At 64.5% G+C, this 42,944-nt stretch carries 41 protein-coding genes (1 of these 41 only partly in view); 18 read left to right on the top strand and 23 right to left on the bottom strand.

What is annotated here, in order from left to right; genetic code table 11:
- Positions 1-56: 56 nt before the first annotated feature.
- From AC07FD_RS35835 to AC07FD_RS35800, 8 genes are all read right to left on the bottom strand, one after another.
- On the bottom strand, positions 57-2,123 hold the full coding sequence (locus AC07FD_RS35835) for a 3-hydroxyacyl-CoA dehydrogenase NAD-binding domain-containing protein (protein WP_478353663.1): 2,067 nt from the start codon (positions 2,121-2,123) through the stop codon (positions 57-59).
- Positions 2,124-2,380: 257 nt separating this feature from the next.
- A complete protein-coding gene (locus tag AC07FD_RS35830) occupies positions 2,381-3,328 on the bottom strand; it encodes an ABC transporter permease (protein ID WP_478353662.1) in 948 nt (315 codons plus the stop codon).
- A gap of 2 nt (positions 3,329-3,330) precedes the next feature.
- Entirely contained in the window at positions 3,331-4,311 is a 981-nt protein-coding gene (locus AC07FD_RS35825; RefSeq protein WP_478353661.1) for an ABC transporter permease, read from the bottom strand.
- A 1-nt stretch (position 4,312) separates the two neighbouring features.
- Positions 4,313-5,782 carry a sugar ABC transporter ATP-binding protein gene (locus AC07FD_RS35820; protein ID WP_478353660.1) on the bottom strand — a complete coding sequence of 490 codons (1,470 nt, stop codon included), beginning with the start codon at positions 5,780-5,782 and terminating at the stop codon, positions 4,313-4,315.
- A gap of 49 nt (positions 5,783-5,831) precedes the next feature.
- On the bottom strand, positions 5,832-6,845 hold the full coding sequence (locus tag AC07FD_RS35815; RefSeq protein ID WP_478353659.1) for a substrate-binding domain-containing protein: 1,014 nt from the start codon (positions 6,843-6,845) through the stop codon (positions 5,832-5,834).
- A 94-nt stretch (positions 6,846-6,939) separates the two neighbouring features.
- Entirely contained in the window at positions 6,940-7,830 is an 891-nt protein-coding gene (locus AC07FD_RS35810) for an SMP-30/gluconolactonase/LRE family protein (protein ID WP_478353658.1), read from the bottom strand.
- 215 nt (positions 7,831-8,045) lie between these two features.
- Positions 8,046-8,780 (bottom strand): response regulator, encoded by a 735-nt coding sequence (locus tag AC07FD_RS35805; protein ID WP_478353657.1) that lies wholly within the window; start codon positions 8,778-8,780, stop codon positions 8,046-8,048.
- A complete protein-coding gene (locus AC07FD_RS35800) occupies positions 8,780-10,066 on the bottom strand; it encodes a sensor histidine kinase (RefSeq protein WP_478353656.1) in 1,287 nt (428 codons plus the stop codon). The genes AC07FD_RS35805 and AC07FD_RS35800 overlap by 1 nt, the downstream gene beginning before the upstream one ends.
- 152 nt (positions 10,067-10,218) lie before the next feature.
- Here AC07FD_RS35800 and AC07FD_RS35795 point away from each other — a divergent pair, with 152 nt between their 5' ends.
- From AC07FD_RS35795 to AC07FD_RS35765, 7 genes are all read left to right on the top strand, one after another.
- On the top strand, positions 10,219-12,651 hold the full coding sequence (locus AC07FD_RS35795; protein WP_478353655.1) for a glucan 1,4-alpha-glucosidase: 2,433 nt from the start codon (positions 10,219-10,221) through the stop codon (positions 12,649-12,651).
- Between the two features lie 34 nt (positions 12,652-12,685).
- The gene (gene gnd, locus AC07FD_RS35790; RefSeq protein WP_478353654.1) at positions 12,686-13,699 is read left to right on the top strand and encodes a phosphogluconate dehydrogenase (NAD(+)-dependent, decarboxylating); all 1,014 of its coding nucleotides are present in this window, start codon (positions 12,686-12,688) and stop codon (positions 13,697-13,699) included.
- A 22-nt stretch (positions 13,700-13,721) separates the two neighbouring features.
- Positions 13,722-15,098 (top strand): glucose-6-phosphate dehydrogenase, encoded by a 1,377-nt coding sequence (gene zwf / locus AC07FD_RS35785; protein ID WP_478353653.1) that lies wholly within the window; start codon positions 13,722-13,724, stop codon positions 15,096-15,098.
- Positions 15,099-15,112: 14 nt separating this feature from the next.
- The gene (locus AC07FD_RS35780) at positions 15,113-15,817 is read left to right on the top strand and encodes an ROK family protein (protein ID WP_478353652.1); all 705 of its coding nucleotides are present in this window, start codon (positions 15,113-15,115) and stop codon (positions 15,815-15,817) included.
- Between the two features lie 214 nt (positions 15,818-16,031).
- Positions 16,032-16,493 (top strand): Ros/MucR family transcriptional regulator, encoded by a 462-nt coding sequence (locus tag AC07FD_RS35775; protein WP_478353651.1) that lies wholly within the window; start codon positions 16,032-16,034, stop codon positions 16,491-16,493.
- Between the two features lie 120 nt (positions 16,494-16,613).
- Positions 16,614-17,714, top strand: coding sequence for an aminotransferase class I/II-fold pyridoxal phosphate-dependent enzyme (locus tag AC07FD_RS35770; RefSeq protein WP_478353650.1), 1,101 nt, complete (start codon positions 16,614-16,616; stop codon positions 17,712-17,714).
- Between the two features lie 161 nt (positions 17,715-17,875).
- Positions 17,876-19,114: an MFS transporter gene (locus AC07FD_RS35765; RefSeq protein WP_478353649.1), complete on the top strand. Its 1,239-nt coding sequence runs from the start codon at positions 17,876-17,878 to the stop codon at positions 19,112-19,114.
- Between the two features lie 3 nt (positions 19,115-19,117).
- Here AC07FD_RS35765 and AC07FD_RS35760 read toward each other — a convergent pair whose 3' ends face one another.
- The 6 genes from AC07FD_RS35760 to hemC all read right to left on the bottom strand — a co-directional run bounded on the left by AC07FD_RS35760 (position 19,118) and on the right by hemC (position 25,220).
- A complete protein-coding gene (locus AC07FD_RS35760; RefSeq protein WP_478353648.1) occupies positions 19,118-19,834 on the bottom strand; it encodes a glutamine amidotransferase in 717 nt (238 codons plus the stop codon).
- 17 nt (positions 19,835-19,851) lie between these two features.
- The gene (locus tag AC07FD_RS35755; RefSeq protein ID WP_478353647.1) at positions 19,852-20,331 is read right to left on the bottom strand and encodes a tellurite resistance TerB family protein; all 480 of its coding nucleotides are present in this window, start codon (positions 20,329-20,331) and stop codon (positions 19,852-19,854) included.
- 36 nt (positions 20,332-20,367) lie between these two features.
- Positions 20,368-21,969 carry a heme biosynthesis HemY N-terminal domain-containing protein gene (locus AC07FD_RS35750; RefSeq protein WP_478353646.1) on the bottom strand — a complete coding sequence of 534 codons (1,602 nt, stop codon included), beginning with the start codon at positions 21,967-21,969 and terminating at the stop codon, positions 20,368-20,370.
- A gap of 10 nt (positions 21,970-21,979) precedes the next feature.
- Complete coding sequence (locus AC07FD_RS35745) at positions 21,980-23,464, bottom strand: COG4223 family protein (RefSeq protein WP_478353645.1); 1,485 nt, start codon at positions 23,462-23,464, stop codon at positions 21,980-21,982.
- A 111-nt stretch (positions 23,465-23,575) separates the two neighbouring features.
- The gene (locus tag AC07FD_RS35740) at positions 23,576-24,292 is read right to left on the bottom strand and encodes a uroporphyrinogen-III synthase (RefSeq protein ID WP_478353644.1); all 717 of its coding nucleotides are present in this window, start codon (positions 24,290-24,292) and stop codon (positions 23,576-23,578) included.
- 1 nt (position 24,293) lies between these two features.
- Complete coding sequence (gene hemC / locus AC07FD_RS35735) at positions 24,294-25,220, bottom strand: hydroxymethylbilane synthase (RefSeq protein ID WP_478353643.1); 927 nt, start codon at positions 25,218-25,220, stop codon at positions 24,294-24,296.
- Positions 25,221-25,321: 101 nt separating this feature from the next.
- Between hemC and tsaD the strand changes: the two genes are divergently transcribed.
- Genes tsaD through AC07FD_RS35705 form a run of 6 tightly spaced genes read left to right on the top strand, consistent with a single transcriptional unit; the run spans position 25,322 to position 29,359 of the window.
- Complete coding sequence (tsaD, locus tag AC07FD_RS35730) at positions 25,322-26,410, top strand: tRNA (adenosine(37)-N6)-threonylcarbamoyltransferase complex transferase subunit TsaD (RefSeq protein ID WP_478353642.1); 1,089 nt, start codon at positions 25,322-25,324, stop codon at positions 26,408-26,410.
- Complete coding sequence (locus AC07FD_RS35725) at positions 26,407-27,438, top strand: NAD(P)H-dependent glycerol-3-phosphate dehydrogenase (protein ID WP_478353641.1); 1,032 nt, start codon at positions 26,407-26,409, stop codon at positions 27,436-27,438. The genes tsaD and AC07FD_RS35725 overlap by 4 nt, the downstream gene beginning before the upstream one ends.
- A 37-nt stretch (positions 27,439-27,475) precedes the next feature.
- Positions 27,476-27,772, top strand: coding sequence for a YciI-like protein (locus tag AC07FD_RS35720; protein WP_478353640.1), 297 nt, complete (start codon positions 27,476-27,478; stop codon positions 27,770-27,772).
- Between the two features lie 42 nt (positions 27,773-27,814).
- Positions 27,815-28,240 carry an EVE domain-containing protein gene (locus tag AC07FD_RS35715; RefSeq protein WP_095084061.1) on the top strand — a complete coding sequence of 142 codons (426 nt, stop codon included), beginning with the start codon at positions 27,815-27,817 and terminating at the stop codon, positions 28,238-28,240.
- Between the two features lie 53 nt (positions 28,241-28,293).
- Positions 28,294-28,893, top strand: a complete 600-nt coding sequence (locus AC07FD_RS35710; protein WP_478353670.1) for a class I SAM-dependent methyltransferase — start codon at positions 28,294-28,296, stop codon at positions 28,891-28,893.
- A 49-nt stretch (positions 28,894-28,942) separates the two neighbouring features.
- Positions 28,943-29,359, top strand: coding sequence for a DUF1761 domain-containing protein (locus AC07FD_RS35705; protein WP_478353639.1), 417 nt, complete (start codon positions 28,943-28,945; stop codon positions 29,357-29,359).
- 16 nt (positions 29,360-29,375) lie between these two features.
- Here AC07FD_RS35705 and gcvA read toward each other — a convergent pair whose 3' ends face one another.
- Positions 29,376-30,296 carry a transcriptional regulator GcvA gene (gene gcvA, locus AC07FD_RS35700; RefSeq protein ID WP_478353638.1) on the bottom strand — a complete coding sequence of 307 codons (921 nt, stop codon included), beginning with the start codon at positions 30,294-30,296 and terminating at the stop codon, positions 29,376-29,378.
- A gap of 130 nt (positions 30,297-30,426) precedes the next feature.
- Here gcvA and AC07FD_RS35695 point away from each other — a divergent pair, with 130 nt between their 5' ends.
- Complete coding sequence (locus AC07FD_RS35695; protein WP_478353637.1) at positions 30,427-30,690, top strand: hypothetical protein; 264 nt, start codon at positions 30,427-30,429, stop codon at positions 30,688-30,690.
- A 107-nt stretch (positions 30,691-30,797) separates the two neighbouring features.
- Here AC07FD_RS35695 and AC07FD_RS35690 read toward each other — a convergent pair whose 3' ends face one another.
- Positions 30,798-31,334 (bottom strand): L,D-transpeptidase family protein, encoded by a 537-nt coding sequence (locus tag AC07FD_RS35690; RefSeq protein WP_478353669.1) that lies wholly within the window; start codon positions 31,332-31,334, stop codon positions 30,798-30,800.
- A gap of 144 nt (positions 31,335-31,478) precedes the next feature.
- Between AC07FD_RS35690 and AC07FD_RS35685 the strand changes: the two genes are divergently transcribed.
- Both AC07FD_RS35685 and AC07FD_RS35680 read left to right on the top strand, forming a co-directional pair.
- Positions 31,479-32,162 (top strand): response regulator transcription factor, encoded by a 684-nt coding sequence (locus AC07FD_RS35685; RefSeq protein WP_023760937.1) that lies wholly within the window; start codon positions 31,479-31,481, stop codon positions 32,160-32,162.
- Positions 32,163-32,280: 118 nt separating this feature from the next.
- Complete coding sequence (locus AC07FD_RS35680) at positions 32,281-32,736, top strand: Crp/Fnr family transcriptional regulator (protein WP_478353636.1); 456 nt, start codon at positions 32,281-32,283, stop codon at positions 32,734-32,736.
- A gap of 66 nt (positions 32,737-32,802) precedes the next feature.
- On the opposite strand, the gene AC07FD_RS35675 is transcribed toward AC07FD_RS35680, so the two are convergent.
- The 3 genes from AC07FD_RS35675 to AC07FD_RS35665 form a co-directional block, all read right to left on the bottom strand.
- Positions 32,803-33,609, bottom strand: coding sequence for an exodeoxyribonuclease III (locus AC07FD_RS35675; RefSeq protein ID WP_477284504.1), 807 nt, complete (start codon positions 33,607-33,609; stop codon positions 32,803-32,805).
- 299 nt (positions 33,610-33,908) lie between these two features.
- Entirely contained in the window at positions 33,909-34,589 is a 681-nt protein-coding gene (locus AC07FD_RS35670) for an outer membrane lipoprotein carrier protein LolA (RefSeq protein ID WP_478353668.1), read from the bottom strand.
- 126 nt (positions 34,590-34,715) lie between these two features.
- The gene (locus AC07FD_RS35665; protein ID WP_478353635.1) at positions 34,716-37,388 is read right to left on the bottom strand and encodes a DNA translocase FtsK; all 2,673 of its coding nucleotides are present in this window, start codon (positions 37,386-37,388) and stop codon (positions 34,716-34,718) included.
- A 214-nt stretch (positions 37,389-37,602) separates the two neighbouring features.
- Between AC07FD_RS35665 and AC07FD_RS35660 the strand changes: the two genes are divergently transcribed.
- On the top strand, positions 37,603-37,974 hold the full coding sequence (locus AC07FD_RS35660) for a hypothetical protein (RefSeq protein ID WP_478353634.1): 372 nt from the start codon (positions 37,603-37,605) through the stop codon (positions 37,972-37,974).
- A gap of 331 nt (positions 37,975-38,305) precedes the next feature.
- Here AC07FD_RS35660 and AC07FD_RS35655 read toward each other — a convergent pair whose 3' ends face one another.
- The 3 genes from AC07FD_RS35655 to tesB all read right to left on the bottom strand — a co-directional run bounded on the left by AC07FD_RS35655 (position 38,306) and on the right by tesB (position 41,124).
- Positions 38,306-39,661 (bottom strand): ammonium transporter, encoded by a 1,356-nt coding sequence (locus AC07FD_RS35655; protein ID WP_095084052.1) that lies wholly within the window; start codon positions 39,659-39,661, stop codon positions 38,306-38,308.
- Between the two features lie 31 nt (positions 39,662-39,692).
- Positions 39,693-40,031, bottom strand: coding sequence for a P-II family nitrogen regulator (locus AC07FD_RS35650; RefSeq protein ID WP_095084051.1), 339 nt, complete (start codon positions 40,029-40,031; stop codon positions 39,693-39,695).
- A 217-nt stretch (positions 40,032-40,248) separates the two neighbouring features.
- On the bottom strand, positions 40,249-41,124 hold the full coding sequence (gene tesB / locus AC07FD_RS35645) for an acyl-CoA thioesterase II (protein ID WP_478353633.1): 876 nt from the start codon (positions 41,122-41,124) through the stop codon (positions 40,249-40,251).
- 96 nt (positions 41,125-41,220) lie between these two features.
- On the opposite strand from tesB, the gene AC07FD_RS35640 reads away from it, so the two are divergent.
- On the top strand, positions 41,221-42,480 hold the full coding sequence (locus AC07FD_RS35640; RefSeq protein WP_478353632.1) for a ubiquinone biosynthesis hydroxylase: 1,260 nt from the start codon (positions 41,221-41,223) through the stop codon (positions 42,478-42,480).
- A 155-nt stretch (positions 42,481-42,635) separates the two neighbouring features.
- On the opposite strand, the gene AC07FD_RS35635 is transcribed toward AC07FD_RS35640, so the two are convergent.
- On the bottom strand, positions 42,636-42,944 hold the 3' portion of the coding sequence (locus tag AC07FD_RS35635; RefSeq protein ID WP_478353631.1) for a hypothetical protein. Its footprint extends 219 nt past the window's final position; only the last 309 of its 528 coding nucleotides appear in the window; its start codon lies off the right edge, out of view; it ends in the stop codon at positions 42,636-42,638.

The following is a 42,944-nucleotide window of genomic DNA, read 5'->3' as shown; positions in this document are numbered from 1 at the left end:
GGTAACTCCAGTCTCCCCGGTCCGGTCCGAATGGACAACCTCCTGAAAGCTCACAACTAGGCCCCGGTTTGCCAGGAGCCGGTCTCGGCCATCCGCCTGAGCAATGGCGCCACCTTGAACACATCCTTGCCGGTCCGCTGATGCCAATGGTCGAGCCGCTCGATGAGCTTGGCCGGCCCTTCGAGGCCAGCCCAGAACATCGGGCCGCCCTTGCCGACGGGAAAGCCGTAGCCGTTGACCCACACGACGTCGATGTCGGATGCGCGGGCCGCGATCCCTTCCTCCAGAATCCTGGCGCCCTCGTTGACCAGCGGATAGAGCGTGCGTTCGATGATTTCTTCCGCGCCGATCGCCCGTGCTGTGATGCCCTTCTCGGCAGCCTTGTCGCGGATCAGCGCCTCGACTTGCGGGTCCGGAACCGGCATGCGTGCGCCAGCCTCGTAGAGATAGAAACCTCGGCCGGTCTTCTGGCCGAAACGACCCTGTTCGCATAGCGTATCGGCGATCACGGCCGTCTGGCCGCGCGCCTTGCGGTTGCGCCAGCCAATGTCGAGGCCGGCGAGATCGCCCATCTGGAACGGTCCCATCGGCCAGCCGAAATCCGTGAACGCCTGGTCGATCTGCCGCGGCGTAGCACCTTCGAGCAGAAGCGCCTCGGATTCCGAGCCACGCGCGGCCAGCATGCGGTTGCCGACAAAACCATGGCAGACGCCGACGACGACAGCCACCTTGCCGATCCGCCGCGCCAGATCGACGACGGTCGCCAACGCTTCGGGTGCGGTCTTCTCGGCCCGCACGATCTCCAGCAGCTTCATGACATTGGCCGGCGAGAAGAAATGCAGGCCGAGCACATCCTGCGGGCGCGAGGTCGAGGCGGCGATTTCGTCGATGTCGAGATAGGAGGTGTTGGTGGCGAGGATGGCGCCGGGCTTGGCGATAGCATTGAGTTTGCTGAAGATTTCCTTCTTGACCGCCATGTCCTCGAACGCTGCCTCGACGATCAGGTCGCAATCGGCGAGATCGGCATGGTCGGTGGAGCCCGTGAACTGGGCGAGCCGCTGCCGCCTGGCATCCTCGGTCAATGATCCCCGCGTGACGGAGACGGCATAGTTCTTGTCGATGGTGCCCAGTCCGCGTTGCAGCGCCTCCTGGCTGGTCTCAAGCAAGGTGACGGAATAGCCGCCGTTGGCGAAAGCCATGGCGATGCCGCCGCCCATGGTGCCGGCGCCGATGACGCCGATACGCGCGATCCTGCGCTTGATGAGATCTTTGCCGGGAATCTTTGCCGCCTCACGTTCGGCGAAGAACAGGTGGCGCTGCGCGCGCGACTGGTCGCTGGCGACGAGCTCGACGAACAGCGCGCGCTCCGCAGCCAGCGCCTCGTCGAAGCGCAGCGTGATGGCATTGCGCACCGCCTGCGCGCAGGCAATCGGCGCTTCGAGCCCGCGCGCCTTTTTGGTAAGGTCGGCAGCCTCGCTGTCGAAGGCAGCCAGATCGACTTCCTTAAGCAGTTCATCGCGATCGCGCACCGGGGTGAACGGGCCGCCCTTGCGGGCTATTTCCCTGGCAAAATTCACGGCATGCACGATCAGCTCACCGTCGAACACAGCGTCGACCAGACCGGCGGCATGCGCCTCGTCAGCACCGATCGGCGTGCCTGAAACGATCATCCTGAGCGCCTTCAGCGTTCCTACAAGCCGCGGCAGCCGCACCGTACCGCCGCCGCCCGGCAAGAGGCCGAGCTTCACTTCGGGCAGGCCGAGCCTGGCCCCGGCATCGGCGACGCGGAAATGGCAGCCGAGCGCCAGTTCCAGGCCGCCGCCGAGCGCGGTGCCATGGATGGCGGCGACCGTCGGCTTGGCGATGGTTTCAAGCAGGGCCACGATGGCGCGCAGTTCCGGCTGCTGCACCGGCTTGCCGAATTCGGCAATGTCAGCACCAGCAACGAAAGTCCGCCCGGCGCAATCGATGACGATCGCCGCGACCGACGCATCATCCCGCAGCTCAACCAGCGCCTGCATCAGCGGCTCGCGGACATGGAAGCTCAGCGCGTTGACCGGCGGATTGTCGATGGTGACGATGGCGACATCGCCGTCCCGGCTGACCTTCAGGAACTCGGACACGCGAAACCTCCCAGCGATGGTGAGCGGCTTGCAGCCGCGCGGACGGGATTTACAGCGCCATGACGCCGATGGGAACCCGATGCCGGCCTGGCACAATGATTAGAGCAATTCCAGGAAAAGTGTTAAACGGTTTTCCGTTCGGAATTGTGTCAAAACAAAGAGATAGAGCGGTTCTGCGTTTCCGCGAAACGATGAACCGCTCTAGCAGCCTTGAAGTGCCTCGCGCTGGCCGGCAGGCGTGCTGACGAAGGCGTGGGTTACCGCAGCGCCTTCTGCCCGCCCGCGGCCGTGATGACCCCAACAATGATCAGCCCCGTCAGCAGCAGCCGCACGCCGGCGCTGACGCCGAAGGTGTTGAGCATGGTCAAAAGCAGCACCAGGAACAGCGCTGCGCCCCAGACGCCGGGCACATTGGCCTTACCGCCCGCCACCGATGTGCCGCCGATGACGACGACGGCGATCGAGGCCAGCAGGTACTCATTGCCGATGTCGACATTGGCGCCCCGGAAATAGCCGGCGAGCAGCGCACCGTCGATGCCGCCGAGCGCGCCCGACAGCGTGTAGGTGAGGAAGCGTATGCGGCCGACATTGACGCCGGCCAGCCATGCGGCGCGGATGTTCTGGCCGATCGCCAGCACCGAGCGGCCATAGATCATCCGCTGCAGCGCGATGGCGGCACCTATGGTGAACAGCACGGTGAGGATCGCCAGCACCGGAATGCCCAGCACCTGCCAGTTGGCGAAATCGGCGAAGCCGGGCGGCGGCTTGATCTGCAGCCCGCGTCCGTAGCTGATGTCGATCGACTGGATGATGAAGCTGGCCGACAGCGTGGCGATGATCGGCGGGATGCGCAGCGCCCAGATCAGCAAATAGTTGGCGGCGCCGATCGCGGCACCCGTGGCGAGCGCCGCCAAAAGCCCGACCACGATCATGGCATCGTTGCCGTCCATCACCTTCATGGCGACGGCGCTGGCAAGGCCGATATTGGCCGGCAGCGACAGATCGACATTGCCGGGCCCAAGCGTGATGACGAACATCTGGCCGACACCGACAATGACGGTGAACACCGCCAGCGACAGTGCTGCGGTGACCATGCCGCCGGCGCCATGGCCGCCGGTGAAGACGATTGTCGCCAGCCACACCAGCAAGGCGCCGAGAAACGACCAGATCCAGGGTTTGGCAAGCAGTGGTTTCAACGCGGCCATGGCTACCTCTCCCTACGGCTGATCAAGACGCGGGCCGCCAGCACGATGATCAGGATGGCGCCGTTGGCGGCCACCTGCCAGTCCGGTGGAATGTGCATGAAGGTGAGCAGCGGCGAGGCGGCCAGCGCCAGCGTCAGCGCGCCGATCACCGCGCCGATCGGCGACACCCGGCCACCGACGAATTCGCCGCCGCCGAGGATGACGCCGGCGATCGCCAGCAGCGTGTAGCCATTGCCGATATTGGCATCGGCCGAAGTGGTGATGCCGATCAGCGCCATGCCGGACAGCACGCCGAACAGACCGGCCAGCGCGAACAGCGCGATCTTGGTCTTGAGCAGCGACCAGCCGGCGCGCCCGAGCGCTGCCGGATTGCCGCCGGAACCGCGCAGGATCACGCCGTAAGAGGTGCGCATCAGCCCGAAATGGACGATGAGGCCGATCAGCAGCGCGGCGATGATCGGGAACGGCACGAAAGGCGGCTTGAATGCCATGAACGCCAGCAGCCAGTCCGGCGCCTTGCCGCCGGGTTTGGGCAGGACGAGGATGGCCAGCCCTTGCCAGACGAAGCTCATGCCGAGCGTCACCACGATCGAAGGCAGGTTGCGCAGATGGATCAGCGCGCCGAGCAAAGCATAGACGCCGATCGACCCGAGCAGGATGGCGACACCGATCAGCGGCGCGTCCTTCAGCCAGGTCGCGGTAACGCAGCCAACGAAACCGACGAAGGTGCCGATCGACAGGTCGAGTTCATTGCCGGCGATGACAAACATCTGCGCGATGGTCGCCAGGGCGATCGGGATCGCCAGGTTCAGCATCAGGCTGAAGCCGAAATAGCTGATGGCGCGCGGATTGAGCCAGGCGATGGCGAGCAGCACCAGCGCCAGTGACAGCGCCGGCAGCAGCCCGCGCAGCAGGCGGGCACGGGCCAGCGCGCCACGCTCGGCGGAACTCCTGGCAGCGGTGTCGAGGCTGGCGGCCGTCATCTCAGAGCGCATCGCCGAACGAGGACTGGATGATCTTCTCTTCGGTCAATTCGTCGCGGCGCAAATTGGCGACGATGCGGCCGTTTTTGAAGACATAGATGTGGTCGCAATTGTCGAGCTCTTCGGTCTCCGTGGTGTACCAGAGGAAGGTGCGGCCGCGGCGGGCCTCTTCGCGCACGAGGTCGTAGACCTCGAGCTTGGTGCCGATGTCGACGCCGCGCATCGGATCGTCCATCAGCACGATCCCAGCGTCCGAGCCAAGCGCCCGGGCAAACAGCGCCTTCTGCTGGTTGCCGCCCGACAGAGAAAAGATGTTGTTGTTCATGTCCGGTGTGCGGATGCCGATCTTCTTTTGCCAGAATGCAGCAAGCTCGGCCTCGCGCCGCGGCGAGATCAACAGCCCATGGCGCAAGCGCACCAGCGAGCGGATGCCGATATTCTGCGCAATCGACCATTGCGGGAAGATGCCGTCGGACTGGCGGTCGCCGGCCACCAGCGCCACCGGCGCGGTGACCTCGATGCCGGCCTTGGTGCGCGATGCCGCAGCGAAGATCGCCAGCAACAGGTCGGTCTGGCCGTGGCCAGCCAGACCGGCAAGGCCGATGATCTCGCCGGCGCGCGCGACAAGGTCGGTGCCGTCCTTCTGCACGGCGGGTCGCGCCCGCACCCGCAGCGCGCTGGCCGCCGGTTTGGCTTCGGCGACTTGCGCCGCGATCTTCTGGCGCGCTTCCGCCCCACCCATCGCGGTCACCAGCCGGTCGCGGTCGAAGGCACCAGCAGCGTCGGCGACAACCACCTTGCCGTCGCGCATCACCACGATGCGGTCGGCATTTCGCAACACCTCGCCCAGCACATGCGAGATCAGGATGCAGCTTTTGCCGCCGGCGACGAAGCGGCGCACGAAGGCCAACAACTGTCCGGCCGTGTGCGCGTCGAGCGACGATGTCGGCTCGTCCAGGATGACGAGGTCGAGCCTATCCTGGGTGACCGTGAAGGCGCGCGCCACCTCCACCATCTGGCGCCGCCCGATCGACAGGTCGCCGACGATGTCAGACGCCGAGACGCTGTGACCCGGAAAGATCTCGTCGAGCTTGGCGGCGATCAGTTCGGCCGCCTTGCGCCGCCAGCCGAAGCCGCGGAGCGAGGCATGGTTGATGCGCGTGTTTTCGGCGACGCTGAGATTGGGACACAACGACAGTTCCTGGAAGACGCAGCGTATGCCTAGTTGCTGTGCCCGCGACACCGAGTAATTGTCCTCGATACCGCCATGCACGCCGATCTGGCCGCTGTCGGGCACCAGCGTGCCCGCAACCATGTGCATCAGCGTCGACTTACCGGCGCCATTGTGGCCGACAAGCCCGACGCATTCGCCGGGACCAACGTGGAAATCCACGCCGCCCAGCGCGCGAACGGCGCCGAAATGTTTTTCGGCGCCGTTCAGTCTGATGATGTCAGCGTTCCCTGCAACCATGCTCAACGATATCCGCTCGACGATACGGACGGCAACGCTTCTCCGACACTCACTTGATGTTGGCTTTGATGGCCGCGATCGCGTCCTCTTGCGTGTATTCGTGGCTGGCGACGCCACCCTTGACGATCTTCGGCAACTCGGCTTCGAAATCGTCCTGGGTGAAGGCCAGATACGGCACCAGCAGATCGTGCGGGATGTCGGTGCGGCCGTCGAGCACCTGTTGCGCCACCCAGAATGCGAGCGACGACACGCCCGGCGCGATCGACGCCGACCAGGTCTTGTAGCCGTCCTTGTCCTTCTGTTCCTTCCACCACTGCAATTCGTCCTGGCGGTTGCCCATGATGATGGTCGGGCGTGGCTTGCCGGCGGCGGCAAAGGCCTGCGCCGCGCCATAGCCGTCACCGCCCTGGTCCACGATGCCGACGACATCGGGCAGCGACGGCAGGATGGTCGCGACCGCCTTCTGCGCGGTGGTCTGGTCCCAATCGCCGGTCACCGAGCCGACAATCTTGAACTCGGGATGGGCAGCGACACATTCAAGGATGCCGGCATGGATGGCATCGTCGATCGAGGTGCCGGCAAGGCCACGGATTTCCAGCAGATTGCCGCCCTTGGGCTGGAACTTGGCCATCTGCTCGACTTCCTGCTTGCCCATGTCCTTGAAGTCGACGACGACGCGATAGGCGCAAGGTTCGGTGACGGTGCCGTCGAAGGAGACGACGGTGATGCCGGCATCGCAAGCCTGCTTGATGGCGCCGTTGAGTGCGTCCGGCGAAGCGGCGTTGATGACGATCGCGTCATAGCCCTGCAGGATCAGGTTCTGCACCTGCGCCGCCTGCGTGGGCACTTCCTTGTCGGCGGTGGTGAAGATATCGGCCGCGCCGACGACCTTGTCCGCGACCGCTTTCTTGGTGACGATGCCATAGCTGTCGAGCATCGCCTGCCGCCACGAATTGCCGGCATAGTTGTTGGAGAAGGCGATCTTCTTGCCACTGGTGTCGGCAAGTGCCGTGCCCGAGGCGAGCATCGCTGCCAAAGCGCCCAAGACGAACAGTTTCTTCATGTCGTAATCCTCCCAGATGTTTACTGCTGCAGTTCCTGCCGGTTTTGACCCCGGCCTCGCTCCCAATCTGATTTGAGCACGAACGGTCCCGAACTCAAAACAGTCTCAATCCCGGCACGCGCACCCGGAGCCGGTACAGCGACGTCGATGCAGCGATGTAGAGGCTGCTCAGATCGTCGTCGCCGAAGGTGAAATTCGCGCAGTCTTCCGGCGTCCGGATGACACCCAGAATGGCACCCGACGCGTCGAAGACATGGATGCCGCCGGGGCCGGTGCAGTAGACATTGCCGCGGCTGTCGATCTTCATGCCGTCCGGCGCTCCCGGCCCGTCCCCTTCGGTCACCGCCCACACCGCACCGCCGTTGAGATCACCATCCGGCTCGACGCCGAACACCCTGATGTGCCCGCGTTCGGTGTCGTTGATGAACAGCCGCGACTCGTCCAGCGAAAAACAAAGCCCGTTCGGCTGGACGAAATCGTCGGCCAGCAATGTTAGCCGGGTGCCGTCGCCGTCGATGCGGTAGACGCCCTGGAAAGACAATTCCTGTTGCCGCGGCACGCCGTAGAATTCCACCCTGCCATAGCCCGGATCGGTGAAGTAGATCGAGCCGCCGGTGGCAACGACGATATCGTTCGGGCTGTTGAGCTGCTTGTCCTGGTGGTGTGTGGCAAGCACGGTCACGCGGCCATTGGGCTCGGCGCGGGTCACCCGGCTCGTCGCGTGCTCGCAGGTGACCAACCGTCCCTGGCGATCCAGCGTATTGCCATTGGCCTTGTGGCTCGGCTCGCGGAACAGCTCGATCTCGCCCGTCGCGCTGCGGCGATACATGCGGCTTTCCGGAATGTCGGAGAAAACCAGCCACTTTTCATAGGGATGCCACACCGGCCCTTCGAGGAAACCGAAGCCGCTCGCCAGCGTTTCGATCGTCGCATCGCCGACGACGTCGTCGAAGCCGGAATGGCGAGCTCGCGCCGACACCGACATCACTGGTGCCTGGCGGCGCGAACAGCCGTACGAATTCGCATGGCGACGAATGGCATGAGCGCTTCCCTGGACATGTTTTCTTATTGGGGATCGAAGGTAGTTGCGGCACCGGCGTGGCGATACGGGTCAAAGCGCACGTCCGACTGTGCATTTGCACAGTCGCGCCCAAGCAAAGCAAAAGTGTCAAACGGTTTTCCGAACCGCTCTGGCTGCAATCAGTGATCGGGCGAAGCCTGCGCCAGCCAGGCGTCGAGCCGGTCCTGCTCGCGGCGCAGCGCGTCGATGTTGATCAGGCCGCGCGCCATGGCGAGATAGATCGCCCGCGTCCGCGAGTTGAACACGGATGCATCGCCGGCGCCGTCCTCCGGCGGCACGATACCGAGCTTGTCGTAGACATGCTTGATGCGGCTCTGCGCGCCGCGGATCGACAGGCGGCGGCGTGCCGCGATCGCCCGGTCGGTCAGGCCAAGCGCGATGTCGATCAGGCTTTCATATTCGCCGTCGGTGATTCCCTCGAACTTGTCCTGGACACGGTGCTGGATGCCGCGGATCTCGCGGTCGATGATGCAGTGGCCCTCGCGGAAAACGCCGCGCAAGGCCGAGCGCATGCCTTCCTCCGTTGCCGATTTGAGCACATAGCCGTAGACCGAGCCCGGCGGCACGATGCGCGCCACGCCCCGCACATAGGCCTCGTCAGCGAAATTCGACCAGAACAGGATGTGCGTGCCGGCGCGGCGGTTCCAGATCGCCCTGGCAACCTCGATCCCGGTCGCCTTCGGCATCTGCAGGTCGAGCACGACATGCGGCGGCTCGCGCTCGGCCGCCAGGTTGATGGCGTCCTCGCCGTCGCTCGCTTCGATCACCTCGACGTCGCCGGGCCACAATTGCTCGACGGTGCGCCGCGCGAAGGTGCGGTGCAGTCCGTCATTTTCGGCGATCATCACAAGCATCACATGGCCTCCGACACGGCGAGCTGGCCGGGCGCCGTTGCAGCCGCCGCAACCGGCAGCTCCCGCGACGGCCGGCGGTCGATCTCCACGACGACACGGGTGCCGCCGCTCTTGCGGCCGGCCTGCCCGATGCGCAGCCGCGCACCGATCAGCGCGGCGCGCGTATGCATGTGGCCAATGCCGCCATGGGCGGCCGGATCGACAGTGCCGCACCCCTGGCCGTCATCGGTAACGATAACCCGCAGCACGCTTGCGGTCGACGCCAGCAGCACATCGATGCGGCGCGGCGCGGCGTGGCGAACCGCATTGTTGATCGCTTCCTGCACGATCCGGTAGAGCGCGGTGCGGACGGGCTCCGGCAGGCTGTCGGCGCCGCCGTCGCTGGTGTCGGCGATGCGCACGGCGATAGGCGGCTTGGCTCTGGCGACACTGCGGTTGAGATGCGCTTCGACAGCGTCGCGCAGGCCGAACAGTTCGAGCACGCTCGGCCGCATGTCATCGACGATGTGGCGCAGTTCCGTCAGGCAGCCGGCGACCTCCTGCTCGAGGTCGGCAAGCTGCGCCGCCCGGGCCACGCCCTGGCCGCGCAGGGCCGAAAGCTGGCGTGCGATGCGGGCGAGGTCGGCAAGCGTCTGGTCATGCAGGTCCATCGCCATGCGCCGGCGTTCGCGCTCCATGCCTTCGGTCAGTTGCGAGGCGCCGACGCGCAGCAATTCGACGCGGTTGCGCGCCTCGCTCTCGGCAAGCATGGCGCGGCGCGCCTCCTCGGTCTGGATCAGCGCAAAGATATAAGGCGCGATCAGATCGGCGCATTGCTGGGCGACCGCGACATCGGCAAGCGTGTAGCAGCCGACCTCATGCCGGCTGATGTTCAGCGCCCCGATGATGCCGCCGCGCGCCCTGAGCGGCACGACGATGCGGCTGCGCAGCCTGGCGGCGAAGATCGGTCCGTCGATGGCCGTGGCGAAATGGAAGCGCTCATCGCGCAGCGCGTCGTCGGAGAGCAGATATGCCACTTCGCCCCACAGCACCGAGCGAATCGGGCTGACTTCGGTCGGCAGCGGATGCTGGGCAAGCTCGCTCCAGCTGGTGTGGAAGCCGGCTTCGTAACAGGCATGTCTGCGCCCATCATGCGACAACACCGCCAAATCCATATGGTCGTGTGGAATGAGCGTGCCGATCTCGATGGCTGTGGCACGAAACGCCGTGCCGGGATCAATATGGCCGGCAAGCGCCGCCGAAATCGCCAGCAACCGGTCGATCAGGACCAGGGACACCTCCGGCATGGCTTCGCGATCCTCCCGTGCCGGGAATAGTGGACGCTACGCGGCGCCGCTGTCAACGAGGGCGCCATTGGCCGTGGCGATCAACTTGCGGTGCAATGATTGAAAAGAGTTCGCGTCCTGGTCTAGGGAAAGGGCCAGGAGATCGCAATCGAATGCCAGTGACGCCAACCGTTGCTCCGGGCGCCCCGGGAATCCCGGCCCGCTGGACGTCAAGCGCCAAGAGTGGCGTTGGAACGTCCCTTTCGCCAAGCGGCCATATCTGGTTCACGATCAGCCATGGCATTCTCAACGAGATCTACTATCCGCACCTCGACAGCGCCTGCACGCGCGACCTCGGCCTGATCGTCACCGGCCCCGACGGCTATTTCTCCGAAGAAAAACGCGATGCTGTGCACGCCATCGAGCCATTCGAGGACGGCGTGCCGGCCTACAGACTGGTCAACACCGCGACTGACGGCGCCTACCGGATCGAAAAGCGCATCCTCGCCGACCCGGCGCGGCCCGCTTTGCTGCAGGAAATTACCTTCACAGCGCTCAAGGGTGCCGCCAGCGACCATCGGGCCTACGCCTTGCTGGCGCCGCATCTCGTCAATGCCGGCATGGGCAACACCGCCTGGGTCGGTGACCACAAGGGAAAACCAGTGCTGTTCGCCTCGGGGCGCGGCACCTGCCTGGCGCTGGCCTCGTCACTGCCCTGGCGCACCGGCTCGGCCGGCTATGTCGGCGTCTCCGACGGCTGGCAGCAACTCCACAATACCGGCGAGCTCGATCCGGCCTGCCAGCGGGCCGAGGACGGCAATGTCGCGCTGACCGGCGAGATCGGCTTTACCGCTTCCAAGACAACGGCCTTGCTGGCGCTGGGCTTTGGCGCGACATCGGACGAGGCGGCCGAAAATGCCTTCGCCAGCCTGAAGCAAGGCTTTGAGCCCGCCGCCAACGCCTACGTCGAGAGATGGCGAAAGTGGCAAAAGAGCCTGCTGCCGCTGGACCGGCATGGCGAATCCGGGATCAACTTCTATCGCGTCTCGACCGCGGTTCTGTCGACCCACCGGTCGATCGCCATACCGGGTGCGGCGGTCGCCAGCCTTTCGATTCCGTGGGGCTTCAACAAGGGTGACGACGACCTCGGCGGCTACCATCTGGTCTGGCCGCGCGATCTGGTGGAGACCGCCGGTGGTTTTCTCGCCGCCGGCGATGCCGCGTCGGCCCTGCAAATCCTCGACTATCTCAGCTCCATCCAGCAGCCGGACGGCCACTGGCCGCAGAACGCCTGGCTCGACGGGTCGGCCTATTGGCCAGGCATCCAGATGGACGAATGCGCCTTCCCGTTGCTGCTGGCAGATGCGCTGCACCGCGCCGAACACCTGCCGCAAGCCAGGCTGCTCGCCTTTCAGCCGATGATCGAGCGCGCCGCCGGCTATGTCGTGCGCAACGGACCCGTCACCGGTGAGGACCGCTGGGAAGAGGATGCCGGCTACAGCCCGTTCACGCTTGCCGTCGAGATCGCGGCACTGCTTGCCGCGGCCGACCTGCTCGACGCCTGCGGCAAGCAGGTCGCAGCGACCTATCTGCGCGAGACCGCCGATGTCTGGAACGACCAGGTCGAGCGCTGGACCTATGTCACCGGCACGGCACTCGGCAGGCAGGCCGGCGTCGACGGCTATTACGTGCGCATCGCTTCACCCGACAGCGCCGAGGCCGGTTCGCCGAAGGACGGCTATGTCCCGATCAAGAACCGGCCGCCGGGCGATACCGACCAGCCGGCGGAGGCGATCGTCAGCCCGGACGCACTGGCACTTGTCCGCTTCGGCCTGAGGGCAGCCGACGATCCGCGTATCGTCGACACGGTCACGATCATCGATGCGCAATTGCGCTGCGACCTGCCGCAAGGGCCGCTCTGGTGCCGCTACAATGGCGATGGTTATGGCGAGCATGAGGATGGCGCACCCTTCGACGGCACCGGCCAGGGCCGGCCGTGGCCGTTGCTCGCCGGCGAACGCGCCCATTACGAGCTTGCAGCCGGACGCAAGGACAGAGCTGTAGACCTGCTGGCCGCGCTGGAAGGCTCGGCCGGGCTGGGCGGCCTGCTGCCCGAACAGGTCTGGGACGGCGCCGACATGGCCGAGCGCGAACTGCTGCACGGTCGCCCCTCGGGCAGCGCCATGCCGCTGGTCTGGGCGCATTCGGAGCATATCAAGCTGTTGCGCTCGGTGCGCGATGGCACGGTCTTCGACATGCCGCCGCAAGGCGTCAAGCGCTACATCGAGGACAAGACCGTGTCGCCGTTCAGGACATGGCGCTTCAACAACAAGATCCGCACCCTGCCGGCTGGCAAGACGCTGCGCGTCGAGCTCTTGGCCCCGGCGACGGTTCGTTGGAGCAGCGATAATTGGGCGACCGCCGCCGACAGCCAGACGATCGAGAACGGTTTCGGCATCCATCTTGTCGACCTGCCCACGGCCAGCCTCCCCTGCGGAAGCTCGCTGATCTTCACTTTTTTCTGGCCCGGAGCCGGCGATTGGGAGAATGTCGACTTCTCCGTCATATCAGGCGATCAGGACAGCCAGTCGATCCTTCCTCGATAAACCCAGTAAATCTCCAGGAAACAGGGACGAAACCATGCAGATCGGAATGATGGGATTGGGCCGGATGGGCGCCAACATGGTCCGACGCCTGATGCGCGACGGCCACGAATGCGTCGTCTACGACATCAACCCGGCCAGCGTCGCGGCTCTGGTGACCAACGGCGCTTCAGGGACGGCATCCATGGAAGAATTCGTCGGCAAGCTGGCCAAGCCGCGCTGCGTGTGGCTGATGCTGCCGGCGGCGATCACCGGCAAGATCATCGATCAGGTGGCCGCCCTGATGGAACCCGGCGACATCATCATCGACGGCGGCAATTCCTACTATCACGACGCCGTCGACCAGGCCGCGAAACTGGCCGCCAAGGGTATCCATCTTGTCGATGTCGGAACCAGCGGCGGTGTCTGGGGCCTTGAGCGTGGCTATTGCCTGATGATCGGCGGTCCCGACGTGGCGGTGCAGCACCTTGATTCGATCTTTGCCACGCTGGCGCCCGGTGCCGATGCCGGCTCCAATCCGCCCAAGGATGCCGGGACCGCACCCTTTGGCTATCTGCATTGCGGGCCGAGCGGTGCGGGCCACTTCGTCAAGATGGTGCACAACGGCATCGAATATGGCGTGATGGCCGCCTATGCAGAAGGCATGAACATCCTGAAGTCGGCCAATGCCGGCAAGCGGCAACGAACGGCGGACGCCGAGACCAGCCCCCTGGAAAACCCGCAATACTACCAATTCGACGTCGACCTCCCTCAGGTGGCCGAGGTTTGGCGGCATGGCAGCGTCATCGGCTCCTGGTTGCTCGATCTCACCGCGGGCGCGCTGAAGAATGATCCGGGTCTGGCGAATTTCGGCGGCCGCGTCTCGGATTCCGGCGAAGGCCGCTGGACGCTGAAGGCGGCGATCGACACCGGCGTGCCGGCGCCGGTCCTGTCCTCGGCGCTGTTCGACCGCTTCTCCTCGCAAGGCGAATCCGAATTCTCCGACAAGCTGCTCTCGGCAATGCGTTATGCCTTTGGCGGCCATGTCGAGAAGCCGAAGTCCGGCTCGTGACGGCGGCAGGCGAGACACGCCGATGACCCCGGAACGGTCCGACACGCTGGTGCTCTTCGGAGCCACCGGCGACCTCGCCCACAAGAAGATATTTCCAGCCCTTTACCAGATGGTGGCCAAGGGTACGCTCACCGAACCGGTGATCGGCGTGGCGTTCGACGCCTGGGACCTTCAGCAATTGCAGGCGCGCGCCCGCGACGGCATCGTCAATGCGCTCGGCAAGATCGACGAAAAACTGTTCGCCAAGTTCGCCTCCCTGCTGCGCTATGTCAGCGGCGACTACCGCGATCCGGCGACGTTCGAGAAACTGAAAAGCGCGCTCGGCACCGCCCAGCGGCCGCTGCACTACATGGCGGTGCCGCCGACCATGTTCGAGACCGTCGTCCAGGGACTGGAGCAATCGGGCACGGCTCGTGGCGCGCGGCTGATGGTGGAAAAGCCCTTCGGCCACGATCTGCAATCGGCGCGCTGGCTGAACCGGGTCCTGCATCTGGTTTTCGACGAACAGTCGATCTTCCGCATCGACCATTATCTCGGCAAGGAAGCGATCCAGAACCTGCTCTATTTCCGCTTTGCCAATTCCTTTCTGGAGCCGATCTGGAACCGCAACTTCGTCGAGAGCGTGCAGATTACCATGGCCGAGGATTTCGGCGTCGAGGGGCGTGGCCGCTTCTATGACAACGTCGGCTGCATCCGGGACGTCATCGAGAACCATCTGCTCAACATCCTGTTGCTGCTTGCCATGGAGCCACCCGTCGGCCGTTCCGCCGACGATTTGATCGACGAGAAGGTGCAGGTGCTGCGGGCGATCCGGACCTTGACGAAAGACGATGTCGTGCGCGGTCAGTTCACCGGCTATCTGGCCGAACCCGGCGTGGCACCGAACTCACCGGTCGAGACCTTTGCGGCGGTGCGTTTCTTCGTCGACACCTGGCGCTGGCAGGATGTGCCGTTCTTCATCCGCGCCGGCAAGAACATGCCGGTGCATGTCACCGAAGTGGTGGTGCGGCTGAAGCGGCCGCCGCTCGACGTCTTCGACCCGATCAAGCCGGCCGACCAGAACTACGTTCGCTTCCGCATCGATCCGCAAGTGGTGATCGCCGTCGGCGCCCAGCGCAAGGCGGCGGGCGACGACATGATCGGCGAACAGGTCGAACTGACGGCGCTCGACGACAGCAAGAGCGACATGCCGCCCTATGAACGGCTGATCGGCGATGCCATGAACGGCAACGGCCAGTTGTTCACGCGCCAGGACGCCAGCGAACTCGCCTGGCGCATCGTCGGCCCGGTGCTCGGCGACACCACGCCGCCGCACCTCTATGAACCGCTCACATGGGGTCCGGCGGACGCGATGGCCGGGTTCGGGCCGCCCAATGGCTGGATCGATCCGGTAAAGTGAGTGGAGGTGGCGCAATGGCCAAAGCGGTGAAACAACCGGCATCGGACGCTGAGAAGATCGTGCTTGCGATCGATATTGGCGGCTCGCATGTCAAGATCCTCAGCAGCGCCGGCGGCGTGGAGCGGCGCGCCGACTCCGGGCCCGGCCTGACGCCGCAGCAGATGACCGATACGGTAAAGAAGCTAGCCGAGGGCTTGTCCTACGACGTCATCTCGATGGGCTACCCCGGCCCGGTCACCCACAACAGGCCACTCACCGACCCTGCCAATCTAGGCAAGGGTTGGGCCGGCTACGATTTCGCCGCGCAATTCGGCAAGCCGGTGAAGGTGGTCAACGACGCGCTGATGCAGGCCATCGGCAGTTATGAAGGCGGCCGCATGCTGTTCATCGGGTTGGGAACCGGTCTCGGTGCCGCGATGATCGTCGACAATGTCGCCCAGCCGATGGAACTCGCCCATCTTCCCTACAAGAAGGGCAAGAGCTTCGAGGACTATGTCGGCGAACGCGGCCTGGAAAAGCGCGGCAAGAAGAGATGGCGCAAATATGTCTTCGACGTCGTCGACCGGCTCCGCGCCGCCATGCAGCCTGACTACGTCGTCATTGGCGGCGGCAATGTCGACAAACTCGATGAATTGCCCGCCGACAGCCGGCGCGGCGACAACACACGCGCCTTTGAAGGCGGATTTCGTTTGTGGCGCGACAAGGCGCTGATAGTCTGATATTGTTATTGTTTAATATAGTTGTTCAAAATAACGTGTGCCGCGGCATCAAGTCATTGCGCTGCGCAGATTTGCCGACTAGGAATCCCGCGCCACAACAACGCTGCCGTCCCGTGGATGCACAAAGGACGCCGCAGCATTTTGATTTTGCGCATGATCCTTTCCGGGAATCGAATCCGATTTTCAGGTCATTCGCTTTAGACGGAGAAATAGATTGACCGACGATAACGACAGCGCCCGTAAAGACATCGACCTGCTCGAGCTGACCGCTCACATCGTGTCCGCTTACGTCGAGAAGAACCGCCTGCCCGCTTCTGGTCTCGCCGATCTCATCGCCAGCGTCAGCACGTCGATAAGCGGGCTCGGCCAGCCGGCGGTCCCGGTGGCGGCACCGCTGGTCCCGGCGGTCAACCCCAGGAAATCGGTGACGCCGGATTTCATCATCTGCCTCGAAGACGGCAAGAAGTTCAAATCCCTGAAACGTCACCTCGGCGTGCATTTCGGCCTGACGCCGGACGCCTATCGCGCCAAATGGGGCTTGCCGGCTGACTATCCCATGGTTGCCCCCAACTATGCCGCCTCGCGTTCGCTGCTGGCGAAGTCGATCGGCCTCGGCCGCAAGGCCGCCGAAGTCGTGCCCGCCAAGGGCAGAGGCAGGAAAAAGGCCTCGGCCTGAGCAATTCGGTCCTGAGCCAACACTTAGGACGACTGGAACAGAAGCCTGCCGGCGAATCCGCCTTGGCAGGCTTCATGTTTTTGTGGCTTGGATGAACCGGACGGTTCTTTGGGGGAAGCCATGAACTACACCAGGATGGTGATCGAGAAAGAGGCGCCGGAAGAGTACGGCTACGACCGGATCCGCTACAATCTTTCCGAAAGTTCGATCGCCGACCAGAAACTCTCCGATATCGGCCTGTCCTTGCCCGATCTCACGCTCTTCTACGGCGAGCATCGCGGCGACAAGGAATTGCGCGCGCTGATCGCCGCGCAGGACGCCGGCGTCTCGCCCGATGATGTGCTGGTCACCGCCGGTGCCGCCGGGGCGCTGTTCATCATCTCGACCTCGCTGTTGTCGCAGAGCGATCATCTGGTCGTCATCAGGCCCAACTACGCCACCAACATCGAGACCCCTAGGGCGATCGGCTGCGCCATCAGCTTTGTCGATCTGGCCTTCGAGGACGGCTTCGCCATCGATGTCGGCCAGGTCGCGGCGGCGATACGGCCGAACACCAGGCTGATCAGCGTCACCTGCCCGCACAACCCGACCGGCACGATGATGAGCCGCGCCGACCTCGATGCGCTGGTCGCCCTCGCCGAAAGCAGGGGCTGCCATTTGCTGGTCGACGAGACTTATCGCGACCTCTCCTACGGCAAGCGCCTGCCGTCGGCTGCATCGCTGAGCCCGAAGGCGATCAGCGTCTCGTCGCTATCCAAGGCCTTCGGCATTCCCGGCATCCGCATCGGCTGGCTGATCACCAGGGATGCGGAACTTCAGGAGAAATTCCTCGCCGCCAAGGAGCAGATCGGCATCTGCGGCAGCGTCATCGACGAAGGCATCGCGCGCGGCATGCTGCAGCGCCGGGACGCGTTCCTGGCGACGCTGCTGCCAGAAATGGCCAGGCGCCGCGACATCGTCCAGGGCTGGATCGACCGCGAGCCGCTGATCGACTGGGTGCGCCCTGAAGGCGGTGTCGTCGGCTTCCCGCGCCTGAACGTCGATCCCGGCTTCGACCTCGACCGGTTCTATGTGAACCTGCTGGAAAACCATGGCGCCTATGTCGGACCCGGCCATTGGTTCGAAATGCCGAAGCGCTTCTTCCGCGTCGGTTTTGGCTGGCCGACGGAAGCCGAGTTGAGGAGCGGCCTCGACGCCATCTCCGCGGCGCTCAGGCAATAACGTCCTCGTGCAATCAACGGAACAGGGTGAAAATTCGTTGATCCAGCGCTGATTTTGGCGCACATCGCGCTGCGAACTTTGTTAGAAGTTCCATTGGCCGGAACAGCGCCCATGCGGGAAGTGCCCCGCCGGCCGATGCCATCGCAACGGGGCCTCGATCCATGACTGCCGCACAAACCTCGCCGGACCAGCGCTATGCCGCGTTCCGCCACCGCTCCTTCCTGAGCTATTGGGCGGCGCGTTTCCTCACCACCTTCGCCACCATGATCGTGTCGGTCGCGGTCGGCTGGCAGATGTATGACCTGACCCGCGATCCGCTTGATCTCGGCCTGGTCGGCATCGTCCAGTTCCTGCCGTCGCTGTTGCTGGTGCTGGTCACCGGCGTCGTCGCCGACCGCTTCGGCCGCCGCCTGATCATGGCGCTGGCGGTGGTGGTGGAGGCGATCTGCGCGCTGACGCTGCTGTTTCTGACGCTGCACGGCATCAGCGGACCGCTGCCGATCTTCGCCGTGCTCGCCATGTTTGGCGTCGCCCGCGCCTTCTTCGGCCCGGCCTCGGCCTCGCTGTTCGCCAATCTGGTGCCATCTGAGGATTTCGCCAACGCCATCGCCTGGAATTCGTCGGCCTGGCAGACAGCGACCATCGTCGGTCCGGTCGCCGGCGGCCTGCTCTATGGCGTGTCGGCGGAAGTCGCCTACGGCACCGCCGCGGTGCTGATGCTTGCGTCCGGACTGCTGATCTTCACCATCCCGAAGCCTTCGCAACGCACGGAGACCGAAAAGCCGACGCTGCAGAACCTGTTCGGTGGGTTCAGCTATATCTGGAGCGAGAAGATCGTGCTGGGCGCCATCTCGCTCGATCTGTTCGCCGTGCTTTTGTCGGGCGCCTCGGCGCTGCTGCCGATCTATGCGCGCGACATCCTCCAGCTCGGCCCCTGGGGCCTAGGCCTGTTGCGCTCGGCGCCGGGAGTCGGCGCCATCTGCGTCGCCATCTGGCTGGCCGGCCACCCGATCCGCAACCATGCGGGGCTGATCATGCTCGGCTTCGTTGCGGCGTTCGGCGCCTTCACCGTGCTGTTCGGCCTGTCGACCATCACCTGGCTGTCGATCGCAGCACTCGCCTTCCTTGGCGCTACCGATATGTTCAGCGTCTATATCAGGGAGACCTTGATCCAGTTGTGGACGCCCGACCATGTGCGCGGCCGCGTCAACGCCGTCAACCAGGTCTTCGTCGGCGCCTCCAACGAGGTCGGCGAATTCCGCGCCGGCACGATGGCGGCGTTGATCGGCACGGTGCCGGCCGTCGTGGTCGGCGGTGTCGGCGCGATCGCGGTCGCCGGGCTGTGGATCGTGCTGTTCCCGCAACTGCGCAAGGTGCGCCACCTCAAAGGGCGAAACTGACGTCTATCGCAGCGCCGGCTTGCCGAAGATCCTGCGCAGGAATTCATCCAGCCAGCGCCTGAGGTGCATGTCCCAGATCAGCCGGCCGCCGAGATGATCGCGGCCGGGCTGCGCCCCGGGCAACTCGAAGCGATGCGCGCCGCGCACCACCCAGCGCTGCATCATCGCCCTGGTCAACTCGCCATGGAACTGGATGCCCCAGGCGTTGTCGCCATAGCGGAAGGCCTGGTTGGGATAGGTCTCGGCCGTCGCCAGCAGCGTCGCGTCCCTGGGCAGTGAAAAACCCTCGCGGTGGAACTGATAGACCATCTGCGGCCAATGCATCAGGGTCTTGCCGGCTTCGGTCGCCTTCAGCGGATACCAGCCGATCTCGACCAGCCCTTCACCGTGACCTTCAACCTTGCCGCCGAGATGGTTGACCAGCATCTGCGCACCAAGGCAGATGCCAAGGAGCGGCCGGTTCTCCTTGAGCGGTACTTCCAGCCAGGCGGTCTCGCGGCGGACGAACTCGTCCTCGTCATTGGCGCTCATCGGTCCACCGAACACCACCGTGCCGGCGTGGCCGTCCAGCGTGTCCGGCAAGGTATCCCCGAGCGGCGGGCGACGGATGTCGAGCTCGAAGCCCTCTTCCAGGAGCATGTGGCCGACACGCCCGGGGCTCGAATTCTCCTGATGCAGCACGATCAGTATTTTTGGCTTCGAACTCGTTTGGCGCGGCATGGGCAGGCGAAATCCGTCTATTCGTCGCTCGACGTTCCGGTGGCGCCGGGTGCCTGCTCCGCCGCCTTGCGGCGCGCCTCGATACGGTCGCGGCGTTCGACGCCGATCAGCTCGGCGACGCGCCAGACCGTGTTGTCCTCCAACTCGTGCAGCTCGCCATCGGCGTAGACGATCTCCCACATCAGGCCGATGAAGGCCTTGCGCGCCTCGGCGTCGAGATGGCGCTTCAAAACACTGGTGAAGGCATAGAGATCGATCGCCTCATTGTCGGCCCGCTCGCCGGCGGCGGCGAGCGCTTCGAGTTCGGCGCCGCTGATCGAGTAGTTCTGGGCCAGCACCGACTTGAACCGCTCCCACTCGACGTCCTGGCGCACGCCATCGGCATTCATGACGTGATAGAGGAGCGCCGAAGCCGCGACGCGCGGATCGTCGCTGCTGGCATGCGTGCCGGCGCCGGCCGGCAAATCCCTCAGAAATGACAGAACGCGTTCAAACATGATCCATTCCTCAACGGCCTTCACGGCCGACCCAATTCAAAACAACCGAAACCGGCGCGGCGATTTTTCCGCTTCCTCGTCCGGATCGACGCCGGGATCGTCCGGCAGCCGCGCATGCTCCTCTGCCGGCTCGACGGATTCCGCGTTGGTCGGCACCTCGGCGAAGGCAGCGGCCGTGATCGGCCGGACATGATCTTCCTCGCGGGCCTCAGCCTCCTTGCCCGCCGAAATCTCGCCGCCGGCGTCATCGATCACCGCGACTGGCCTCTCGCTCACCGGCTTTGCCAGCGCTTCGATGACCGGCACGGGGGCGGCCGGTGCATCATCATGGCTGTCGATCAACTGGCCGAGCCGCTCCATCGGTGCACGCCACTCGAAGGCGTCGAGCCGGCCGGTGACCGGCGATACCGGCGCCCAGCGCTCCAAAACGACGCCGTCGGCGACCCAGGCCGGATCGCGGGGCGCCCGCACCGCCCTGGAAAGCAGCTGCCGCACCTTGCCCTGGTCGCCGGTATCGGCCTCCTCGATGTCGGCCAAAAGCAGATAGGCGCCCTCGCGGCGATCCATCCTGATCGCTGCCTCGGCCTCGCGTCGGGCGGTCGAAAAATCCAGCGCGTCAAGTGCTGCGCGCGCCACCGTCATCGACGACTCGGCGTGGTTCTTCTTCATCTCCTGCAGCTTTTTCGCCCGGTTGAGGCGGTCGAGCACCGCATCGCCCGGCCGTGCATGGGTATAGAGCTCGGCGATCTCAGGATGCGGCTCGGCCCTCCACGCCGTCTCGAGGATTTTCGAGCCCTTTCGCACGTCGTTCTGCTTGAACAGCGCGGCAGCGGCGGCAACAGCGGCAGGGGCGAAGTCCGGCCTCAGCCGGTTGGCCTCGATCGCCGCGGTTCTGGCGGCAGTCGGATCGCTACCGGCAAGCGCCTGCGCTTTGGCCGTCAACAGCACGGCGCGACGGCGGTTGGCGGCATCGCGTTCGATCTGCCGTGTCGACTTCTGAGCGTCGACCAGTTTCAAGGCACCTTCCCAGTCGCCGCGCGCGGTCAATTCTTCCAGCGTCGATTCGGCCGCCCAGGCCAGTTGCGGCGCCATCACGGCGGCGCGGCCGGCATAGTGCCTGGCGGCGTTGCGGTCGCCGAGCCGTTCGGCCTCGAGATAGAGCCCGCGCAGGCCGAGCAGTCGCATTTCGGGGTCGTCGAGCATGCTCTCGAACTTCTGCCGCGCGCCCTCATGATCGCCTTCGAGCAGCGACGCCTGCGCCTCGAGCAGATGGATCAGCGGCTCCTGGTCGGAGCGGATCAGCTTGGCCGCTTCCTTGGTTTTCTTGCGAGCCAGCGCGCCGTCACCGGCGCCGGCGGCGATCATGCCTGTCGACAGCGCCTGATAGCCACGGTCGCGACGGCGCACGCGGAAATAGCGCGAGATGGTGTAGGGGCTGTTCCACAGCGACTTGATAAGCCACCAGAAGATCATCACCGCGGCGACGACGGCAACAACGGCCACCGCCGCCACCATCAGGCTGACCTGGTACTGGTAGCCGCTGAAGGTGACGACCATGTCGCCCGGCCGGTCGGCCAGCCAGGCAAAGCCCAGTCCGAGCGCGAAGACGACGATGAGGAAGGCCAAGAGGCGGATCATGGTGTTGCCCTCATGCCTTCATCGCGCCGGAGATCAGCGCGTCGACCTGTGTTTCGACCTCGATGCGCGCTTTCAGTTTGCCGGCAAAGTCGGCACCGGCAGCCTTCACGGCTTCGGGCAGCGTGTCATATTCGCTGAGCGCCTTGGCATAGTCACCCTGGTTGACCGCCACTTCTATGCGCGCGACGGTTTCCGGCGCACCGGCACCTTCGACGGCGCCGATCGGCCGGACCTTGACCAGCGATTCGGCGCTCGACAAAAGGTTCTGCAGGAAACCGGCATTCTCATCGAAAGGCGTCGCGGCGGCGACCATGGCATTGGCCGCGGCATCCGCTTGCGATGCGATCTCGGCCCGGGTGGGGATGCCTTTTTCAGCATAGGTGCGCAGTGTCGCCAGTTGCGGCGCATCCGGCGAAATCGCGGCAAAGGTTTCGAGTTCCGCCGAGAATGGCGCGCCACGGTCGAGCGCGGACTTGAGCGCCGACGCGGCGATGGCGAGCGCGATCTTGGGCTGTCCCGCCGCCGCCTCGACCTTGCCGGAAAGCTGCGACACCGACTGCTCCAACGCGGTGAGCCGGCCATCCAGCGCCGTCGTCGCTTCGCCGGCTGACTTCGCCTGCGCGTCGAGACCAGCCAGTTTTTCGTTGAGCGGGCCGAGATCGACCGGCGCCGTGCCGCCGGCCTTACCTAGGGCGGCGACCGCGGTTTCGATCTGCTTGATCTTGTCGCCAAGCGCTGCAAGCCCGGCAGTGTCGCCCGCTCCACCAGATTCGACCGCCGACTTCAGCGCCGCGACATCCGTCTTGACCTGATCCAGCGCCGACGACAGGCCATCGACCTTGGCCGACGCGTCGGTGTTGCCGCCCGTTTCTTTCAGGCCGGCGATTTCGCCTTTCAGCGCGGCGATCTCGCTGTTGACGCCGTCGAGCGATACGCCGGAACCGGACCCCGGCGCGCCGAGCAGTCCGGCGAATTGCAGGCCACCCGCGCCGACCAGCGCGATGACACCGCCAATGATGCCGGCGGCAATGCCATTGAGGCCGCTACGCTTTGCCGGTGGTGTTGGAGCCATTCTGTCGTCCCGTGTCTCGGTTCTCGCCTTGCTGTCGTCGGCCTGGGTGCGCTTCGCCGACGCATCCTCGAAATTGTAGTCGAAGGCTTTGGTTTTGCTGGCCGGCGCCTCGGACGCTCCGGGATAGGCAGGTTCAGCTTCGCTGGCGCCCTTGGCTGCCGCTTCCGCGGCCGTCGCCGCTGGCTGTTCCGATTCGGCCTGGGCGTCCGCATGCTCCCAGGGCTCGAGATCGGTCTGGTCGGCATGCACCGGTTCTTCGGGAATCTCGGCCTGCGAGACGGCCTCCTCCGGCGCCTCTTCGGCGCCGGCCTGGGGCTTGGCGGCGTCCTCGTCGGCGATGCGCGAGACCGCGCCGGGCTCGAGATCGATGGTCACCGGCTCGCGGCGGCCTTTCGAGTGTCGCATCTTCGGCGTCTTGACCATGCTTGGGCTCCGCACAATTCGCTTCGTCTCAACGCCTGGCGGCGCATGATGGTTCAGAAAATGGTCTAGCACATCACCAAGCGGTGAAAAGGGGCGGTGTGATGACGCGGCTCAGGGCCGCGCCTGCAAAAGTGCCAGAAGCGTTTCCTCGTCGGGCTGCGCGGCAGTGCGGATTCTTTCATCGAGGGTATCGTCAAGCGCTGCCGCAATGCGCGCGGAAAGGGCGAAAAACCTTGTCTTTTCAAGAAGCCCTTGCAGAGCGGGCCGCCTGGCCAGGATCCGCATCGCGGCGGCGGCCTTGGCTGAATATAGCAGCACCGCATCGGCGGGTTGGCCGGACAGGCGCTCGAGGACGGCCTCGTCAGAATAACCCGCCGTAAGCGTGTCATATGTCTCGACGGCATGGACCTGGACGCCTGCTGCTCTCAGCCTCTGTTCGAACACTGGAAAGCGCACGCGTCCGCAGAGATAGACGATGGTCTTCCCCGAGAGATGACCGGCAAGACTGGCGGCTAGCGCCTCGGCATCGCCCGGGCCTTCGCTGACTGACAAGATCCCCGCTTGGCGCGCGGCTTCCGCCGTCCTTGTTCCCACGGCATGGCAGGGCAGACCGGCAAGCGCCGCGATGAGCTCCCTGGAAGCAAGCCGCACGGCATTGGCGCTGGTGATGGCCACCGCGACGGCATCGCCCGGAAGCAGTCCGGCATCGGCCGGCAACGCCGCCGTTTCGGTCAAGGGCAGAAGAATCGGCTGGAACCCTATCTCCTGAAGCCGCTGTGCCGTGCGCGAGGCGCCCGGTTCCGGTCTCGTCACCAGGACGCGAAGCATTTCAGAGCCAGCCGTCGAAGAACTTTTCGCCGGCCTTTGCCCGCACCGTCCGGGCGGCTTCCTGGCCGATGCGGCCAGCATCCTGCGCCGGTCCCTGCAGCTCGACCGTGTGTGACTGCGTGCCGTCGGGCGAGATGATCAACCCGTCGAAGGACAGCTTTCCGGCCTCGATCGCCGCATAGCCGGCGATCGGCGTGCGACAGGAACCATCGAGCGCCGCCAGGAAGGCACGCTCACAGGCGAGCGCCTGGCCGGTCGGCACATCGTGGATGGCCGCCAGCATCTTTTCGACGTCGCCATCACCGATGCGGGTCTCGATGCAGATCGCGCCCTGTCCCGGCGCCGGCGGGAAGATTGTGAGCGGCATCAGGTCGGTGACGACGTGGTCGAGCCCGAGCCGCTTCAGCCCGGCATAGGCCAGGATGGTGCCGGCGGCAACGCCTTCATCGAGCTTGCGCAGGCGCGTCTGCACATTGCCGCGGAACATCACTACGTCGAGATCCGGCCGCATCCGGCGGATCAGCGCCTGTCGCCGCAGCGATGACGAGCCGACTTTCGCTCCATGTGGCAGTTCGGCAATGGTCTTCGCCGCCTTGCCGATAAAGGCGTCGCGCGCGTCCTCGCGCGGCAGGAAGGCGCTGAGTTCGAGACCGTCGGGCGGCTGCGTCGGCATGTCCTTCGACGAATGCACGGCGATGTCGATCCGCCCCGCCAGCAGTGCCTCCTCGATCTCTTTGGTGAACAGGCCCTTGCCGCCGGCCTCCGACAGCGGCCGGTCCTGGATGCGGTCGCCGCTGGTCGAGATGACGACGATCTCGAACGCTTCCGCCGGCATGCCATGCGCGGCCATCAGCCGCGCCTGCGTTTCATGCGCCTGTGCCAGCGCCAGCGGGCTGCCGCGTGTTCCGATTCTCAAGATTGTTTGCATGGCGTGCGGTCCGTGATAACCCCCGGGGCAGACCGAGGCCTTTCCGGGCTTTCTACTAATGGGGAAAGCGCTGACAGACAATCTCTAGGGACAGCGACGAATTGATCCGCGTTCTGGGCATTGAGACGAGTTGTGACGAGACCGCCGCCAGCGTCGTGGCGCTGGATGGTGACGCTGCGCCAAAAATCCTGTCCAACATCGTGCTCAGCCAGATCGAGGAGCATGCCGCGTTCGGCGGCGTCGTGCCGGAGATCGCGGCGCGCGCCCATGTCGAGGCGCTGGACGGCATCGTCGAGGCAGCCCTTGCCGATTCGGGCACTGCACTTGCCGATATCGATGCGATCGCCGCCACCGCCGGCCCCGGTCTGGTCGGCGGGCTGATTGTCGGGCTGATGACCGCCAAGGCGATCGCCGCGGCGGCGAACAAGCCGCTGATCGCCATAAACCACCTCGAAGGCCATGCCTTGACCGCAAGGCTGACCGACGGGCTCGATTTTCCCTATCTGCTGCTACTGGTCTCCGGTGGCCACACGCAGATCCTCGCCGTGCGCGGCGTCGGCGACTATCAGCGCTGGGCAACCACCATCGACGATGCGCTCGGCGAAGCCTTCGACAAGACCGCCAAGATGCTCGGCCTGGCCTATCCCGGCGGACCGAATGTCGAGAAGGCCGCCCAAACCGGCGATGCCTCGCGCTTTGCCTTTCCGCGCCCAATGAAGGGCTCGGCCCAGCCCGACTTCTCCTTTTCCGGCCTGAAGACCGCCGTGCGCCAGGCGGCGACAGCCATTGCGCCCTTGGGCGACCAGGATGTCGCCGACATCTGCGCCTCGTTCCAGGCAGCGGTGGCCGATGCGCTGGCCGACCGTGTCGCGCGTGCGCTGGCGCGCTTTCGCGAGACGTTTCCCGGCACCAAAAATCCGGCCCTGGTGGTTGCCGGCGGCGTCGCCGCCAACCGCACCATCAAGGCGACGCTGGAGCGGCAGTGCGACGAGGCCGGCTTCACCTTCGTCGCGCCACCGCTGAAACTGTGCACCGACAATGCGGCGATGATCGCCTGGGCCGGCATCGAACGGTTGCGCCAAGGCATGGCGCAGGAAAACGGCTTCGACTTCGTGCCGCGCTCGCGCTGGCCGCTGGACAGCATTTCGACGCCGATGGTCGGCTCCGGCCGGCGCGGAGCCAAGGCATGAATGGCCGGGAGATGAACAGCCAAGACAAGGGGAAACTGGGCAAAAGCGGCTGGCGCATCAGCGTGCTTGGCGGCGGTGCCTGGGGCACGGCGCTGGCGCTTGCCATGCTGCGTGCCGGCCATTCGGTGCGGTTGTTCGCGCGCGACCCCGAAACCGTCGCCGCGATCGATCGCGGCGAGAACCCGCGCTATCTGCCCGGCATCGCCATCGCGCCCGGCATCGACGCGACGAGCGACATCAAGGCGGCACTCACTGGCGCCGATTGCGTGCTGGCGGTGACGCCGGCGCAATCGCTGCGGGCAACGCTGGCGGTCGCGAAAGGCCATGTGCCTGCCGATATTCCGCTCGTCCTCTGCGCCAAGGGCATCGAGCGCGACACCGGCGCCTTGCTGTCGGCGATTGTCGGGGAGATCCTGCCGCAAAATCCGGTCGCCGCTCTGTCGGGTCCAAGCTTCGCCACCGATGTCGCCCGCGGCCTGCCGACGGCGGTGGTCGTGGCCGCCCGCGACGAGGCATTGGCCGCGGACCTCGCCGCCCGCTTTTCGGCGGAGAATCTGCGCTGCTATTCGAGCGACGACCTCATCGGCGTCGAGATCGGCGGCGCCTTGAAGAATGTCTTCGCCATTGCCGCAGGTGCAGTCACCGGGGCGGGGCTCGGCGCCAGTGCCCAGGCCGCCATGGTGACGCGCGGCTTCGTCGAACTGCGGCGCATCGGTGCCGAGTTCGGCGCCAGGCCCGAAACGCTGATGGGCCTGTCTGGCCTTGGCGACCTGCTGCTCACCTGCTCATCGACCCAGTCGCGCAACTTCGCCTACGGGCTGGCGCTTGGGGAAGGCAAGCCGCTTGCCGGATTGCCGCTGGCAGAGGGCGTGCCGACAGCGGCGATCGCCGCCCGCATCGCCACCGAGCGAAACATCGACGCGCCGATCATTGCCGCTGTGGCGGCCATACTGGACGGCACCATCACCATCCGGCAGGCTGTGACAGCTTTGATGACCCGGCCGCTGAAGACCGAAACCAACGATTGATCCCCACAACATCGATCCCACGACCAGGAGAAAGACCATGCTGTTTGCTTTGATTTGCAAGGACAAGCCCGGGAGCCTGCAGGTACGCCTCGACACGCGTCCCGAGCATATCGCCTTTCTCGAAGGGTTGAACGGCGACAAGAAACTGGCTTTCGCCGGTCCCTTCCTTGACGCCGAAGGCAAGCCCAATGGCAGCCTCGTCGTCGTCGAGGCACCGGACTTGGCAGGGGCACAGGCCTTTTCGGCCGCCGACCCGTACGCCAAGGCCGGACTGTTCGACAGCGTCGAAATCCGCCAGTGGAACTGGACGTTCAACAAGCCGGCGGCTAGTTAATTCCGGTCGCTGGCGGACGCACGCCAAGGAGGAGCAAAAGAAATGAACTACTGGCTGTTCAAATCCGAACCCTCGGTCTTCTCCTTCGAGGCGCTGAAGGCGAAGGGCAAGGCCGGCACGCAATGGGATGGCGTGCGCAACTATGCCGCGCGCAACAACATGAAGGCCATGCAGATCGGCGATCTCGGCTTCTTCTACCATTCCAACGAGGGGCTGAACGTGGTCGGCATCGCCGAAGTCTGCGCGCTTGCCCATCCCGACACCACGACCGACGACCCCCGCTGGGAATGCGTCGACATCCGTGCCTTCAAGGACGTGCCGAACCCGCCGACGCTTGAAGAGGTCAAGGCCAATCCAAAGCTTGCCGAAATGGCGCTGGTGCGGCTCGGGCGGCTTTCCGTGCAGCCGGTGACGCCGGCCGAATGGAAGGAAGTCTGCCGCATGGGCGGCCTGACACCCGCTCCGTGACGGCGCTCACGCCAGACAGCGCGAAACAATTCATCCTCGACAACACGGCGCTGATGGCGCCGCCGCATGTGCCGGAAATCCTGCTTCATCTTGCCGACGAGGCGCATGATTTGTGGCAGCGGACGGAGGATGAGCTGGTCGAGATCGGCCTGCCGCCGCCCTTCTGGGCCTTTGCCTGGGCCGGCGGCCAGGGTCTTGCCCGCTACATCATCGACAATCCGGCTGCGGTTCGGGGAAAGCGCGTGCTCGACTTCGCTTCCGGCTCCGGCCTTGTCGCCATCGCCGCGGCCAAGGCCGGTGCCGCCAGGGTGATCGCAACCGATATCGATCCTTTCTGTGCAACCGCGATCCGCCTCAATGCGCAGGCCAACGATGTCGGGATCGACTTCCTCGGCACCGATTGCATCGGCACCGATGCGGGATGGGACGTGATCCTGGCTGGCGATGTTTTCTACGACAATTCCTTCGCCGTCCGGCTGATGCCTTGGTTCGCAACACTGAAGGCGCGCGGCGCCGAGATCCTCGTCGGCGATCCCGGCCGGTCGTATATGCCGAAGGCGGGACTGGAACCGCTTGCGGTCTATGAAGTGGCCGTCACCCGGGCATTGGAGGATTCACTGGTCAAGCGCACCACCGTCTGGCGGTTTGCTTGACGCCTTCGCCGAACAGGCGTTCCATCAGATTTGCATTGGAGGGGGACGCATGGATTTTGAAGCAGTGAACTGGCTGGCGGTGATCGCCGCCGCCGTCGTCGCATGGTTGTTCGGCGCCGCCTGGTACATGGGCCTGAGCAAGCCGTGGCTGAAGGCCGCCAGGCTCGATCCCGCAACAATAAAGAAATCACCGCTGCCCTTCGTCATCAGCTTCATCGCCGAACTGATCATGGCCTACATAATGGCCCTGGTGGTCGGCGCGATGACCGGCGGCGAGCCGACATTGCTCGCCGGACTTGTCTTCGGCTTCGTGCTTTGGCTGGGCTTCGTCGCCACGACGCTCTCGGCCAACCACCGCTACCAGGATTTCGGCTGGGACCTGACCCTCATCGACGGCGGCCACTGGCTCGGCGTGCTGCTGATCATCGGCGTGGTTATCGGCTGGTTCGGCGCGGCGGCAGGCTGACGACCCGCCGCGATCGTCAGGTCTGCGTCCTGGCGACTTCCTCGAGAATCCATTCGCGAAAGGCGGCTATGCGCGGATCGTCGGCAGTGCTCTCGGGATAAACCAGGAAATAGGCGAACTCGGCTCCCACCCGCAGGCCGAGTTCAAAAGGCTGCACCAGCCTGCCTTCGGAGAGGTCGTTTGCCACCATGGCGAAATCGGCGAGTGCGACGGCATTGCCCTCGATCGCCGCCTGAACGGCATCGGTGGAGTTCCTGAACACGATGGTGCGGCTGTCGTCGAAATCGTTGATGCCGGCCGCCGCCATCCACATCCGCCAGTTCGGCCATGTCACGCCTTGCCGCGCCCATTCGATATGGGCAAGCGTGTGGTTGAACAGGTCACGCGGCTCGCGCAGCGGCGGACCGGACGTCAGCAGGCCCGGACTGCACACCGGGATGATGATGTTGTCGAACAGGCGATGGGCGCGGAGGCCCGCGTACTTCCCGACGCCGAACCGGATGCCGACATCGACGTCGTCGAGGTCGAAATCCCGCACCTCGTAGGCTATGTCGAACCTGAGCTCGATATTGGGGTGATGCCTGCGAAAATCGTCGACGCGCCGCATCAGCCATTTTGACGCGAACTGCGCGTCGAGCGTTACCTTCAGCAGTGTCGTGCCGCGGGTCAGCTTGCGTGCCCGCGAGACGGCCCGGCCAAGCAGGTCGAGTGCATCGATCGATGCCTCGAACAGCACCGTGCCCGCCGCCGTCAGCCGGATGGTGCGGCTGGTGCGGGTGAACAGCACGATGCCCAGTTGATCCTCGATTTCCTTGATCTGATGGCTGACCGCAGCCGGCGTCAGGCCGAGCTCGTCGGCGGCACGCGTGAAGTTGAGGTGCCGGGCGGCGGCTTCCAGCGTCCTCAGCGCTCGCGTTCCAGGCAGCAGGCGGGACATACCATCCTCAAACAAAACTTGACGATCTCGAAATAACTACTCGTTTCTCATTTAAATTTCAATGCGGCATGATGCACCCATCGCAGCACCATCAAACCGGATTTGATATCTGGATGAAACGGATCACGCCATGTCCCACATTGTCTTGAATGCGCCGGTACCCACGCCGGCCTGGCTTAGCGCGGTGCTTGACTGGTTTCGCCATGCCAGGGTCGCCATCCGCCTCGCCCGCCACGAAATAGCCCACCAGAACGTCGAGAACCTCTCCGATCGCCAGCTACGCGACATCGGCGCCGAGCGCCGTGACGTCGCCCGCGCCGTGGACAGGGAAATGGGTCGGCTGGGCCTGCTCGACATCGGCTGGCAGAAGCCAGGCAGGCGATTAGGGGAGTAAGGAAATAGGGCAGTACGGCAGAAGGGGGAGTTAAGACGGCACCGACACACATGCCCTACTGCCCTACTGCCCTACTGCCCTACTGCCCTACTGCCCTACTGCCCTACTTACCGCATTACCCTCATCACCGTCCTATCCGACAGCAGCGGCAGCAGCCGCGCCATCGTGCGTGCGGTCACCGCCACACACCCTTGAGTCGGCGTGAAGCCGGGGCGCGCCAGATGGAAAAAGATGGCGCTGCCGCGCCCACGCCGGCGTGGCGCCAGGTTCCAGTCTAGCACCAGGCAGGCGTCATAGAGGCGGTCGTCGCGCCGCATGCGTTCGTGGCTGGCGCCATAGGGGATCTTGACCGGCCTGTTATAGTTGCGGTCGTCAGGCACTTCGCACCAGCCCAGATCAGGCCCGATCGGCGTCATCGCCAAACGGGTCTTGCGGCCGCTGGAGAACTGATCTCCCCGGAAATAACCTGACAGGATCCGCATCGGGCCGAGCGGCGTGGCGCCGTCGCCCTCACGCTTGTCGGCCGAGATGCCGCCCCGCCCCAGCGCACACGCAAACACCGTTCTGCCGGCCTGCAGCAGGCCCTGGCTCGGGTTTCCGGGCCTCGCCCGCACGGTCAGCACGCGCAGCCCTTTTCGCAAAATTGCGCCGGCTGCATTGCGATCGCGTTTTTTCTTGTATGATCGTGCCACGGAACAAATCACTGTGATCGGCTGTTGTGCCGGTCAGCTTCCGCATAAAGAGACAGCGGTCAACTGAATTTTCTTTTCAAAACAACGGATTGATCCATGACTTCACGCACCATTCTAATCGTCGACGACGATGACGACCTGCGCGGCACTCTGGTCGAGCAATTGTCCCTCTACGAGGAATTTGACGTGCTGCAGGAATCGACTGCGGCAAAAGGCGTCGCCACCGCGCGCGGCGGCCTCATCGATCTGCTCATCATGGATGTCGGGCTGCCCGACATGGATGGCCGCGAAGCGGTGAAGATCCTGCGCAAGGGCGGCTACAAGGCGCCGATCATCATGCTGACCGGCCACGACACCGATTCCGATACGATCCTTGGTCTCGAGGCCGGCGCCAACGACTATGTGACGAAGCCGTTCCGCTTTGCCGTGCTGCTGGCGCGCATCCGTGCGCAATTGCGCCAGCATGAGCAGAGCGAGGACGCCACCTTCTCGGTTGGGCCCTACACCTTCAAGCCCAGCCAGAAACTGCTGATCGACCCACGTGGCGGCAAGGTGCGGCTGACGGAGAAGGAGGCCTCGATCATCAAATATCTCTATCGCGCCGACCAGAAGGTAGTGACACGCGACGTGCTGCTCGAGGAGGTGTGGGGCTACAATTCCGGCGTCACCACGCACACGCTGGAAACCCACGTCTACCGGCTGCGCCAGAAGATCGAGCGCGATCCTTCCAATGCGGAAATTCTTGTGACAGAAAGCGGTGGTTACAAGCTGGTTCCTTAAACATTTCATTATCCAATCAGCGGCCGGGCGGGACCGCATTCGGGTACGATCCAGTTGGAGGGGTTGTGGATCGTATCGCAGGGGAGGGAATGGACTGACCGTTCGGGGACACAGCTAGATGGCGTTGGATGACGACATTCGCATCCTGTCCGCCGTGAGGCTCTTCGAGGGCTTCACGCAGGAACAGTTGCGTCTGCTCGCCTTCGGCGCCGAGAACACAATATTGCTTGCCAACCACAAGCTTTACCGCGAGGACGACGAGGCCGATTCCGCCTATGTCGTGGTCAGCGGGCGCATCCTGCTCTATCGAGAGCAGAACGGCGAACGCATCCCGATACGTTCGGTCGGCCCCGGCGCGATCCTGAGCGAACTGGCATTGATCGCCGACAGCAACCGGCTGACCAGCGCGTCGGCCGAAATCGATTCGGAAGTGATACGGCTCAGCCGCAAGATGTTCCGCCGCATCCTGGAAGAATATCCGGAAATCGCGATGAATCTCCACCAGCGTATCTCCGAGGAATTTCAGACACTGATCCGCCGTATCGAGGAACTGGCGCCCCGCTTCTCTGACTAGCGGCAGCGATGAGCTGGTCATCCCGCTGCCAGGACCTTAGGGGTGAGGTCTGGCCGAGACGTAACTTTAATCGAGATCGAAGCGCGCGATGACCGGCACATGGTCCGACGGGCGCTCCCAGCCGCGCGCCAGGCGCAGGATCTCGTAGCCGGCAAAATCAGCCACCAGATTTGGCGACGACCAGACGTGATCGAGCCGCCGGCCACGGTCAGAGGCCTGCCAGTCCTGCGCGCGATAGCTCCACCAGGTGTAGAGCTTCTGCTCCTGCGGAATATTGAGCCGCATCAGGTCGACCCAGTTGCCGGCCAGTCGCATCGCCTCGAAGCTTTCCGTCTCGACCGGCGTGTGGCTGACCACGTTGAGCAACTGCTTGTGCGACCAGACGTCGTGTTCGAGCGGGGCGATGTTGAGGTCGCCGACCAGGACAGACCCGGACACCTCGTCATGCTCGGCACGGATGGCATTCATCTCGGCGACGAAATCGAGCTTGTGCTTGAACTTTCTGTTGATGACAGGATCCGGTTCATCGCCGCCCGCCGGAACGTAGAAATTGTGCAGCAGGATAGCCTTGCCGCCGGCCCGCACCGTCACCGACAGGTGCCGGCTGTCCTCGATCTCGCAGAAGCGGCGCCTTTCGACCACCTCGATTGGCCGCCGCGCCACCGTGGCGACGCCGTGGTAGCCCTTCTGGCCGTGGAAGGCGATGTGCTCGTAGCCGAGCTTGCGGAACGCCTTTTCGGGAAACAATTCGTCCGGAACCTTGGTCTCCTGCAGGCAGAGCACATCCGGCGCATGCTCGACAAGCAAGCGTTCGACGATCGGCATGCGCAGGCGAACGGAATTGATGTTCCAGGTGGCAATGGAAAAGGGCATTCGGCAATCCAAAACAGCGTATGGCCAGCCAGAACCGACAGACCCTGGCGGGCAAGACGCCTTTTGACGGAGTCAGTCCGGGAAACTGCCAGCCGCAAGCCGCAAAGACAAGCCGGCCCCCGCCCGGCGAGGCGCGACCCAGGGCTTTCCACAGCTATTGACGCGATTGGTCCTAGGGCGGTTCATCGTTTCACGGAAACGCAGAACCGCTCTATCTCTTTGTTTTGACTCAATTCCCCAAGGGAAAGCGCTGCGCGCTTTTCCCGGGAAAACCGTTTCACGCTTTTCCGAGATTTGCTCTAGCGCGCCTTGGTGTTGACTTCGCGATTCGCACTGTAGTCGATGGCGAAGGTGTCGGCGGCGAAGCTGACGCCTTCCTTGACGTTGAAGATCATCACCGTCGTGTCCTTGCCCTGTGCGTCGGTGATCGTCCACTGACGCAACTCGTAGGATTTGGGATCGAACATCATCGTGATCTTCGAATTGCCGAACACCGATTTGTCGGCGAGCTGGATGGTGGTGAGGTCGTCTTCCTGCTTGACGCTTTTGACGCGGTCGCCGGAGAGATCGATCTCGTCGTCGAGCAGCAGCTTCAGCGGCGTCTTCGACAGCGGATAGAGATCGGAGGTGTTAAGCCTCTTGTTCAGGATGACCACCGACTTGCCGTCTGAAATCACCCGGAAATTTGACGCGCCGTCATAGTTGAAGCGGATCTTGCCCGGCCGTTCGAGGAAGAACTTGCCGCCGGTCTGCTCGCCCTTGGGGCCGAACTGCACGAATTCGCCGCTCATCGATTTGACCGAGGAAAAATGGTCGGCGATCTTCTGTGCGGCCGGCGGCACGGCCGCCTGCGCCGAAGCCAGCAACTGGAAGCCGGGCATCACGTTGAAGGCTGCCGCTCCTGCAAACCCCAGGCCGAGCCCGAGCAACTGGCGCCGGGTGGGAGCAAAACTGCGGAGCGCTGAAGGATCGTTTTTCATGTCGGTCACTCTCATCTGATTCCTGAGTTGCCCTAGTGCTTGGACCCCCAGTTGGGCTGAAGTTTGGCGGGTCAGGCGCGCCTCATTCGCTTCAACGCCCTGAACGGTTCAAGGTTGCCCACGAGGTCAGAACTTGTCCTCTTCGGTCGGCACCAGGATCTCGCGCTTGCCGGCATGGTTGGCCGGGCCGACGATCCCCTCCTTCTCCATTTTCTCGATGATCGAGGCGGCGCGGTTGTAGCCGATGCCCAGCCGGCGCTGGATGTAGCTGGTGGAAGCCTTGCCGTCGCGCAGCACCACGGAAACAGCCTGATCGTAAGGATCATCGGAATCCTCGAAATTGCTGTTGCCGCCGCCACCGCCGGAGCCGCCCTTGCCCGACGGCTCATCGTCGTCCTCGCCATCATCCTCCGTGATGGCGTCAAGATATTCCGGCACGCCCTGCAGCTTCAGATGCGCGACGATCTTCTCGACCTCTTCATCGGCGACGAAAGGGCCGTGCACGCGCTGGATACGGCCGCCGCCGGCCATGTAGAGCATGTCGCCCATGCCGAGCAGCTGCTCGGCGCCCTGCTCGCCCAGGATGGTGCGGCTGTCGATCTTCGACGTCACCTGGAAGGAGATGCGGGTCGGAAAATTGGCCTTGATGGTGCCGGTGATGACGTCGACCGACGGACGCTGTGTCGCCATGATGACATGGATGCCGGCGGCACGCGCCATCTGCGCTAGGCGTTGCACCGCACCTTCGATGTCCTTGCCGGCGACCATCATCAGGTCGGCCATCTCGTCGATGATGACGACGATATAGGGCATCGGCTCGAGGTCCAGATTCTCCGTCTCGTAGATCGCCTCGCCCGTCTGGCGGTCGAAGCCGGTCTGCACGGTACGCGAGATCTTTTCGCCCTTCTTGTCGGCTTGCTGCACACGGGCGTTGAAACCATCGATGTTGCGCACGCCGACCTTCGACATCTTGCGGTAGCGGTCCTCCATCTCGCGCACGGTCCATTTCAGCGCCACCACCGCCTTCTTCGGATCGGTGACCACCGGCGTGAGCAGATGCGGAATGCCGTCATAGACCGACAGTTCCAACATTTTCGGATCGATCATGATCAGCCGGCAATCCTGCGGCGTCAGCCGGTAGAGCAGCGACAGGATCATGGTGTTGATGGCGACCGACTTGCCCGAGCCGGTGGTGCCGGCGACCAGCACGTGCGGCATCTTGGCGATGTCGACGATGACCGCCTCGCCATTGATGGTCTTGCCCAGCGCCAGCGCCAGCTTGGCCTTCGTCGTTTCGAAGTCGCGGCTGGCCAGTATTTCCCGGAGATAGACGGTTTCGCGCTTGGCGTTCGGCAGTTCGATGCCGATGGCGTTGCGGCCAGGCACCACGGCGACGCGGCAGGCGATGGCGCTCATCGAGCGGGCGATGTCGTCGGACAGGCCGATGACGCGCGAGGATTTGATGCCGGGCGCCGGTTCGAGTTCGTAAAGCGTGACGACCGGACCGGGGCGGACAGCGATGATCTCGCCCTTGACGCCGAAATCTTCCAGCACGCCCTCGAGCAGGCGGGCATTCTGTTCCAGCGCGTCCTTGGACAGGCTGGCATCGCGCACCACGTTCTTCGGTTCGGACAGGAAATGCAGCGACGGCATTTCGAATTTTTCCGAGCCGATCAGCGATGTCTGCGCCTCGCGCTGGACGCGGGCGCCCGGAGCCGGACGCGGCGCCGGCGCTTCGACGCGGGTGGCGGCATCGGAGCGGAACTGCTGCACCCTGGCGGTCGGCGCCGAACGGCGTTGCACGACGGGCTCATCGTCGAAATCGGCATCTTCGCCATTGTCGAAGCGATCGCCGAAGACATCGTCATCATCCGGGTCGACCGAAATGCTGCGGTCATTGACCATGGCGGCGAAGAATTCGGGCTCGACGCGGGCGCGGCCGTCCGGGCTCATCCGCGATTCGGCGAACTCGGCCGATTCGACCCGTTCGGCGGCACGCCGCCAGCCGCTCGCGCGCGGCTCCATCTCCGGCTCGTACTCCTCCCGCTCCTGCCTGCGGCGCACGGCGCGGCGGTGCATCCAGGCGCGCAGCGACAGCCACCAGTGGGTGATGGCGCCAAGCGCCAGAATGCCTTCGTCGCCTTCATCCTCGTCATTGTCGAACAAAAGGTCGTCCTCACGCGGATCGGCGGCAGGCTCGTCCTCCATCACGGCGAAGCCGTTCTTGCGTCCGATCAGCGCCGAACCATGGGCAAAGAGCCACAGCGCGGGCGCGGCCAGCAAGATAGCGATGATGCTGGCGAATAGCCCGGTCGGATAGCCGCCGATCACAACCCCGGGGATCTTCAGCACCATGTCACCGAACACGCCGCCAAGGCCGGTGGGCAGCGGCCAGGTCTTGGGCGGCACCACGCAGCCGGCCATTGCCGCGGCGAGCAGGGCGAAGCCGAACCAGGAAAGCCCGCGCCTGGGCAGCCTGTCGACGCCGCGCGCGGAAAACAGCAGGAAGCCCCAGATCACGGTCGGAACCAGCGCCGCGACGGCGGCAAGGCCGAAGAACTGCATGGCAAGGTCGGAGAATACAGCACCGGCATAGCCCATGGCGTTGGTGACGGTGTTGTTCGTCGCGTGCGAGAAGCTCGGATCGGCGACATTCCAGGTGGCAAGGCTGGCGACGCCGAAGGCGGCCAGCACGAACAGTCCGGCGCCGACCAGCCGCCCGACCTGGCGCCGCGCGAACGCCTGGATGCCGTGCCCCGTATCGGCCAGCGCGAGCGGTGCTGAAGCCCCTGAACGCATGCTCATCCCCGTCTGTCATTGCTTCGTGCGGGTGCGTGGCGCACTCCGGCAGATTCGGGTCTCAGACTATCGGCGGGAAGGTTAAGGGCGCATTAACTATAAGAGGTTGAGATGATCAAACCTCGTTACCGCCGGTTGAGCCGCTTGCTGCCGAGGAAAGCGACCCGGGAACGGGCCGTGACGTCGCCGCAGGGCCGCCATTGTGGGTAGAGGCATGCAATCTGTCATCCTTCGCGTGGCGGTTCTTGGCTGGGCAGGGCTCAGTCTCCTGCTTGCTTTGCACTGGTTTGTCGAACTCGGCATGGTGGGCTTCCCGGATGGCTACGTGACGCCCTTTGCAAGAGCGACCGGCCCCCTGCTGCACACCCTCGCCATCGCCTGTCTGATGCAGGGCCTGTATTTTCTGTACAGGGGTCTTTTCGGCCAGGGATTGGGATTGCTGGGGCTCGGCCTGCAGATTTTGATCGCGGCCGTCCTGACGGTGGCGCCTGTGCTGATTGTCAGGAATTGCCCTCATTCCCAGACATGCAGCAGCGCCTATGAGGCGCTGACAAACACCATGATGGACGACGGCGCCGGCGGATAGAGCTGCCGCTGGAACGATTTTGTTCGATTGATTCCTGCTCAAGCCAGCACGACGATCGTCCCCACAGTTCGGGGCCAGAGCGGTCGATGCTTCCTAAAAGAACTTCGTCACGCGAACTGATTGCCGGAATTTCGTCATCGGCAGAACGGACCAAAAAAAGAGGCCCGGAACGTGTCCGGACCTCAATGCGTGACCTCCTTTCGGGAGCGTCACGACGGGATCTTTCAAGGCAATTCCAGGAAAAGCGGCTGCGGTTTTCCGTTCGGAATTGCGTAGGCAGATAAGGGGCCGGCGGGAGGAGGGTTCCGCCGGCCCCTTGGCTAAGCTGGCCTTACGGCACCACTTCGCCATGCTGGGAGATGTCGAGGCCCTCGACCTCTTCCTGGGTCGTCGGACGCAGGCCGACCAGCGCCTTGACGATGTAGAGGATCACGAAGGTGGCGATAGCCGTCCACACGATGGTGACGGCGACGCCGTAGATCTGCTTGCCGAGCGAAGCACCCGACGACAGGCTGTTGATCGCCGGATCGGCCAGCACGCCGGTGAGCAGGGCGCCGATGATGCCGCCGACGCCGTGCACGCCGAACGCATCGAGCGAGTCGTCATAGCCGAACATGTGCTTGACCTTGACCGCCGAGAGGTAGCAGACGACGCCGGCGACGATGCCGACGATGAACGCGCCGGTCGGGTTGACGAAGCCGGAAGCCGGCGTCACCGCCACCAGACCGGCGACGGCGCCAGAGATGATGCCGAGCACGGAAGGCTTCTTGGCGACGATCCATTCGGCGAACATCCAGGCCAGCGCCGCCGCTGCGGTCGCAACCTGGGTGTTGAGCATGGCGGCACCGGCGAGGCCGTCGGCAGCCAGTTCCGAACCGGCGTTGAAGCCGAACCAGCCGACCCACAGCAGCGACGCACCGATGACCGAGTAGACCAGGTTGTGCGGCGCCATGTTGGTGGTGCCGTAGCCTTCGCGCTTGCCGAGGACCAGGGCGCAGACCAGACCGGCGACACCAGCGTTGATGTGGACGACCGTACCGCCGGCGAAGTCGAGCACGCCAGCCGTGCCGAGGAAGCCGCCACCCCAGACCCAATGCGCGATCGGCACGTAGACGACCAGCAGCCACAGCGCCATGAAGATCAGCAGCGCCGAGAATTTGAAGCGTTCGGCGAAGGCGCCGGCAATCAGCGCCGGGGTGATGATGGCGAAGGTCATCTGGAACATCGAGAAGACGAATTCAGGAATGTTCGCGACGCCCGGCAGCCACAGCGAGGCGGTGGTGATGCCGTGATGGAAGAATTTCGAGGTGCCACCGAGATAGGCATTCATGCCGCCGCCGTCGGAGAAGGCCAGCGAATAGCCGAACATGAACCACAGCACCGTCACCAGGCAGGTGATGGCAAAGCTCTGCATGATGGTGGCGAGCACGTTCTTCTTGCGCACCATGCCGCCGTAAAACAGCGCCAGGCCCGGAATGGTCATCATCAGCACCAGCGCCGTCGAGGTCAGCATCCAGGCGGTGTTGCCGGTGTCGAGCACCGGGGTGGGGGCGGCAGCCGGCGCAGCCGCGGCCGCGGCTGGAGCCGCTTCCTGCGCGAAGGCGGCGACCGTGCCCAATGCTGCGAGAGCGAGCGAGCCCAAAAGGGCGGCACGTCCCGTCGTCTTCAAGGTGGAAGGAATATTCATTGAACTCTCCATTGGAATACGTGTTCGCCGCTCAGAGCGCGTCGGTGTCTGTTTCGCCGGTGCGGATGCGCACCGCCTGATCGATACCGAAAACGAAGATCTTGCCGTCGCCGATCTGGCCGGTCTTGGCGGCCGCGGTGATGGCTTCGACGGCCTTGTCGACCACGTCGGCGCTGACCGCGACTTCGATCTTGATCTTCGGCAGGAAACTGACCGCGTATTCCGCTCCGCGATAGATTTCCGTATGTCCCTTCTGACGCCCGTAGCCCTTGACTTCGGTGACGGTCAGGCCCTGGATGCCGACGGCGGTAAGCGCTTCGCGTACCTCGTCGAGCTTGAACGGCTTGATGATTGCCATCACGATTTTCATAAGGTTTCACCCTTTGCTGTTGCGGTCCCCCGCGTTTGCACGACTTCACCGAACCCAAAGAGCCGGAGAGTGCCCACGAGGATTCAAGCTCCGTGCCAATTGCCGAAGCAGGGTGTTAACCTATTGTAAACAAAGGAATTGAGGTCGCTTGAGTGACGACGTGCCCGCTACGGCGGCACACCTATTGCTTAAAAATTAAGCAATTTTCTCAAAATGCCTACTCTGCAGGCGATCGTTTGAGCCGGATCAGCCCTTCTTGCGCAACCGAGGCGATCAGCGTGCCGTCGCGGGCAAAAAGCGAGCCGCGCGTAAAGCCACGCGACCCCTGGGTCGACGGGCTGTCTTGCGTGTAAAGCATCCAGTCGTCGAGCGCATGGCTGCGATGGAACCACATGGCGTGATCGAGGCTCGCCGCCTGGATATCGCGATCGAAAATGGCGCGGCCATGCGCGAAGGTCGATGTGTCGAGAAGCGTCATGTCGGAAAGATAAGCCAGCACCGCCGCCTGAGTAGCGCGATCCGCCGGCACCGGACCGGTCGTGCGGATCCAGATATTCTGCTTCGGCTCCAGCTTTTCGCGGCTGGTGTAGTGCTTCAGCATCACCGGCTTCATCTCGATCGGCCGGTCGCGCTCCCAGTAGCGCTTGATGCCTTCGGGCACCGCCTCGCCGAACTTGCCCAGCAATTCGCGCTGCGACAGCAATGTGTCTGGCCCCGGGACGTCCTGCGGCATCGGCACCTGGTGTTCGAGGCCGACCTCATCCTGCTGAAACGAGGCTTCCAGCGAAAAAATCGCCTGCCCGTGCTGGATCGCCACCACGCGGCGCGTCGTGAAGGAGCCGCCGTCGCGGATCCGGTCGACCTCGTAGACGATCGGCACCTTGGTGTCGCCGGGCCGCATGAAATAGCCGTGCAGTGAATGCACGTGGCGATCTGGGTCGACTGTCCGCTGTGCCGCCACCAGTGCCTGGGCGATGGTCTGTCCGCCAAAGACGCGCTGCCAGTCGAGCAAGGGGCTGCGACCACGATACAGATTGTGTTCCAGCTTCTCGAGGTCGAGAATGCCTAGAAGCTCGTCCATGGCAGCCGTCATATTTTCGCCCTTGCCGCAGAAGTGTTATGGCGGTTTCCGACAGGACGGACAGGCAGTCAAGGGCGCAAGCCCGGTCGCGTGGAAGGAGCGAAGAAGATGGAACGCAAGACCGACGCAGAAAACAGATCCGGGCTCGATGTTCTGGTCGCCGGTGCCGGCTATGTCGGCTTGGCCAGCGCCGTCTCGCTGAAGCAGGCGCGTCCGGGCCTTGCCGTCGCTCTGGTCGATGCCGCGCCCGCCGGCGCCTGGCAAAGGGATGGCCGCGCATCGGCCATCGCCGCCGCCGCCTGCCGCATGCTCGACCAGCTCGGCGTGTGGGCCGAGATCGCGCCGCAGGCCCAGGCGATCACCGAGATGATCATCACCGATTCGCGCACCTCCGATCCGGTGCGCCCGGTCTTCCTGACCTTCGACGGCGAGGTCGCACCGGGCGAACCCTTTGCGCATATGGTCGCCAACCGGGCGCTGAACGGCGCCTTGCGGGCCAGCGCCGAGAAACTCGGCATCGACATCATCGAAGGCGTCGCCGTGCAGGGTTTTGAGACCAACGGCGCCGGCATCACCGTGCATCTTGCCGACGGTGCGACGCTGAAGGCCCGGCTGCTGATTGCCGCCGACGGCGTCAACTCGAAGCTGCGCGACATGGCCGGCATCAAGACGGTGAAGTGGGAATATGGCCAGTCCGGCATCGTCTGCACGGTGGCGCATGAACGCCCGCACAATGGCCGCGCGGAAGAACATTTCCTGCCGGCCGGCCCGTTTGCCACGCTGCCGCTCAAGCCCGGCGAGGACGGCACCAACCGCTCGTCGATCGTCTGGGTCGAGCGCACGCAGGATGCCGAGAAGCTGGTTGCCGGTGACGATCTCGTCTTCGAGCACGAGCTCGAACAGCGTTTCAGCCTGAAGCTTGGCGAGATCCGGGTCGCAGACAAGCCGCGCGCCTGGCCGCTCGGCCTGACCATCGCGCGCGCTTTCGTCGCGCCGCGCATCGCGCTCGCCGGCGACGCCGCCCACGGCATCCATCCTATCGCCGGCCAGGGCCTTAATCTCGGCTTCAAGGATGTCGCCGCTCTGGCCGAAGTGATCGTCGAGGCCGACCGCCTCGGCCAGGACATCGGCGCGCTCGACGTGCTCGAACGCTACCAGCAGTGGCGGCGCTTCGACACCGTGCAGATGGGCGTCACCACGGATGTGCTGAACCGGCTGTTTTCCAACGACATCGGCCCGCTGCGCACCGTCCGTGACATCGGGCTCGGCCTGGTCGAGCGCATGCCGCGGCTGAAGGAGTTTTTTATCCGTCAGGCATCGGGATTGTCCGCCGGGACGCCGCGCCTGCTGAAGGGCGAGGCGATCTGACACCGACATGCCAAGGTGTGTTGAGATTCAGGTCAGGCCGAGCCGAGAATGGTGAGTTCCGAGAACCGGAGCGGAGCGTACTTTGGGTACGTGAGCACCGGAAGCGCAGGGAAGTCGCCGTTCGCAGGCTAGCCTCACCTGAATATCAGCACACCCTAGTTGACCTCGAAGCCCAGCTTCTGCCGCAGCCGCAATATCCTCTGGTCGGCGATCTCAAGGCGTTTCTCGCCACCTTGCGCGGCGCGGTTGACCATCTGCAGCAGATCGTTTCGCTCGGTCACATCGAGCCGTTCGCGCAGGAACGGCGCCAGCTTGTCGATGACGATCGTCGTGTCGTCGATCTGTGACGCGGCCCATTTGGCGTAGATCACCGCCTCGTCGGTCTTCTTCTTGTCGGCGATCTCGGAAATCACCGCGCGAATGACCGCCTCGCGCTGCGGTAGCACAGGCCCATCCTCGGAAAC

The organism is Mesorhizobium waitakense, assembly GCF_056431085.1.
This window is presented reverse-complemented; position numbering and strand designations above follow the sequence as displayed.

What these genes read in the sequence shown, in the direction of transcription:
- hemC (WP_478353643.1), bottom strand. Translation starts at nt 25,220, where the DNA reads ATGCAAACAATCTTGAGAATCGGAACACGCGGCAGCCCGCTGGCGCTG.
- AC07FD_RS35740 (WP_478353644.1), bottom strand. Translation starts at nt 24,292, where the DNA reads ATGCTTCGCGTCCTGGTGACGAGACCGGAACCGGGCGCCTCGCGCACG.
- AC07FD_RS35745 (WP_478353645.1), bottom strand. Translation starts at nt 23,464, where the DNA reads ATGGTCAAGACGCCGAAGATGCGACACTCGAAAGGCCGCCGCGAGCCG.
- AC07FD_RS35720 (WP_478353640.1), top strand. Translation starts at nt 27,476, where the DNA reads ATGCTGTTTGCTTTGATTTGCAAGGACAAGCCCGGGAGCCTGCAGGTA.
- AC07FD_RS35670 (WP_478353668.1), bottom strand. Translation starts at nt 34,589, where the DNA reads ATGAAAAACGATCCTTCAGCGCTCCGCAGTTTTGCTCCCACCCGGCGC.
- tesB (WP_478353633.1), bottom strand. Translation starts at nt 41,124, where the DNA reads ATGACGGCTGCCATGGACGAGCTTCTAGGCATTCTCGACCTCGAGAAG.
- AC07FD_RS35770 (WP_478353650.1), top strand. Translation starts at nt 16,614, where the DNA reads ATGAACTACACCAGGATGGTGATCGAGAAAGAGGCGCCGGAAGAGTAC.
- AC07FD_RS35715 (WP_095084061.1), top strand. Translation starts at nt 27,815, where the DNA reads ATGAACTACTGGCTGTTCAAATCCGAACCCTCGGTCTTCTCCTTCGAG.
- AC07FD_RS35750 (WP_478353646.1), bottom strand. Translation starts at nt 21,969, where the DNA reads ATGATCCGCCTCTTGGCCTTCCTCATCGTCGTCTTCGCGCTCGGACTG.
- AC07FD_RS35755 (WP_478353647.1), bottom strand. Translation starts at nt 20,331, where the DNA reads ATGTTTGAACGCGTTCTGTCATTTCTGAGGGATTTGCCGGCCGGCGCC.
- AC07FD_RS35680 (WP_478353636.1), top strand. Translation starts at nt 32,281, where the DNA reads ATGGCGTTGGATGACGACATTCGCATCCTGTCCGCCGTGAGGCTCTTC.
- AC07FD_RS35805 (WP_478353657.1), bottom strand. Translation starts at nt 8,780, where the DNA reads ATGCTTGTGATGATCGCCGAAAATGACGGACTGCACCGCACCTTCGCG.
- AC07FD_RS35830 (WP_478353662.1), bottom strand. Translation starts at nt 3,328, where the DNA reads ATGGCCGCGTTGAAACCACTGCTTGCCAAACCCTGGATCTGGTCGTTT.
- AC07FD_RS35780 (WP_478353652.1), top strand. Translation starts at nt 15,113, where the DNA reads ATGGCCAAAGCGGTGAAACAACCGGCATCGGACGCTGAGAAGATCGTG.
- AC07FD_RS35705 (WP_478353639.1), top strand. Translation starts at nt 28,943, where the DNA reads ATGGATTTTGAAGCAGTGAACTGGCTGGCGGTGATCGCCGCCGCCGTC.
- AC07FD_RS35650 (WP_095084051.1), bottom strand. Translation starts at nt 40,031, where the DNA reads ATGAAAATCGTGATGGCAATCATCAAGCCGTTCAAGCTCGACGAGGTA.
- AC07FD_RS35795 (WP_478353655.1), top strand. Translation starts at nt 10,219, where the DNA reads ATGCCAGTGACGCCAACCGTTGCTCCGGGCGCCCCGGGAATCCCGGCC.
- AC07FD_RS35800 (WP_478353656.1), bottom strand. Translation starts at nt 10,066, where the DNA reads ATGCCGGAGGTGTCCCTGGTCCTGATCGACCGGTTGCTGGCGATTTCG.
- AC07FD_RS35685 (WP_023760937.1), top strand. Translation starts at nt 31,479, where the DNA reads ATGACTTCACGCACCATTCTAATCGTCGACGACGATGACGACCTGCGC.
- AC07FD_RS35815 (WP_478353659.1), bottom strand. Translation starts at nt 6,845, where the DNA reads ATGAAGAAACTGTTCGTCTTGGGCGCTTTGGCAGCGATGCTCGCCTCG.
- AC07FD_RS35640 (WP_478353632.1), top strand. Translation starts at nt 41,221, where the DNA reads ATGGAACGCAAGACCGACGCAGAAAACAGATCCGGGCTCGATGTTCTG.
- AC07FD_RS35765 (WP_478353649.1), top strand. Translation starts at nt 17,876, where the DNA reads ATGACTGCCGCACAAACCTCGCCGGACCAGCGCTATGCCGCGTTCCGC.
- AC07FD_RS35810 (WP_478353658.1), bottom strand. Translation starts at nt 7,830, where the DNA reads ATGTCGGTGTCGGCGCGAGCTCGCCATTCCGGCTTCGACGACGTCGTC.
- AC07FD_RS35695 (WP_478353637.1), top strand. Translation starts at nt 30,427, where the DNA reads ATGTCCCACATTGTCTTGAATGCGCCGGTACCCACGCCGGCCTGGCTT.
- AC07FD_RS35665 (WP_478353635.1), bottom strand. Translation starts at nt 37,388, where the DNA reads ATGCGTTCAGGGGCTTCAGCACCGCTCGCGCTGGCCGATACGGGGCAC.
- AC07FD_RS35655 (WP_095084052.1), bottom strand. Translation starts at nt 39,661, where the DNA reads ATGAATATTCCTTCCACCTTGAAGACGACGGGACGTGCCGCCCTTTTG.
- AC07FD_RS35725 (WP_478353641.1), top strand. Translation starts at nt 26,407, where the DNA reads ATGAATGGCCGGGAGATGAACAGCCAAGACAAGGGGAAACTGGGCAAA.
- AC07FD_RS35820 (WP_478353660.1), bottom strand. Translation starts at nt 5,782, where the DNA reads ATGGTTGCAGGGAACGCTGACATCATCAGACTGAACGGCGCCGAAAAA.
- zwf (WP_478353653.1), top strand. Translation starts at nt 13,722, where the DNA reads ATGACCCCGGAACGGTCCGACACGCTGGTGCTCTTCGGAGCCACCGGC.
- AC07FD_RS35675 (WP_477284504.1), bottom strand. Translation starts at nt 33,609, where the DNA reads ATGCCCTTTTCCATTGCCACCTGGAACATCAATTCCGTTCGCCTGCGC.
- AC07FD_RS35660 (WP_478353634.1), top strand. Translation starts at nt 37,603, where the DNA reads ATGCAATCTGTCATCCTTCGCGTGGCGGTTCTTGGCTGGGCAGGGCTC.
- gcvA (WP_478353638.1), bottom strand. Translation starts at nt 30,296, where the DNA reads ATGTCCCGCCTGCTGCCTGGAACGCGAGCGCTGAGGACGCTGGAAGCC.
- AC07FD_RS35760 (WP_478353648.1), bottom strand. Translation starts at nt 19,834, where the DNA reads ATGCCGCGCCAAACGAGTTCGAAGCCAAAAATACTGATCGTGCTGCAT.
- AC07FD_RS35825 (WP_478353661.1), bottom strand. Translation starts at nt 4,311, where the DNA reads ATGACGGCCGCCAGCCTCGACACCGCTGCCAGGAGTTCCGCCGAGCGT.
- AC07FD_RS35710 (WP_478353670.1), top strand. Translation starts at nt 28,294, where the DNA reads ATGGCGCCGCCGCATGTGCCGGAAATCCTGCTTCATCTTGCCGACGAG.
- gnd (WP_478353654.1), top strand. Translation starts at nt 12,686, where the DNA reads ATGCAGATCGGAATGATGGGATTGGGCCGGATGGGCGCCAACATGGTC.